General features: G+C 72.8%; 54 protein-coding genes (1 of these 54 cut by a window edge). 29 read left to right on the forward strand and 25 right to left on the reverse strand.

What is annotated here, in order from left to right; translation table 11 throughout:
* The 6 genes from AB0E19_RS26010 to AB0E19_RS26035 all read right to left on the reverse strand — a co-directional run.
* Positions 1 to 62: the beginning of a hypothetical protein gene (locus AB0E19_RS26010; protein WP_362184598.1), read on the reverse strand. The gene continues 529 nt to the left of window position 1, outside the view; the window shows 62 of its 591 coding nt (coding positions 1-62); its start codon is at positions 60 to 62; its stop codon lies off the left edge, out of view.
* The gene (locus tag AB0E19_RS26015) at positions 49 to 1647 is read right to left on the reverse strand and encodes a VWA domain-containing protein (RefSeq protein ID WP_362184599.1); all 1599 of its coding nucleotides are present in this window, start codon (positions 1645 to 1647) and stop codon (positions 49 to 51) included. Before AB0E19_RS26015 ends, AB0E19_RS26010 begins: the two co-directional genes overlap by 14 nt.
* Complete coding sequence (locus AB0E19_RS26020; RefSeq protein ID WP_362184600.1) at positions 1644 to 2900, reverse strand: toxic anion resistance protein; 1257 nt, start codon at positions 2898 to 2900, stop codon at positions 1644 to 1646. Before AB0E19_RS26020 ends, AB0E19_RS26015 begins: the two co-directional genes overlap by 4 nt.
* Complete coding sequence (locus AB0E19_RS26025; RefSeq protein ID WP_362184601.1) at positions 2897 to 4021, reverse strand: hypothetical protein; 1125 nt, start codon at positions 4019 to 4021, stop codon at positions 2897 to 2899. Before AB0E19_RS26025 ends, AB0E19_RS26020 begins: the two co-directional genes overlap by 4 nt.
* 206 nt (positions 4022 to 4227) lie before the next feature.
* On the reverse strand, positions 4228 to 4602 hold the full coding sequence (locus tag AB0E19_RS26030) for a hypothetical protein (protein WP_362184602.1): 375 nt from the start codon (positions 4600 to 4602) through the stop codon (positions 4228 to 4230).
* 110 nt (positions 4603 to 4712) lie between these two features.
* A complete protein-coding gene (locus AB0E19_RS26035) occupies positions 4713 to 5924 on the reverse strand; it encodes a pyridoxal phosphate-dependent aminotransferase (protein WP_362184603.1) in 1212 nt (403 codons plus the stop codon).
* Between the two features lie 107 nt (positions 5925 to 6031).
* Here AB0E19_RS26035 and AB0E19_RS26040 point away from each other — a divergent pair, with 107 nt between their 5' ends.
* On the forward strand, positions 6032 to 6481 hold the full coding sequence (locus tag AB0E19_RS26040; protein ID WP_362184604.1) for a hypothetical protein: 450 nt from the start codon (positions 6032 to 6034) through the stop codon (positions 6479 to 6481).
* 52 nt (positions 6482 to 6533) lie between these two features.
* Positions 6534 to 7919: a polyprenol phosphomannose-dependent alpha 1,6 mannosyltransferase MptB gene (gene mptB / locus AB0E19_RS26045; protein ID WP_362184605.1), complete on the forward strand. Its 1386-nt coding sequence runs from the start codon at positions 6534 to 6536 to the stop codon at positions 7917 to 7919.
* Here mptB and AB0E19_RS26050 read toward each other — a convergent pair.
* Together AB0E19_RS26050 and AB0E19_RS26055 are read right to left on the reverse strand one after the other, a co-directional pair.
* Positions 7916 to 9523, reverse strand: coding sequence for an amidohydrolase family protein (locus tag AB0E19_RS26050; RefSeq protein WP_362184606.1), 1608 nt, complete (start codon positions 9521 to 9523; stop codon positions 7916 to 7918). The two genes, mptB and AB0E19_RS26050, sit on opposite strands and share 4 nt — an antisense overlap.
* A 13-nt stretch (positions 9524 to 9536) precedes the next feature.
* Positions 9537 to 10805: an alanine racemase gene (locus tag AB0E19_RS26055; RefSeq protein WP_362184607.1), complete on the reverse strand. Its 1269-nt coding sequence runs from the start codon at positions 10803 to 10805 to the stop codon at positions 9537 to 9539.
* A 115-nt stretch (positions 10806 to 10920) separates the two neighbouring features.
* Here AB0E19_RS26055 and AB0E19_RS26060 point away from each other — a divergent pair, with 115 nt between their 5' ends.
* Genes AB0E19_RS26060 through AB0E19_RS26075 form a run of 4 tightly spaced genes read left to right on the forward strand, consistent with a single transcriptional unit; the run spans position 10921 to position 13688 of the window.
* On the forward strand, positions 10921 to 11967 hold the full coding sequence (locus tag AB0E19_RS26060) for a sugar kinase (RefSeq protein ID WP_362184608.1): 1047 nt from the start codon (positions 10921 to 10923) through the stop codon (positions 11965 to 11967).
* Positions 11964 to 12740, forward strand: a complete 777-nt coding sequence (locus AB0E19_RS26065) for an IclR family transcriptional regulator (protein WP_362184609.1) — start codon at positions 11964 to 11966, stop codon at positions 12738 to 12740. Before AB0E19_RS26060 ends, AB0E19_RS26065 begins: the two co-directional genes overlap by 4 nt.
* On the forward strand, positions 12733 to 13143 hold the full coding sequence (locus AB0E19_RS26070) for a RidA family protein (RefSeq protein WP_362184610.1): 411 nt from the start codon (positions 12733 to 12735) through the stop codon (positions 13141 to 13143). The genes AB0E19_RS26065 and AB0E19_RS26070 overlap by 8 nt, the downstream gene beginning before the upstream one ends.
* Before the next feature lie 44 nt (positions 13144 to 13187).
* Positions 13188 to 13688 carry a hypothetical protein gene (locus tag AB0E19_RS26075; protein ID WP_362184611.1) on the forward strand — a complete coding sequence of 167 codons (501 nt, stop codon included), beginning with the start codon at positions 13188 to 13190 and terminating at the stop codon, positions 13686 to 13688.
* Between the two features lie 7 nt (positions 13689 to 13695).
* On the opposite strand, the gene AB0E19_RS26080 is transcribed toward AB0E19_RS26075, so the two are convergent.
* From AB0E19_RS26080 to AB0E19_RS26090, 3 genes are all read right to left on the reverse strand, one after another.
* Entirely contained in the window at positions 13696 to 15039 is a 1344-nt protein-coding gene (locus tag AB0E19_RS26080; protein ID WP_362184612.1) for a M14 family metallopeptidase, read from the reverse strand.
* A 196-nt stretch (positions 15040 to 15235) separates the two neighbouring features.
* Positions 15236 to 16960: a glycoside hydrolase family 18 protein gene (locus tag AB0E19_RS26085; RefSeq protein WP_362184613.1), complete on the reverse strand. Its 1725-nt coding sequence runs from the start codon at positions 16958 to 16960 to the stop codon at positions 15236 to 15238.
* Positions 16961 to 17012: 52 nt separating this feature from the next.
* Complete coding sequence (locus AB0E19_RS26090; protein WP_362184614.1) at positions 17013 to 17159, reverse strand: hypothetical protein; 147 nt, start codon at positions 17157 to 17159, stop codon at positions 17013 to 17015.
* A gap of 188 nt (positions 17160 to 17347) precedes the next feature.
* Between AB0E19_RS26090 and AB0E19_RS26095 the strand changes: the two genes are divergently transcribed.
* The 12 genes from AB0E19_RS26095 to AB0E19_RS26150 all read left to right on the forward strand — a co-directional run bounded on the left by AB0E19_RS26095 (position 17348) and on the right by AB0E19_RS26150 (position 26494).
* Entirely contained in the window at positions 17348 to 18199 is an 852-nt protein-coding gene (locus tag AB0E19_RS26095; RefSeq protein ID WP_362184615.1) for a hypothetical protein, read from the forward strand.
* A 22-nt stretch (positions 18200 to 18221) separates the two neighbouring features.
* Positions 18222 to 18935 carry a Flp pilus assembly protein CpaB gene (cpaB, locus tag AB0E19_RS26100; protein WP_362184616.1) on the forward strand — a complete coding sequence of 238 codons (714 nt, stop codon included), beginning with the start codon at positions 18222 to 18224 and terminating at the stop codon, positions 18933 to 18935.
* Positions 18936 to 18944: 9 nt separating this feature from the next.
* The gene (locus tag AB0E19_RS26105) at positions 18945 to 20210 is read left to right on the forward strand and encodes a P-loop NTPase (protein WP_362184617.1); all 1266 of its coding nucleotides are present in this window, start codon (positions 18945 to 18947) and stop codon (positions 20208 to 20210) included.
* 3 nt (positions 20211 to 20213) lie between these two features.
* Positions 20214 to 20585 (forward strand): TadE/TadG family type IV pilus assembly protein, encoded by a 372-nt coding sequence (locus AB0E19_RS26110; protein ID WP_362184618.1) that lies wholly within the window; start codon positions 20214 to 20216, stop codon positions 20583 to 20585.
* Positions 20582 to 21046: a TadE/TadG family type IV pilus assembly protein gene (locus AB0E19_RS26115; protein ID WP_362184619.1), complete on the forward strand. Its 465-nt coding sequence runs from the start codon at positions 20582 to 20584 to the stop codon at positions 21044 to 21046. Before AB0E19_RS26110 ends, AB0E19_RS26115 begins: the two co-directional genes overlap by 4 nt.
* On the forward strand, positions 21043 to 22398 hold the full coding sequence (locus tag AB0E19_RS26120) for a CpaF family protein (RefSeq protein ID WP_362184620.1): 1356 nt from the start codon (positions 21043 to 21045) through the stop codon (positions 22396 to 22398). Before AB0E19_RS26115 ends, AB0E19_RS26120 begins: the two co-directional genes overlap by 4 nt.
* A gap of 8 nt (positions 22399 to 22406) precedes the next feature.
* Positions 22407 to 23348: a type II secretion system F family protein gene (locus tag AB0E19_RS26125; RefSeq protein WP_362184621.1), complete on the forward strand. Its 942-nt coding sequence runs from the start codon at positions 22407 to 22409 to the stop codon at positions 23346 to 23348.
* A 12-nt stretch (positions 23349 to 23360) separates the two neighbouring features.
* Entirely contained in the window at positions 23361 to 24251 is an 891-nt protein-coding gene (locus tag AB0E19_RS26130) for a DUF5936 domain-containing protein (protein WP_362184622.1), read from the forward strand.
* A gap of 189 nt (positions 24252 to 24440) precedes the next feature.
* The gene (locus AB0E19_RS26135; protein ID WP_362184623.1) at positions 24441 to 24650 is read left to right on the forward strand and encodes a Flp family type IVb pilin; all 210 of its coding nucleotides are present in this window, start codon (positions 24441 to 24443) and stop codon (positions 24648 to 24650) included.
* Positions 24651 to 24688: 38 nt separating this feature from the next.
* The gene (locus AB0E19_RS26140) at positions 24689 to 25273 is read left to right on the forward strand and encodes a pilus assembly protein TadG-related protein (RefSeq protein ID WP_362184670.1); all 585 of its coding nucleotides are present in this window, start codon (positions 24689 to 24691) and stop codon (positions 25271 to 25273) included.
* 9 nt (positions 25274 to 25282) lie between these two features.
* On the forward strand, positions 25283 to 25855 hold the full coding sequence (locus tag AB0E19_RS26145; RefSeq protein WP_362184624.1) for a hypothetical protein: 573 nt from the start codon (positions 25283 to 25285) through the stop codon (positions 25853 to 25855).
* 63 nt (positions 25856 to 25918) lie between these two features.
* On the forward strand, positions 25919 to 26494 hold the full coding sequence (locus AB0E19_RS26150) for an OmpA family protein (RefSeq protein WP_362184671.1): 576 nt from the start codon (positions 25919 to 25921) through the stop codon (positions 26492 to 26494).
* On the opposite strand, the gene AB0E19_RS26155 is transcribed toward AB0E19_RS26150, so the two are convergent.
* From AB0E19_RS26155 to AB0E19_RS26170, 4 genes are all read right to left on the reverse strand, one after another.
* Positions 26491 to 27312: a hypothetical protein gene (locus AB0E19_RS26155; RefSeq protein WP_362184625.1), complete on the reverse strand. Its 822-nt coding sequence runs from the start codon at positions 27310 to 27312 to the stop codon at positions 26491 to 26493. The genes AB0E19_RS26150 and AB0E19_RS26155 overlap by 4 nt on opposite strands.
* A 221-nt stretch (positions 27313 to 27533) precedes the next feature.
* Complete coding sequence (locus AB0E19_RS26160; RefSeq protein WP_362184626.1) at positions 27534 to 29936, reverse strand: tetratricopeptide repeat protein; 2403 nt, start codon at positions 29934 to 29936, stop codon at positions 27534 to 27536.
* Between the two features lie 4 nt (positions 29937 to 29940).
* Positions 29941 to 30420 (reverse strand): hypothetical protein, encoded by a 480-nt coding sequence (locus AB0E19_RS26165; protein ID WP_362184627.1) that lies wholly within the window; start codon positions 30418 to 30420, stop codon positions 29941 to 29943.
* Between the two features lie 66 nt (positions 30421 to 30486).
* Positions 30487 to 31383, reverse strand: coding sequence for a hypothetical protein (locus tag AB0E19_RS26170; RefSeq protein WP_362184628.1), 897 nt, complete (start codon positions 31381 to 31383; stop codon positions 30487 to 30489).
* A 320-nt stretch (positions 31384 to 31703) separates the two neighbouring features.
* Here AB0E19_RS26170 and AB0E19_RS26175 point away from each other — a divergent pair, with 320 nt between their 5' ends.
* The 3 genes from AB0E19_RS26175 to AB0E19_RS26185 all read left to right on the forward strand — a co-directional run bounded on the left by AB0E19_RS26175 (position 31704) and on the right by AB0E19_RS26185 (position 34467).
* Positions 31704 to 32045, forward strand: coding sequence for a hypothetical protein (locus AB0E19_RS26175; RefSeq protein ID WP_362184629.1), 342 nt, complete (start codon positions 31704 to 31706; stop codon positions 32043 to 32045).
* A gap of 184 nt (positions 32046 to 32229) precedes the next feature.
* The gene (locus AB0E19_RS26180; RefSeq protein ID WP_362184630.1) at positions 32230 to 33333 is read left to right on the forward strand and encodes a hypothetical protein; all 1104 of its coding nucleotides are present in this window, start codon (positions 32230 to 32232) and stop codon (positions 33331 to 33333) included.
* A 33-nt stretch (positions 33334 to 33366) separates the two neighbouring features.
* Positions 33367 to 34467, forward strand: coding sequence for a mannosyltransferase family protein (locus AB0E19_RS26185; protein WP_362184631.1), 1101 nt, complete (start codon positions 33367 to 33369; stop codon positions 34465 to 34467).
* Here AB0E19_RS26185 and AB0E19_RS26190 read toward each other — a convergent pair.
* The gene (locus AB0E19_RS26190; RefSeq protein WP_362184632.1) at positions 34439 to 34810 is read right to left on the reverse strand and encodes a DUF192 domain-containing protein; all 372 of its coding nucleotides are present in this window, start codon (positions 34808 to 34810) and stop codon (positions 34439 to 34441) included. The two genes, AB0E19_RS26185 and AB0E19_RS26190, sit on opposite strands and share 29 nt — an antisense overlap.
* Positions 34811 to 34839: 29 nt before the next feature.
* Between AB0E19_RS26190 and AB0E19_RS26195 the strand changes: the two genes are divergently transcribed.
* Entirely contained in the window at positions 34840 to 35586 is a 747-nt protein-coding gene (locus tag AB0E19_RS26195; RefSeq protein WP_362184633.1) for an A24 family peptidase, read from the forward strand.
* A gap of 266 nt (positions 35587 to 35852) precedes the next feature.
* Here the strand turns inward: AB0E19_RS26195 and mgrA are convergent, their stop codons facing one another.
* A complete protein-coding gene (gene mgrA / locus AB0E19_RS26200) occupies positions 35853 to 36890 on the reverse strand; it encodes an L-glyceraldehyde 3-phosphate reductase (RefSeq protein ID WP_362184634.1) in 1038 nt (345 codons plus the stop codon).
* Positions 36891 to 37019: 129 nt separating this feature from the next.
* Between mgrA and AB0E19_RS26205 the strand changes: the two genes are divergently transcribed.
* From AB0E19_RS26205 to AB0E19_RS26225, 5 genes are all read left to right on the forward strand, one after another.
* On the forward strand, positions 37020 to 37781 hold the full coding sequence (locus AB0E19_RS26205) for an isoprenyl transferase (protein ID WP_362184635.1): 762 nt from the start codon (positions 37020 to 37022) through the stop codon (positions 37779 to 37781).
* Between the two features lie 298 nt (positions 37782 to 38079).
* Positions 38080 to 39405: a PhoH family protein gene (locus AB0E19_RS26210; protein WP_360605819.1), complete on the forward strand. Its 1326-nt coding sequence runs from the start codon at positions 38080 to 38082 to the stop codon at positions 39403 to 39405.
* Positions 39406 to 39792: 387 nt separating this feature from the next.
* Entirely contained in the window at positions 39793 to 40521 is a 729-nt protein-coding gene (locus AB0E19_RS26215) for a transglycosylase SLT domain-containing protein (protein ID WP_362184636.1), read from the forward strand.
* Positions 40522 to 40621: 100 nt separating this feature from the next.
* On the forward strand, positions 40622 to 42079 hold the full coding sequence (locus AB0E19_RS26220) for an AI-2E family transporter (RefSeq protein WP_362184637.1): 1458 nt from the start codon (positions 40622 to 40624) through the stop codon (positions 42077 to 42079).
* Positions 42076 to 42759, forward strand: coding sequence for a hypothetical protein (locus AB0E19_RS26225; RefSeq protein ID WP_362184638.1), 684 nt, complete (start codon positions 42076 to 42078; stop codon positions 42757 to 42759). Before AB0E19_RS26220 ends, AB0E19_RS26225 begins: the two co-directional genes overlap by 4 nt.
* 59 nt (positions 42760 to 42818) lie before the next feature.
* On the opposite strand, the gene AB0E19_RS26230 is transcribed toward AB0E19_RS26225, so the two are convergent.
* A complete protein-coding gene (locus AB0E19_RS26230) occupies positions 42819 to 43352 on the reverse strand; it encodes an alkyl hydroperoxide reductase (protein ID WP_362184639.1) in 534 nt (177 codons plus the stop codon).
* Between the two features lie 2 nt (positions 43353 to 43354).
* Positions 43355 to 43909, reverse strand: coding sequence for a peroxiredoxin (locus AB0E19_RS26235; protein WP_360318015.1), 555 nt, complete (start codon positions 43907 to 43909; stop codon positions 43355 to 43357).
* A 152-nt stretch (positions 43910 to 44061) separates the two neighbouring features.
* On the opposite strand from AB0E19_RS26235, the gene AB0E19_RS26240 reads away from it, so the two are divergent.
* Positions 44062 to 44997, forward strand: a complete 936-nt coding sequence (locus AB0E19_RS26240) for a hydrogen peroxide-inducible genes activator (RefSeq protein ID WP_362184640.1) — start codon at positions 44062 to 44064, stop codon at positions 44995 to 44997.
* A gap of 77 nt (positions 44998 to 45074) precedes the next feature.
* On the opposite strand, the gene AB0E19_RS26245 is transcribed toward AB0E19_RS26240, so the two are convergent.
* From AB0E19_RS26245 to AB0E19_RS26255, 3 genes are read right to left on the reverse strand one after another with little or no spacing between them, the layout of a single operon-like run.
* Positions 45075 to 47450 (reverse strand): FtsX-like permease family protein, encoded by a 2376-nt coding sequence (locus tag AB0E19_RS26245; RefSeq protein ID WP_362184641.1) that lies wholly within the window; start codon positions 47448 to 47450, stop codon positions 45075 to 45077.
* Positions 47447 to 48121, reverse strand: coding sequence for an ABC transporter ATP-binding protein (locus AB0E19_RS26250; RefSeq protein ID WP_362184642.1), 675 nt, complete (start codon positions 48119 to 48121; stop codon positions 47447 to 47449). Before AB0E19_RS26250 ends, AB0E19_RS26245 begins: the two co-directional genes overlap by 4 nt.
* Positions 48118 to 48642, reverse strand: a complete 525-nt coding sequence (locus AB0E19_RS26255) for a PadR family transcriptional regulator (RefSeq protein WP_362184643.1) — start codon at positions 48640 to 48642, stop codon at positions 48118 to 48120. The genes AB0E19_RS26250 and AB0E19_RS26255 overlap by 4 nt, the downstream gene beginning before the upstream one ends.
* Before the next feature lie 273 nt (positions 48643 to 48915).
* Here AB0E19_RS26255 and AB0E19_RS26260 point away from each other — a divergent pair, with 273 nt between their 5' ends.
* Positions 48916 to 51174 (forward strand): transglycosylase domain-containing protein, encoded by a 2259-nt coding sequence (locus AB0E19_RS26260; protein WP_362184644.1) that lies wholly within the window; start codon positions 48916 to 48918, stop codon positions 51172 to 51174.
* Positions 51175 to 51241: 67 nt separating this feature from the next.
* Here the strand turns inward: AB0E19_RS26260 and AB0E19_RS26265 are convergent, their stop codons facing one another.
* The 3 genes from AB0E19_RS26265 to AB0E19_RS26275 all read right to left on the reverse strand — a co-directional run bounded on the left by AB0E19_RS26265 (position 51242) and on the right by AB0E19_RS26275 (position 55662).
* Positions 51242 to 53146, reverse strand: coding sequence for an ATP-binding SpoIIE family protein phosphatase (locus tag AB0E19_RS26265; RefSeq protein WP_362184645.1), 1905 nt, complete (start codon positions 53144 to 53146; stop codon positions 51242 to 51244).
* 309 nt (positions 53147 to 53455) lie between these two features.
* Complete coding sequence (locus AB0E19_RS26270) at positions 53456 to 54130, reverse strand: DUF402 domain-containing protein (protein ID WP_362184646.1); 675 nt, start codon at positions 54128 to 54130, stop codon at positions 53456 to 53458.
* A gap of 110 nt (positions 54131 to 54240) precedes the next feature.
* Entirely contained in the window at positions 54241 to 55662 is a 1422-nt protein-coding gene (locus AB0E19_RS26275; protein WP_362184647.1) for a class II fumarate hydratase, read from the reverse strand.
* Between the last annotated feature and the right edge of the window lie 100 nt (positions 55663 to 55762).

Here is a 55762-nt window from a genome sequence, read left to right on the forward strand (position 1 = left end):
AGGCAGCCGGTGAGGTTCTTGCGGGACTCCGCGTACCGGAGCACGCGGTCACTGGTAGCCACGGATCTCCTCGAAGGCGCCCTCCAGGGAGCCCTTCGTCGCGTCGAAGAGCTTGCCGCCGGTCAGGTCCGCGATGTGGTCCAGCTCGCTGCGGTCGGAGTCGCCGAAGAGGACCGGGAAGACCGGGGTGTGCCGCTGCTCGTCGGGCAGCGCCCGGAAGAAGGCGTCGAAGTCGGCGGCCTTCATCCCGTCGGTGTTCTCCCCGTCCGTCATGAGCACGACCGAGGTGAAGGTGTCGCGGGGCGCGGCGCCCAGGCTGCGGTAGGCCTCGGTCAGGCTGGAGTAGATCGCGGTGCCGCCGGAGGCGGACAGCTGCCCGGCATCGGCGCGGAGGGCGTCCCTGGCCTTCGCCGGGTCCTTCGGGTCGACCGTGTACGTACGCACCTCGGCGCTCTTCACCTCGGAGCCGAAGGGCATCAGGGTGACCTCCTCGCGGTCCCGGAAGTCCCCCGTCAGCTCGGCGATCGCCTCCTTGAGGCGGGTCAGCCGCTCGCCGCGCATCGAGCCCGAGGTGTCCAGGACGTAGACCGTGCGGGAGGGCCGGCGCAGCGTGTTGTCGTACGCGTCGAGCAGGCCGTCGGCGACCGAACGGCTGCCGGGGAAGGGCAGCTCGCGCCGCAGGTCGCGGTCGAGCCGGGCCGACGGGGCGACGCCGGCGACGACCGGGCGGCGCAGGGTGGTCTCGGTGATCCGGCGCTGTGCCTCCGGGGTGCGGAGGTAGGTGGTGAGCCGCTGGGCCGAGTCCTTGGCGGTGCCGGGGGCCGCGGTGAGCAGGGTGAGCGGGTAGTCGGCGGTGACGACGCCGTCGGAGGGGCGGATCACGGTGAGGTCGCCGGGCGCGGAGAGCAGCACCGACTCGTAGTTGACCAGCGCGTCGACGTCGGTGCGGCGGCCGTAGGCGGCGGCGAGCCAGCCGGAGGAGCCGGAGGTGAGCTTCTGGCCGGTGAAGAACTCGCGGAGCTTCGGGGTCGCCTTCGCCACGTCCCGGTCGCTCAGCGCGGACTGGGCGCCGGAGAGACCCGAGGCGACCGAGACCAGCGCGGAGAAACCGGAGTTGGAGCGCTTGGGGTCGGTCATGCCGTACGTCAGCCGGCCCTCGGCGACCGCCTGGTGGAGCTGCGACCAGGTGACCTTCTTCGGGTCCCAGCCGAGCCGGGTGACGACCTCGGGGCGGACGCCGAGCGCCACCGGGGAGGTCATCACCGGGGTCTCGTTGGTGATCCGGCCGGCGGTGTCGGGGCGCAGCCGCAGGTAGTCGTTGGAGGAGAGCCAGACGGCGTCGTACTCCTTCTCGGCCCGGCCCGAGGCGATCTGCTCGACGGCGTCGAGGGTGCCCGCGTAGGTGGTGCGGACGGTGACGCCGGTCGCCTTGCGCGCGTCCTCCAGGACCGGTGCCATGTCGGCGAGTTCGGAGGAGGCGAGGACGCGGAGGGTGCCGGGCTCGGCGGGCCTGGAGTCGGTCTTGTCGCGCTGCTCGCCGGTGCCGCCGACCGAGTTGTCGATCGTGCCGCAGGAGCCCGCGGTGGCGGTGAGGAGCAGGGTGAGCGCGAGGCCCGCCAGGAGGCGGGGGAGCGTGCGGGGTCTCATGCGGAGGGGCCGCCTTCCCGTGCGCTCGTGCGGCGGCTGCGGTCCAAGTGGGCGCTCGCTTCCTGGAGTTCGCTCGTGAGGGAGGAGACGGTCGCCGCCATCGCCTCGGTCGCCTGGACCTTGTACGTGTCGATGGCGTCGAGCGTGCGGTAGATCTGGTGGAAGGCGTCGCGCAGGGTCTCGGCGCCGACCGCCGGGTCGGCGGCGATCCGCTGGATCTCGCCGGCCTGGGTGGAGAGCATCTCGGCGTTGCCCCGGATCAGGTCCTCGGTGGTCGAGCGGAGCACGTTCACCTGCTCGGTGACCTTGCGCTGGTTCTCCAGGGCGGAGGCGAGCATGACCGCGATCCGCAGCGCCGACAGGGTCGTCGTCGCGGCTCGGTCCACGCCCTTGATCAGCTCGTCGTTGTTCCGCCGGACCACGTCCATCGCGAGGTAGCCCTGTGCGCAGACGGCGAGTTGGGTCAGGAGGTCCTGGTGCTTCTGGCGGACCGGGAAGAGGACGTCGGCGCGGAGCGCGTCCGCCTCGGCCGGGTCGTGGGTGCCGGTGATGCGCTGCTCGACGGCCGCGTCGAGGGCCTCGGTGAGGACGGCGAACTCCTGGAGCTTGCCCATGGTCTCCCAGAGCCGGGCCCGCTCGGTCTGCAGCGCGGCGTTGTCGCGGCGCAGTTCGTCCTGTCCGCCGCGCAGCGAGCCGACGATCCGGTTGAGCGTCGCCTGCGAGGAGGCGTACTTGGCGACGTGGTCGCGGAACCTGTTGCCGCCGGGCAGCTTGGCGAGGAGGCCCTTGAGGCCCTTGCCGGGGGTGTCCCGGGGATCCAGGTCCTCGACCGTGCGCCGGAGTTCGACGAGCGAGGAGCCGACGCGGGCGGAGGCGTCGCCGCCGCCCTGGCCGAGGGAGCGGACCGTGCGGTCCAGCATCCGGTTCGACTGCTGGGCGGCGGCCCGCATCTCGCCGGAGCCGAGCGCCGCGATCTCGCCGATGCGTTCCGCGAACTCCGGGGAGCGCGCGTCGAGTCCGGCGAGCGAGCCCACGTACTCCTCGGCACGCCGGGCCGTCTCGGCACGCACCGACTCGTCCAGCGGCACCAGGCCGGAGGCCTGCTCGGCGCGGACCACGGGGGCCGGGGCGGGCGGGGTGAGGACGAGCGGCGCGTCCTGCTCGGGCGGGGTCAGCAGGAAGGTCGACTCGGGCGGACCCGCGTAGGGGTTGCGGGGCGCGCCGCCGGCGCGCGGGTCGGTCGGATCGGTCATGCGGTGCCCCCCTGGTCACGGGCCCGCCGCGCCATGTCGCGCAGCACCGCGCCGGTGGGCACGGGCGCCTGGCGGACTCCGGTCAGTGTCTGGTTGAGGTATTCGCCGTACTGGTTGGTGGCCTCGGTGAACTCGGGTGCGGCGCCCTGCGGCCGGAAGCCGTGCCGGACGGCGAGGCGGCGCAGCTCCGGGTCCTCGGAGAGCAGCCGGCCCAGCTCCTTGCCGTCCTCGGTGAGCGGTACGAGGGTGTGGTCGCTGTTCACCGTCGTGTCCGGGTAGAGCACGACGAGGTCGCCCATGGGCCGGCCGGCGAGCAGCTGGGCGGCGACCTGGGACTCGTACACGAGCACGAGGGGGTTGCCGACGCCGCTCACGAAGTCCCGGAAGGGGGCGTCGGAGCTCGTCTGCTGGGCGCCCTGCACCTGGGTGAGCTTGCGGAGCAGCGGGGCGGTGCGGGCGACGGCCTCCTTGCCGTCGGCGACCCGGCCGCCGTCGGCGACGTAGCTCGCGGCGGCGAGGTAGAGGGCGCCGGAGTTGGAGGCCACCGGGTCGGTGGAGGTGATGAAGAGCGTCCCGCTCAGCTCGGCGTGCTGGTCGGCGCCCTTGAGCTGGCGCCAGCCGCGGTCGGCGCGGACGGCGGCCAGATAGGCGTCCATCTTGAGGATGCCGCTGGTGCCGCGGGCGCCGAGGGTGGCCAGGCCGTTGCCGGCGAGGACCCGGGCGGCGTTGCTGTGCGCGACGACCACGAGGGGCGAGTAGAACGGGCGCAGCGGCGCGGCGGCGGCCTTGTCGGGGGCCTTGGCGCGCAGCTCGTCGGCCGGTCCCTTCGAGGACGGGAACGCGAAGTCGTACCCCTCAAGGGGGAGTTGCTCCATGTCCCAGGACCCGGAGGTCTCGGTGCTCACGGTGAAGCCCTTGGCGGACAGGGCCTTCACGACGTCGGGGTCGGAGAAGAACTCGCTCTTCTCCGAGCCGATGACTCCTCGCACGGTCTTCGTTGCCGTGCCCTTGTCCTTTTCGCCGCCCGTCACGAGGACGGCGGCCACGCCGCCGAGGAGCAGGACGGCCAGGACGATTCCCAGGATGCGTCTCACGCGGGCAGCGTGCTCGCGGAAACCCACATTCCAGAGGGAGTTGGGTGGACGGCAGGTGAAGGAGCGATCCCGGATGGGAACCGGAGGAATGGCCGCCGGATGGCGTCCGGACGGTGCGGCGGGGTGGGGGCGGTGCGGGGCGTGGGGTGGTGCGGGGCGGTGCCGGGTGGGTGTGGACCCTGGGGTGGATGGCTCCCGGGCCGGGCGGTTCGTGCCGCGCGGCCCGGGGCCGACTAGGGGGCGGCGGTGAGGGCCGCGGTGTGGGTGTCCATGCGGGTGGCCGCGAGGATGGCGGCGGAGGTGTCGGCGCGCGAGGCGGCGACGAGCAGGGCCCGGCCGGCGAGGGCGTGGGCCTTGCGGTGGAGCGACTCGGGGGTGGCACCGCTCAGGGCGGCGTGCCGGGCGGGGGGCGCGCCGCGCAGGCGGGCCACCTGGCGGGCGATCTGCTCGCCGCCCTCGCCGTCGCCGAGCTCGTCGGTGACCGCGAGCAGGGCGGAGAGGTGGCCGGCGAGCTGGATGTCCAGCTCCTCCTCGCGGGAACGGTGCGGGAAGGTGCCGGGCGCGCCGGCCGTCGTGTGGACCGAGGGGGTGCGGATCGGTTCGTACATGGGACGGCCTCCTGACTGCTCGGAGACCAGCCTAGCTTAGATTCCGTCTAAAGTTGATTCCGGTCCGGTTCAAGGGTGGGTCAAGGCCGGGGTGCCGCCCGCGGTGGCGGTCAGGGCTGGCTGTAGCCGTCCAGGAAGCGGCCGATCCGCGTCACCGCGTCCGTGAGGTCCGCGACCGACGGCAGCGTCACGATCCGGAAGTGGTCCGGCTCGTGCCAGTTGAAGCCCGTCCCGTGCACCACCATGATCTTCTCGGCCCGGAGCAGGTCCAGGACCATCTGCCGGTCGTCCTTGACCTTGTAGACGTTCGGGTCCAGCCGCGGGAAGAGGTACAGCGCGCCCTTCGGCTTCACGCACGTCACGCCCGGGATCGAGGTCAGCAGCTCGTACGCGGTGTTCCGCTGCTCCAGGAGCCGCCCGCCCGGCAGCACCAGGTCCTCGATCGACTGCCGCCCCTGGAGCGCGGCGGCCACCGCGTGCTGGGCCGGCATGTTGGCGCACAGCCGCATGTTCGCCAGGATCGTCAGCCCCTCGATGTACGAGGAGGCGTGGTGCTTCGGGCCGCAGACCGCGAGCCAGCCGGAGCGGAAACCGGCCACCCGGTAGTTCTTGCTCATGCCGTTGAAGGTGAGGCACAGCAGGTCGGGGGCGATCGCGGCGGTCGGCGTGTGGGTGGCGCCGTCGTAGAGGATCTTGTCGTAGATCTCGTCCGAGCAGACGACGAGGTCGTGACGGCGGGCGAGGTCCGTGAGCGAGCGGAGCATCTCGTCGTCGTACACGGCGCCCGTGGGGTTGTTCGGGTTGATGATCACGATCGCCTTGGTGCGGTCGGTGATCTTCCGCTCGATGTCGGCGAGGTCCGGCATCCAGTCCGCCTGCTCGTCGCAGCGGTAGTGCACCGCCGTACCGCCCGCGAGGGAGACGGACGCCGTCCACAGCGGGTAGTCGGGGGCCGGGACGAGGACCTCGTCGCCGTCGTCCAGCAGCGCCTGCATCGCCATCTGGATCAGCTCGGAGACGCCGTTGCCGAGGTAGATGTCCTCGACCGAGAGGTGGATGCCCTTGGTCTCGTAGTGGCTCATCACCGCGCGGCGGGCGGACAGCAGGCCCTTCGCGTCCCCGTAGCCGTGCGCCTCGGAGAGGTTCCGGAGGACGTCCTCCAGGATCGCGGGCGGGCACTCGAAGCCGAAGGCCGCGGGGTTTCCGGTGTTGAGCTTGAGGATGCGATGACCCGCGGCTTCGAGCCGCATCGCCTCTTCGAGCACCGGGCCCCGGATTTCGTAACAGACGTTGGCGAGCTTCGTGGACTGGATCACCTGCATGACGAGAGCTTACGGCGGGCGGGGGCGGGACGCGTGGTGTTCTCGGACACGTCGGGCGGGGACGGGCCTCCTCCGGGTGATCGCCGGGATCCCTACAATGCGGGGCCATGAGCTTCGAGGACCCTGAGAGACCCGCGCGCCGCCGGCACGCCTCCGCCCGGCGCGGGCGCGGGGCGGTGTGGCTGATCGCCGTCGGCGGGGCCGCGGCGCTCGGCCTCGGCGCGGTGGCGCTGACCGGCGGAGGCGGGGGAAAGCGGCCGGCCGAACGGGACGCGGACGGGGGAGGCGGGGGTCTGCCCGCGCTGATCCAGACGGATCCGGACCGGAGCGGTACGGCTCCGACACCCTCGGCTCCGCCGTCGGCGAGCCGCGGCGCGAGCCACCCGGCGAGCCCCGGGACGCCGACGACGCCCGGCGCGTCCGCCACCGCCCCGGCCGGGGCGTCCGCCACGGCGGAGCCGTCGACGGAGGCCGGGACCCCGACCGCCACGCCCAGCGCCACCGCGACGGCCGACAAGCCGGGACGGGGACGCGCGAACGGCAGGGGCCAGCGCTGAAGCACCCCCGCGGGACGGGCGCCCACCGCGGGGGACGGTAGGTTTGCAGGTCATGTGGGTGGTGAGTGCTTCCGGGTGCCGGTGGCTGGGTGCGGTGGGCGCGGTCGGCGTGACCCTGGGCGGATACGCGGCCGGGGCGCTGCCCGTGGTCGGCGGCGGGTCCCTGTGGGCGCCGCGGCACGGCGCCGCCGAGACCGCCGGGGCCGTCGTCGCGGCGGTCGGACTGACCCTGCTCGTCGCGGCCTGGTGGCGGTACGGCGTGCTCCTCGCACGCGGTGTCCAGGACCGGGTCCTGGTCACCCTCGCCGCGTGGGCCGCGCCGCTGCTGGTCGCCCCTCCGCTGCACAGCGCCGACGTGTACAGCTACATCGCGCAGGGCGCGATGGTCCTGGAGGGGTACGACGTCTACGGCGCCGGGCCCTCCGCGCTCGGGCCCGGACAGCTCGGGGCGGACGCGGCGGCGAGCGTCGGCGGCAACTGGACCGACACCCCGGCGCCGTACGGGCCCGTCTTCCTGCTCCTCGCCGAGGGCGTGGTGAAGCTGACCGGCGGGGCCGTCGTCCCGTCCGTCCTGCTGCTGCGGCTCGTCGCCGTCGGCGCGCTCGCCCTCACCGTCTGGGCGGTGCGCGGCTTCGGGCGCGGCGACGGGGCCCTCTGGCTCGCCGTGCTCAACCCGCTCTGGCTGATCCACGTCGTCGGCGGCGCCCACAACGACGGGCTCATGGTCGGACTGATGCTCGGCGGGGTGCTCCTCGCCGTGCGCGGCCGGTGGGTCCTCGGCAGCGTGCTCGTCGGCTGCGCCGTGATGGTGAAGTCGCCGGCGGCCGTCGCGCTCCTCTTCATCGCGGTGGTCGTCGCCCGGCGCGGCGGGCTCCTGAAGGGGCTGCTGCTTCCGCCGGCCGTCGCCGCCGCGGTCGCCGCCGCGGCCGGCCTCCTCGCGGGGACCGGCTTCGGCTGGCTGGGGACGCAGTCCGTCGCCGGGGCCATCCACACCCCGCTCTCGCTCACCAGCGACCTCGGCCTCGCGCTCGGCACCCTGGTCGCCGACGACCCCGAGCCGGTCAAGGCGGTCGTCCAGAAACTGGGGCTGCTCGCCGCCGCCGCGATCATCGCGGCCCTCGCGTGGCGGGCGTACCGGGGGCGGATCGACCCCGTCCTCGGGCTCGGGTACGGGCTCGTCGCGCTGGTCGCCCTCTCGCCGATGGTGCAGCCCTGGTACCTGTTGTGGGGCACGGCCGTCGTCGCGGCCGTCGCCTGGCACAGCCGGGGCGGGCAGGTGCTCGCCGTGGTCTCGGCGGCCCTCGTCTACGAGACGCAGCCCTCCGGCCGCACCCCCTGGTACGGCTTCGTCGCCGCCGCCCTCGTCCTCGCCCTCGGCGCGGTCTGGCTGCGGCGCGACCGGTGGCCTTCGGCCGCCCGCCCGAAGGAGCGCGTCTAGAGCGGCGTCCGGCGCACCGAGCGGCCCGCGAGGACGTCCGTGCGGTGGCCGTCCTCGATGACGAAGCGGCCCGCGACCAGGACGTGCGGGATGCCGACGGGCAGGGTGCGGGGGGCCTCGTACGTGGCTCCCGCCGCGACCGTCGCCGGATCGAACAGCACCAGGTCCGCCACGTACCCCTCCTTCACGAGGCCCCGGTCGGGCAGCCTGAGCCGGGCCGCCGGGCGCGAGGTCAGATGGGCCACGCACTCCTCCAGCGAGAGGACGCCCTCCTCGCGGACGTACCGCCCCAGGTACTCGGGGAAGGTGCCGTAGGCGCGCGGATGCGGCTTGGCGCCCTGGAGGATGCCGTCCGAACCGCCCGTGTGGACCCGGTGGCGCATGATCGCCCGCACGTTCCCCTCGTGGCCCACGTGCTGGAGGATCGTGGTGCCGAGCCGGTCGGCGAGGAGCAGCGCCCGCGCCTCCTCCCAGCCGGCGAGCCGCCGGCCCACCCGGTCCGCGAGGGCCGGGTCCGAGACGCCCGAGACCTCCACCGTCCGCCAGTCGACCGGCACCCCGTGGCAGCCGTCCGAACCGGTGACCTCCAGGTCATACCGCATCCGCTCCGCCGCCGCCCCGTCCGCGAGCCGCGCCAGGACCGCCTCCGGGCCGCCCTCCTGCGCCCACGACGGGAGCAGCGCGAGCAGGGTCGTACAGCCGGGGGTGTAGGGGTACGTGTCGAGGCTGAGGTCCGCGCCGGCGTCCAGGGCCCGGTCGAGGAGGGCGAGGAGTTCGGGGGCGCGGCCCTCGTTCTCGGCGAAGTTCATCGTGGCGTGCGCCAGGTGGAGCGCGCAGCCCGCCTCCCGGGTCAGCGCGATCATCTCCTCGTACGCGCGCAGCGCCCCCGCCCCGTAACTGCGGTGGTGGGGGCAGTAGTAGCCGCCGTACTCCGCCACCACCCGGCACAGCTCGGTGAGTTCGGCGTGGGGGGCGTACATGCCGGGGGTGTAGGTGAGGCCGGAGGACATGCCGACCGCGCCCTGCTCCAGGCCCTCGGCGACGAGCCGGCGCATCCGGTCGAGCTCGGCGGCGGTCGCGGGCCGGTCCTCCCAGCCCATCGCGTACATCCGGACCGTGCCCTGCGGCACGAGGTAGGCGGCGTTCACCGCGATGCCCCGGCCGCCGTGGGCGGAGTCGAGCCGGTCCAGGTACCCGCCGACCGTCCGCCAGTCCAGGTCCACGGTCGTGTCGCCGGGGCCACCGCCGTTCCAGCCCGCGATCGCCCGCCGCACCTCCTCGCGGGTGCGGTCGTCCACCGGCGCGTACGACAGCCCGTCCTGGCCCAGGACCTCCAGCGTCACGCCCTGCGCGGCCTTCGCGGTGTGCTCCGGGTCGCGGAGCAGCGCGAGGTCGCTGTGGGCGTGCATGTCGACGAAGCCGGGGGACAGGGCGAGGCCCTCCGCGTCGACGATCCGGGTGGCCGTCGGCCGCTGGCAGCCGGCCGCCGCGGCCTCCTTCACGATCGAGACGATCCTGCCGTCCTCGACCGCCACGTCGGCCCGGTAGGAGGGCGCGCCGGATCCGTCGACGACCTCGGCGTCCCGGAAGACCAGATCCGTCATCCCCGGCCCCCGGTCAGAAGAAGGTGCGGACGTAGTCGACGACCGTGCCGTCCGCCTCGACCAGCGGGATCAGCTGCCACTTGTCGAAGGAGGTGCACGGGTGCGACAGGCCCATCCCGACCCAGTCGCCGACCTCCACCCCCGCGCCGCCCTCGGTGCGCAGCCAGGCGTGCTGGTCGGAGAGCGCCGTCACGGTGACCCCGTCGGCGGCCCGGACCTCGCCCGTCCTGGCGTCCCGCACCACCTGCGCCTCCGGCAGGTGGAGGTCGTACGCGGCGTCCCGCTTGCCCGCGTTGGTGAACGCCTGACCGTCGGACGGCCGCGACACCACCTGCGACCAGAGGCGGAACGCCGGCTGGAGCGCGCCCTCCTCGGGGATCCGGTTGAAGGGCGTCTTCTCGCGGTACTGCCCGTCGTCGTGCGAGACGTACGCGCCCGAGCGCAGCAGCTTCAGGACCGGGAGGGAGAGTTCCGGAATCTCCGCGAACACGTCGGCGACCGCGTCGAACCACGAGCTGCCGCCCGCGCTCACCACGATCTCGCCGGCGGCCGGGTCGAAGCGGCCGTCCTTGTCGAAGGCGACCGCGAGCCCGGTCAGCCGCCGCAGCCAGGCACGGACCGACTCCCCGTCCGCGCCCGGCACCTCGGCCTCGTAGCCGGCGACGCCGACGAGCCGGAGCGTGGTCGTCGCGGCGACCGCGTCGGCGACGGCCGCGCACTCCGCCTCCGTGCGCACGCCGGTGCGCGCCCCCTCGCCGGCGCCCAGCTCCACCACCACGTCCAGCGGGCGCCGGGCCCCGGCCGCGCGCAGCGCCGCGTCCATCAGCTCGACCCCGCGCACCGAGTCGACGTAGCAGACCAGGCGGAAGTCCGGGTGGGCGTCCAGCTCGGCCGAGAGCCAGCGCAGCGCCGCCGGGTCGACGACCTCGTTGGCGAGGAAGACCCGGTCGATCCCGTGGGCCCGGCAGACCCGCACCTGGTGGGGGACGGCGGCGGTGATGCCCCAGGCGCCGTGCTCGATCTGGCGGTGGAAGAGGACCGGCGCCATCGAGGTCTTGCCGTGCGGGGCGAACGCGAGGCCGTGGCGTTCGGCGTACTCCTCCAGGGCGCGGAGGTTGTGCTCGACGGACTCGGCGGAGAGGGCGAGGACCGGGGTGGTGAAGCCGCCGGTGAAGAGGGAGCGGCGCTGGGCGGCCAGCTCGCCGACGGTCAGGCCCTCGGCGTCCGGCGGGAGGCCCTTGAAGCGGTGGTCGACGCGCTCGTCCGACAGGTCGGTCGGCATGATCCCTCCTTCAAGCGTTGCATTGTGTGCAACGCCCATTGCGTATATCGCTCACCGCTGTCTAACATCCGGGCCGAGGCCGGGTCAATGGACCGGTTCGAGGACCAGCGGGAGCGTGACCGTGCCAGGACCGTCGTACGACGTCGTCTGCGTGGGCGAGTCCATGGTGACCTTCCTCCCCTCCCGGCCGGGCCGACTCGCCGACGTCCCCGCCTTCACCCGCGCCGTCGGCGGCGCCGAGTCCAACGTGGCCTGCGCGCTCGCCGCCGCCGGACACCGCGTCCGCTGGGTCGGCCGGGTCGGCGCCGACGGCTTCGGCGACCACCTGCTCGACACGATCGCAGCGTACGGAGTCGACACCGGCGCCGTCCGCCGCGACCCGCACCGGCCCACCGGCGTCTACTTCCGCACCGACGCTGACCGGTCCACCGACGCGCACGAGGTCGTCTACTACCGGGCCGGCTCCGCCGCCTCCGCCATGTCCCCGGAAACCGTCCCCTACGCCACCGTCGCCGACACGCGGATCCTCCACCTCACCGGCATCACCGCCGCCCTCTCCGCCGACTGCCGGTCCCTCCTGGACGAGCTGACCGCGCCCCGCCCCGGCCGCCCGCTCCTCTCCTTCGACGTCAACCACCGGCCCGCGCTCTGGCGGGACGGCGAGGCCCCGCGGGTCCTGCGGGACCTCGCCGACCGGGCCGACCTGGTCTTCGTCGGCGCGGACGAGGCCGCACGCCTCTGGGACACCCCCGACCCCGAAGCCGTCCGCGCCCTCCTGCCCGACCCCCGGGTCCTCGTCGTCAAGAGCGGCGAGGGCCCGGCCGTCGCCTTCGAACGGCCCGCGGACGGCAGCGCCGACACGGTCACCACCGTCCCGGCGCCCCGCGTCGACGTCGTCGCCTCCGTCGGCGCCGGCGACGGATTCGCCGCCGGATTCCTCTCGGCGCTGCTGCGCGGGCTGCCCATGAACGACCGGCTGCGCCACGGCCACCTCGCCGCCGCCGCCGCGCTCACCGTCCCCGGCGACCTCGCCGCCCCGCCCCGGCGCGCCCGCGCCGACCGGCTCGCCGGGCTCGACGACGACGCCTGGGGGAGACTGCACCTCGGCCCCGGGTGGACGTCCGCCGGTGCGGAGGCCGACGAGGAGGTACGTACCCGATGAGCCAGACCGTCGACCGCGCGCTCAGCATCCTGCCGCTGCTCGCGCAGGGACCCGCCGACCTCGGGCAGGTCGCCGACCGGCTCGGCGTGCACAAGTCCACCGCCCTGCGGCTGCTGCGCACCCTCCACGAACACGGGCTCGTCTACCGGCAGCAGGACCAGCGCTACCGCCTCGGCGCCCGGCTCTTCGCGCTCGCCCAGGAGGCCGTCGAGAACCTCGACGTGCGCGAGATCGCCCACCCCCACCTCGCCGCGCTCAACGAACGCACCGGCCACACCGTCCACCTCGCCGTCCACGAGGACGGCGAGGTGCTCTACATCGACAAGGTCGAGAGCCGCTACCCCGTCCGCATGTACTCGCGGATCGGCAAGCCCGTCGCCATCACCGTCGCGGCCGTCGCCAAACTCCTCCTCGCCGACCTGCCCGAGCCCGAGCGCCGCGCCCTCGCCGCCAAGCTCGACTACCCCCGCTACACGCCCCGCTCCACCCCCGACGCCGCCGCCTTCCTCCAGGAGCTGGCGGCCGTGCGCGAGCAGGGCTGGGCCACCGACCTCGGCGGCCACGAGGAGTCCATCAACTGCGTCGCCGCCCCGATCCACGGCGCCGACGGGCGCGTCGTCGCCGCGATGTCCGTCTCCGCGCCCAACGTGGTGGTCACGGCCGAGGAGCTCCTCGCCCTGCTGCCGCTGGTGCGCCGTACGGCCGAGGCGATCAGCCACGACTACTCCGGAACGACCCCACCGAAGGAAACAGAGGCCACTGACGATGAGTGAGAAGACCGCGATCACCCCCGCGACCCACACCACCCCGCCCGCGAAGTTCTCGCACGGCGTGCGCAAGGGGAACATCCTCCAGGTCGCCGGCCAGGTCGGCTTCCTCCCGGCCGTCGAGGGGCAGCCCCCGACGCCGGCCGGCCCGACCCTGCGCGAGCAGACCCTCCAGACCTTCGCCAACGTCAAGGCGATCCTGGAGGAGGGCGGCGCGAGCTGGGACGACGTGATGATGATGCGCGTCTACCTCACGGACGTGGACCACTTCGCCGAGATGAACGAGCTCTACAACCGGTACTTCGAGGAGCAGGACCTCAAGGCCCCGCCGGCCGCCCGCACCACCGTCTACGTCGGCCTCCCGAAGGGCCTCCTCATCGAGATCGACGCGCTCGCGGTCCTCGACTGACCCCTGTATGGGCCCTTCAAAGCGGCGTCGGCCATACTGCCGCCGTGGAGCAGAGCAACGGACCCATACAGCAGCCCCTGCACGCCGCTTCGGCCGATCCGGCGTTCGTCCCCGGCATCACGGGGGTCGTGGCGCCCCTCGACGACGCGCCCGGGCCGGAGGACGAGCCCCGGGACGCGGTCGTGGCCGCGGCCGAGGAATCCGACGTGGACGCCGACGAGGGCGCCGACGAGGACGCCGCCCCGGCGGTCGCCGAAGGCGGCGGGCCGGTCTTCGAGGCCGCCGACCGGCGGGGGCGGATCGTCGCCGACGCCGAGGGCGTGCGGCTGAGCTACGACGAGGAGGCGTGCGAGTTCCGCTGGGACGAGATCGCCGCCGTCGAGAGCGGGAAGGGGCGGTTCGGGAAGCGGTTCACCGTCACCGTGCACACCCCTGACCGGCGCTGGTACCCGATCGAGATCATCGCGCCGGACAGGGGGCACATCACGGGCTGGGAGGCCGGGCTCGACGCCGTCCTGGACGCCTACTTCGACGAGGCCTCCTGACGCCCGGTCAGACCGTGCAGTACTGCGCCTGCTTGCCGATGGAGCGGTACATGCAGTCCGCGTTCTCGAGCAGCTGGAGGACCGCGTCGCGGTTGCGGCTCGTCTCGCGCTCGATCACCTCGTCGGGCGGGTAGAAGCCGCCGTTCCAGGACGAGGTCGGGTACATCTCGAAGGTGTACCCGAAGATCTTGTGGGCGCCCCAGAGGTAGTCGTCGATCGAGCCGTCCGTGATGTAGAGGTCGCTCGACTGCTCCGCGGTGTAGCCGTTGCTGCCGGCCATCTTGCCGCCGACGGTGGCGAAGGCGTCGCGGTCGTCCTGGGTCATGCCGGGGGCGGTGTCGGCGTTGGTCCAGCCGAAGGGCCAGAGGACGAGTTCGCTGTAGGTGTGGAAGTCGATGCCGGCCTTGATCTGCTGCTTGCCGCCCACGACGCGGGAGCGGACGAAGTCGGCGACGACCTTCACCTCGGGGGCCGACTCGGGGGCGGTGCCCCGGTAGGTCTCCGAGCTCTTGGAGCCCGAGGAGCCGCCGCAGCAGCCCCACTTGTAGTCCCAGTTCCGGTTCATGTCGGTGCCGACGTACGAGGAGCCGGAGTTGGGCTGCCGGTTCTTGCGCCAGCTGCGGTAGGAGCCGGAGGCGATGTCGTACTCGCCGCCGTCCGGGTTGAGGTCCGGCACGATCCAGATCTCGCGCTCGTCCACCATCTTCGTGACGCGGGCGTCGGAGCCGTATCCGGCGCCCAGCTCGCGCAGCAGGTACAGCGCCATCTCGACGGTGAGGTGCTCGCGGGCGTGCTGGTGGTGGGTGAAGAGCACCTCCGGCTCGTTCTCGTCGGCGGCCACGTTGTCGCTGATCTTGATGGCGACGATGTCGCGGCCCTGGTAGCTCTTGCCGATGACCCGCTTGCTCATGATCGACGGGTACGCGGCGAGCCGCTGGTCGATCTCCGCCGTCATCTCGGCGTGGTTGTGGTACTTCGCGTCGGCGGAGGGGAAGTCGAGCGGGCCGAGCGCGGAGCGGCCGGCCTCGCCCCGGTCCGGCGGGGCGGGGAGGGCGACCGGCTCGTAGCCGAGGGCCTTGAGGCGGGCGAGCTCCCGCGTGTCGGCGCTGACCACGACCGAGCGGGCGTCGACCTCGTCGATCGAGACGCCGGTGGCGGCGAGCGCGGTGCGGGCGGCGGGGGTGGCCGGGCCGGTGATCTCGTACTGCCGGCTCACGTCCCGGTCGGTCCGTGCGGTGGTGGCCGGGTCGGCGCCGGCGGGTGAGGAGAGGGCGGAGAGGGGCGCCGCGAGGGCGAGCGCCACGAGGGCCGCGAGGGTGGCGGACCTTCTGCCGCTTCGGGGACGTCGCATGGTGTCTCCTGGGTGGGGAGTGTGGGGGAGTGCGACAACAGGTGCGGGTGTCCGGGGCACATGGTGAGGCCGTGTCATGGACGGGTCAAGAGGGGGAGTTCGGCCATGGTCGGCTCACGGTAGGCGACCACGGCCCCCCACGCGCCGAGGCGCCGCCGGAGTACCGGCGACGCCTCGGGGGAAGGGTCCGGACGGGTTACGGCAGGCCGTGGACGTGCGGGCCGACCGCGTTCGACCAGGCGTTGCCGGCCGTCGCGTCCCAGTTGGTGGACCAGGTCATCGCGCCCCGGAGGGTCGGCCAGGCCTGGGCGGGCTTGAAGGTGCCGCAGCCGGTCAGCTTGGTGAGGCAGTCGATCGCGCTGTTCACGACCGACGGGGCGACGTAGCCGCTGCCCGCGCCCCGGGTCGAGGCGGGGACGCCCAGGCCGACCTGCGACGGGTCGAGACCGCCCTGGATCTGGATGCAGGCGAGCGCGGTGAGGAAGTCCACCGAGCCCTGGCTGTACACCTTGCCGTCGCAGCCGAGCATCGAACCGCTGTTGTAGTACTGGGTGTTGACCACCGTGAGGATGTCCTTCACGGCGAGCGCGGTCTTGAAGTACTCGGTGCCCGTCGACTGCATGTCGATGGTCTGCGGGGCCATCGTCAGGACCATCTTCGGCCCGGCGAGGGCGGACAGCTGGCGCAGCGCCTTCGTCAGGTACGTGGAGTTGATGCCGTGTTCGAGGTCGATGTCGATCCCGTTGAAGCCGTACTCCTGGAAGAGGGCGTAGGCGCTGTTCGCGAAGGCGGTGGCGCTGGCGTCACTGTTGATCGTGACGTTGCCCTTCTCGCCGCCGACCGAGATGATCACCGACTTGCCGGCCGCCTTCTTGGCGGCGATGTCGGCCTTGAAGTCGGCGACCGAGGCGTAGCCGACGGCCGGGTCGAGGTTGAAGACGATCTGGCCCGGCGTCGTCGTCGAGTCCGCGAAGGAGACGGCGATGATGTCGTAGGCGTCCTGGACGTCGCGGATCTTCTGCTTGGCGGCGCCGTTGTCGAAGTTCTGCCAGTAGCCGGTGACCGCGTGCTTGGGGACGGCCGGGTTGTCGCCGCCGCCACCGCCGGTCTTGGCCGTACGGGCGCTCACGGCGGCCGACTTGGCGGACTCGCCCGCCGCGTTGGCGGCCGCGACCTGGAAGGAGTACGCGGTGTCGGCGGTCAGGCCGGTGACCGTGGTGGCGGTGCCGGACACGGTCGCGGCGAGGGCGCCGTCCTTGTAGACCTTGTAGCTCGTCGCGCCGGAGACCGCGCTCCAGCTCAGCGGGACCGCGCTGGTGGTGGGCGTGCCGGCGGCGAGCCCGGCCGGGGTGGAGGGGACGACCGGGTCGGGGTCCGGCGTGCCGCCGCCGTCGGGGCCGAAGACGCTCACGTCGTCCACGTGGTACGCGGCGGTGCCGTACCACCCGTGGGTGTAGATCTCGACCGAGGTGGTCGAGGCGCCGGTGGTGAAGGTGGTGGTCAGCTGCTTCCAGGACGGGGAGTCGGGCGTCCAGGTGGAGACCGAGCCGGTGCCGGTCCCGGTGCCGCTCGCGCCGAGGTAGGCGTAGCCGCCCTGGACCCAGGCGCTCAGCGTGTAGGTGGAGTTGGGCTTCACGGCCACGGTCTGCACGCACTTGGCGTTGTCGAGGCCGGCGGGGGTGGCCTTGAGGGCGCCGGTGCCGGTGTGCGTCGGGGTGGCGACGGCGGTGCCGCTGCCGGCCGAACAGGACCAGTTGGCGAGGCCGTTCTCGAAGCCCGCGTTCCTGGCGTTGTTGACGTCGGCGGCGAAGGCGGTGCCGACGCCGGCGGTCAGGGCGAGGCCGGACCCGACGGCGAGCGCGAGGGCGCTGCCGAGCAGGCGGCGGCCGACCGGCCGGGAGGTGGTGGTGGTGCGGTCCACGTGCGTCCTCCGGTGGGGGAGATCGGGGATCGGGGGATCAGGGATCGGGGGATCAGGCGATCGGGGAGGTGCGGGGGATCGGGTCGATCGGGTCGATCAGGTGGATCGGGTCGATCAGGTCGATCGGGTCGATCGGGTCGGTCAGGTCGATCGGGGAGGGGATCGGGTTCTCGGGAGGTGGCCACCGCCGTCGTCGCACCAAGTTGGTCCAGACCAATTGCGTTGTCAAGACCTCTGACAACCGGAACTCGCGCATCCGCCATCACAAATGGGGGGAGGGAGTTGACGGATTGTGTGTTCACCACCCCGGTCCCCGTGGATAAGGTGCAGAACAGTCGTGACGTGCGCCCCGAGGGGAAGGGGGTACGGGAAGACGGGGGGTCCGACGTGCCGACAGCGATCGCGGTCACCGGCGCCGACCTCGTGCTGCCGCCCACCGATCCCGCGACCCCCAACGCCGCCGTGCTCGCCGACCCGGCGGTCCGCACCCTCGACGACTCCGTCACCGAACTCCGGCGGCTCGTCGACCGCTTCGGGCACGTCCTCGTCATCTGCCCCGCCTCCGCGCCGCCCGCCGTCGCGCACCGCCTCCACACCGTCCGCGGCCTCCTGGAGAGCGACCGGATCGCACTGGTCAGGACCGATCTGCCGCCGCTCGGCGCCGCCGTCCTCGTCCGCCAGCTCCGCCAGCTCTCCACCTGCGACTTCAGCCCCGGAGTCCTCGCCTCCGCCGCCCGGCTCCTCGCCCACTACATCTACGCGGGCGCCGTCCTCGGCTCCGTCTCCCGCCTCGACCGCGTCCCCGTCACCCTCGGCTCCCACCTCAAGGGCTGGCTCCCCGGCGCCCACTTCGCCGTCCTCGCCGGACCCACCCCCCGGATCGTCCGTGTCGGCGCCGACGAATCCGGCTTCACCGGACCCGAGTTCGCCACCCGCCTCCTCGTCGCCCGAGGGCAGCTCGCCACCGACTGGCCCACCACCGCCCTCGCCCCCCGCTGGGCCGTCGCGGGCCCCGTCGAGGAGACCGCCCTCCCCGCCTCCTCGCCCGGCTGGTGGGGCACCCCCAAGCTCACCGAGTTCGCCGCCTACCTCCCCGACCTGCCCGTCCTCCACCGACTCGTCGCCTCGGTGCGCCGCGAGACCTGCCACTGGTGCGGCATGGAGCTCATCGGCGACCGCTGCGGCTTCTGCGCGGCCCCGCTGGCCGGCCCCACCGCCCCGGCCCAGGCGGGCCGATGACCCCGACCCAGGAAGAACAGCCATGAACTCCCGCCAGCGCCGCGGCGTCATCCTGCTGCTGCTCTCCGTCCTGTGCGCCCTCGGCGCCTTCGCCGGAGTCCTCGCCGTCATCAGCGACGTCAACGCCAAGGTCGGACCGGAGACCACGGCGTACCGGGTCAAGAGGGACATCGCACCCTATGTGCGCCTGAGGGCGGTGGACTTCGAGAAGATCTCCATGCCGGAGAAGTGGCTCTCCGACACCGCCGTCACCGACCTCGCCCAGGTCGACGGGAAGATCGCCGTCACCACCCTCAAGGCCGGCTCGCTCCTCCAGAAGGACATGATCGTCGCCCGCCCCGCGCTCAAGCCCGGCGAGCAGGAGATCGCCATCATGATCGACGCGGCCACCGGCGTCGCCGGAAAGATCAACCCCGGCGCCACCGTCAACATCTACGCCACCTTCGCCGGCGACAAGAAGGACGACCCCGACCAGTCCCGACTCCTCGTCGCCGCCGCCCGCGTCATCGACGTCGGCAAGCTCACCTCCATCGACGCGAAGAGCAGCCGCGTCGAACGCGACACCGAGGCCGTCCCCATCACCTTCGCCCTCTCCGCCCAGGACACCCAGCGCGTCGCCTACGCCGAGTCCTTCGCGGAGCACGTCCGCCTCGCCCTCGTCGCCCCCACGGCCGACGGCGCCCCCGCCGGGCCCGCCCCCGGCGACCGCACCTACACGCTCGACAAGGACAAGTGAGGCCCGGCCATGCCCACCAGGATCCTGCCGGCCGTCGGCGACCCCGACGCCGCCCGGGCCGTCGCCACCCTCCTCGGCCAGCTCCCCGACGCCGAGCCCGCCCCGCCCGTCCCCGACTCCACCCAGCTCGTCGACGCCCTCGCCCGGCTCGCCGCCGAATCCCTCGACGCGCTCCCCGAGGTCGTCCTCGTCCACGAACGGATCGGCCCCGTCCCCGCGCTCGACCTCGTCCGCGAGGTCGCCCTCCGCTTCCCCGCCGTCGGCGTCGTCCTCATCACCGCCGACTCCGGCCCCGGCCTGCTCTCCGCCGCCATGGACTCCGGCGCCCGCGGCCTCGTCTCCCTCCCCCTCGGCTACGAGGAGCTGGCCGGCCGCGTCCAGGCCGCCGCCCAGTGGTCCGCGGGCTTCCGCCGCCACCTCGGCGGCGGCGCCGCCGAACTCCTCGCCGGCCCCGGCGGCACGGTGGTGACCGTCAGCGGCGCGAAGGGCGGAGTCGGCACCACCCTCACCGCCGTCCAGCTCGCCCTCGCCGCCCGCGCCGCCGGCCGCACCGTCGCCCTCGTCGACCTCGACCTCCAGAGCGGCGACCTCGCCTCCTACCTCGACGTCCAGTTCCGCCGCTCCGCCGCCGACCTCGCCGCGATCAGCGACATCTCGCCCCGGGTCCTCCAGGACGCCGTCTACGTCCACGAGACCGGCCTCTCCCTCCTCCTCGCCCCCGCCGAGGGCGAACGCGGCGAGGAGGTCACCGACCGCGCCGCCCGCCAGATCGTCAGCGCCCTGCGCGGCCGCCACGACGTCGTCGTCGTCGACTGCGGCTCCCGCCTCGACAGCGCCAACGCCGCCGCCGTCGAGATGGCCGACACCGCGCTCCTCGTCACCACCCCCGACGTCATCGCCGTCCGCGCCGCCAAACGGACCGTACGGATGTGGGAACGGCTCCAGGTCCGCAAGGCCGAGTCCACCGTCTCCGTCGTCAACCGCCACTCCCGCACCAGCGAGATCCAGCCACCCCTGGTGCAGAAGATCACCGGCACCCGCATCGCCGGCGTCACCGTCCCCGCCGCCTACAAGGAACTCCAGGCCGTCGTCGACGCCGGCCGCCTCCACGAACTCGACGCCCGCTCCACCGTCAAGCAGGCCCTGTGGACCCTCGCCGCCGAACTGGGCCTCACCGGCCCCCCGGCGGGCGCGCCCGCCGCCCCCGGGAAGCAGCTCGCCCGCGCCGGCGACCGCGGCTCGCTGGGGCTGCGGCGGCGCGGGGGAGGGCGCTGAGCCATGCGGCGGGGGAGGGCGAGGGGCGACCGGGGCCAGGTGGCGGTGGAGTTCACCGGCATGGTTCCGGTCATCCTGCTGACCATGGCCCTGCTGTGGCAGGTCGTCCTGGTCGGCTACTCCTACGTCCTCGCGGGGAACGCGGCGGACGAGGCGGCGCGGGCCGCCGCGGTGGGCGGCGACTGCGAGGGCGCGGGGTCCCGGCACCTGGACGGTGCCTGGTCGGGCAGGGTGCACTGCGGGCCTTCGGCGAACGGCATGGTCACCGCCACCGTCACCGTCGACACCCCGATCCTCTTCCCGGGCCTCGGCGGCTTCCCGCTCGTGGAGGCAGAGGCCGGCGCGGTGTACGAGGGGGAGGGGACGGACCGGTGAGGCGTACGGGGTTCCCGCGGGCGCGGGCCGGTGCGCCGCGGGGCGGTGCCCGGCGGCCGGGCGACGACCTTCGGAGTCGTACGAGATCTTCGTCCCCGTTCCGCGACCGCGGCCAGGCGGCGATCGAATACCTCGGCTTCCTCCCCGTCCTCCTCCTCGTCGGGCTGGCGGGGCTCCAGCTCGGGCTCGCCGCGTACGCCGCGCAGCAGGCGGGCACGGCGGCGCGGGCGGCGGCGCGGGCCGCGACCAGCGACGCGGAGGACGCGCCCAGCCCCGAGGCGGCGGCAGCTGCGGCCGTCTCCGGATGGCTCGACCTCGGCGTGGAAGGGGGCGGCGGGGACGGCGAGTTCACCGCCACCGTCCGCGTCGAGATCCCCCGGGTCGTCCCCTTCTGGTCCTTCGACCCGGTCGAGAAGTCCGCCACCATGCCCTACACCCCGCAGGAGGACGAGGTCCCATGAGCCTGCGCGCCCGCATCCACCACACCGGCGACGACCCGCGCGCCCTCGGGCCCGGCGGGGGCCGCGAGGACGGCCACCTGGTGGCCTCCTTCCGGGCCAAGCTCCTGGAGGAGATCGACCTCACCGAGATGTCCGCGCTCGCGGCGGCCGAGCGCCGGGCCCGCCTCGAACGCGTCCTCGGCCACATCATCAGCCGCGAGGGCCCCGTCCTCTCCACCGCCGAACGCGGCCGGCTGATCCGCCGCGTCGTCGACGAGGCCCTCGGCCTCGGCGTCCTCGAACCGCTCCTCGAAGACGCCTCCATCACCGAGATCATGGTCAACGGCCCCGACCAGATCTACATCGAGCGCGCCGGCCGCGTGGAGCTGCTCCCGCTCCGCTTCGCCTCCCACGACCAGTTGATGCAGACCATCGAGCGGATCGTCTCCACCGTCAACCGCCGCGTCGACGAGTCGAATCCGATGGTCGACGCCCGCCTCCCCTCCGGGGAACGCGTCAACGTCATCATCCCGCCGCTCTCCCTCACCGGCGCGACCCTCACCATCCGCCGCTTCCCCCGCGCCTACACCCTCCACGAGATGATCGGCCTCGGCTCGCTCGACGAGCAGATGCTGATGCTCCTCTCCGGCCTGGTCCAGGCGAAGTTCAACATCATCGTCTCCGGCGCCACCGGCACCGGGAAGACCACCCTCCTCAACGCCCTCTCCGGCCTCGTCCCCGAGGGCGAACGCATCATCACCATCGAGGACTCGGCCGAACTCCAGCTCCAGCAGTCCCACGTCATCCGCCTCGAAGCCCGCCCCCCGAACATCGAGGGCCGCGGCCAGGTCACCATCCGCGACCTCGTCCGCAACTCGCTGCGCATGCGCCCCGACCGGATCATCGTCGGCGAGGTCCGCGGCGGCGAGACCCTCGACATGCTCCAGGCCATGTCCACCGGCCACGACGGCTCCCTCGCCACCGTCCACGCGAACTCCGCCGAGGACGCCCTGATGCGCCTCCAGACCCTCGCCTCGATGTCCGAGGTCAAGGTCCCCTTCGAGGCGCTGCGCGACCAGATCAACAGCGCCGTCGACGTCATGGTCCAGCTCACCCGCCACCCCGACGGCACCCGCCGCGTCACCGAGATCGCGATCCTCGCCTCGCACGGCCGCGAACGCTTCCTCCTCGCGACCGTCTGCCACTTCCGGGCCGAACCGCTCTCCGCCGACGGGCGGGTCCACGGCCGTTACGTCCACCACCCGCTCCCGCGCCGCGTCGCCGAACGCCTCTACATGGCCGGCCAGCCCGTCCCGCCGGCCTTCGGCGTCGCCGCCGACGACACCGCCCTCGCCGTCCGGGAAGCGACCTAGGAGCGCCGATGACCGACCCCTTCTGGCTGACGACCGCCGTCGCGCTGCTCGCCTGCGTCCTCGGCGTCGCCGGAGTCCAGGTGTACGCGAACGGCGCCCGCCGCCACGCCGCGCTCGTCGCCCGCCTCGACGACACCGCCGCGCCCGAGGCGACCGGCCGCCGCAGGCGCCGCTTCCCGTCCCTGGACCGGCGGGTCAGGTCCACCGCCCTCGGACGCAACCTGGAGCGGAGGATCGCGGCGACCGGACTCGACGTGACACCGGGCGAGTTCACGGTCGCCCTGGCGGTCACGGTCGCCGTCCTCTGGACGGTCGGCCAGGCGGCGCTCTCCCCCTTCTTCGGCCCGATCTGCGGCCTGCTGGGGGTGTGGGTGGCCCTCGGCTACCTCAACTGGCAGCGCCAGAAGCGCATCGAGCGCTTCATCAACCAACTCCCCGAACTCTCCCGGATCCTGGCCAACGCCACCCAGGCGGGCCTCGCCCTCCGCATGGCGATAAGCCTGGCGGCGGACGAGATGGAGTCCCCGGCGGGCGACGAACTGGAGAAGGTCTCCCAGCAGTTGGCGGTCGGCACCCCGCTCGACGACGCCCTGGCGGAGCTCGCGGAACGCCTCCCGTCGCGCGAACTGGTCGTCCTGGTGACGACCCTGGTCCTCGCCAACCGCGCCGGCGGCACGGTCGTCTCCTCGCTCCGCAACCTCACCGAGACGCTGGAGCAGCGCAAGGAGACCCGGCGCGAGGTCCGCACCCAGCTCTCCCAGGTGAGCATGACGGCCTACGCGGTCCCGGTCATCGGCTTCGGCTCGCTGCTGCTGATCGACAACATGCAGCCCGGCGCGCTGGACCGCATGACCGGCTCGCCGCTGGGGCAGGGCGCGGTGGTCGTGGCGTGCGCGCTGTACGTCCTCGGCTTCGCCGTCATCCGCCGCTTCTCGAAGATCGACGTGTAGGGGCTGGTACGCATGTGGGAACTCCCCCTCGCCCTCCTCGCGGGCCTCTCGGTCGCCGGCTTCGCGTACGGCCTCCGCCTCTACCGCGCCGACGCCCGCCTCCCCGACGACCTCCGCCTCGCCCTGGAGGTCGGAGCGACCCGCACCGGCGCGGTCGACTCCGCCGTGGACCGCCTCGGCATGCGGTGGTCCCCCGCGGTCCTGCGCTGGATGGGCCCGAAGCGGGTCGGCGCCGTCCGCCGCCGCATCGACCTGGCGGGCAACCCCGGCGGCCTGACCATCGACCGCTACGGCGCGCGGCGCGCGGTGTACGGCTTCCTGGGCGCCCTGGGCGGCCTGCTGATGCTGGCGAGGGACTCGTACGTGACGGCGGCGCTCCTCTTCGCGTTCGGCGCGTTCTGGACGGAGGTCGGCATCTGGTCGGCGGTCCGCATCCGCAAGGACCAGATCGAACGCACCCTCCCGGACTTCCTGGACGTGCTGGCCGTCGTGGTCTCGGCAGGCCTGGGCTTCCGCCAGGCCCTGGAACGGGTCGCGGAACGCTACGAAGGCCCCTGGTCCGACGAACTCCGCATCACCCTCCGCCAGATGGACATGGGCGTCCCCCGCCGCCAGGCCTTCGACGAACTGCGCCGCCGCAACGACTCGGAGCAGGTGGCGCAGTTCGTCACGGCCCTCCAGCAGGGCGAGGAGCTGGGCGCGCCGATTGTCGACACCCTCATCCAGATCGCGGAGGACATGCGGAGGACCGACGCCCAGAACGCCCGCCGCAAGGCGGCGAAGGCCGTTCCCAAGGCGACCATGGTCATCACGACCCTGATGGTCCCCGCGACCATGATCCTCCTCGGCGCGGGCCTCTTCCTGGGCACGGGCACGGACCTCGGCTCGATCGCGGGGGAGTGAGCGCGGTGCGACGGCGGATGAATCTTCCCCCAACTCCCCACGGAACCCCCGCCCCAGGCCATACCCTGCCGGAGTGCACGGCCCCGCCCGAACCCGGAGCTGACGAACGACCCAGGCTCCCCTGTCCACCACAGGCCCCCCGGGCGTACCGTGCGACCGCGCGAGCGTCAGACCTCGGAGGGGAGCACGATGTACGACGCCATGCTGAAGGCCTTGACCAGAGCCCGAGTCCGTGTGGCCACCCGGGGGGACCGGGGGCAGACGGCGGTGGAGTATCTGGGGATCATCGTGGTGGTGGTGGCGATCGTCATCGCGATCACCGGGACGGATATCGGGAGTTCGATCAAGAACGCGATCGCCCAGAAGATCACCGAGCTCACCGGCGGCGGAGGCGAGTAACCGATTCGGGCCAAGCGTTCCCGGCCTATGTTGCGGTCATTGCGGGACTTCTGCTGCTGGGCTTCGTCTACTTCGTCGTGGGGCGGGCAGCCGTGGTGCGGAACGGCGCACAGACCGCTGCTGACGCTGCTGCTCTCGCTGCAGCTCATGACGCCAGGGAGCAGCTGCGGGAGGGGTGGCTCGGCGTGATCGACGATCCTGGTCGGTGGCTGGAGTTCATCGATGGCGACGCCATTAGGCCCGCAGAGGCATGCCGGGCGGCAAGGGCCTTCGCCGCCCGCAATGATGCCGAGATCGAGGATTGCTCGGCCATGCGTCTGGGTTTCAGAGTGACCGTACTCAGCAAGGACACGGTGGGCGAGTCCATCGTGCCGGACACGGGGACTCAGCGCGCCGTGGCCACAGCGACGGCAGTGATCGAACCACGTTGTTCGTTCGACGCACCCGTTCCAACCGAGGAGCCGCAGACGCCTCCGACACCTCCCGCCGAGCCCGAGGAAGAGCCCGAACTCATTCTGGGCCTTGCTTGCGATGGCGAGCCCGTGGCTATCGACCCGGAGGACCCAGTCCTTCCTGACGTGGGCGATCTCTTCTACGTTCGACTGACCGGCGACGACGAGTAAAGGACGCGCATGAACGTCTCATATGTGAGGGCGGGCTTCATTGCCTTCGCGGTGACCGTCTCCCTGACCGTTGCTGGTTGCGGTGCGGATGCCGAACCCAAGGCGACAGGTAAGGCCCCTACGACGAATCAGCCCGCTCAGGAGCCTCCGCCTACCCGGACCGAGCAGACCGCTGAGGAGCCGGCCGAGCTGCTCTTGGTTGCCAAGGGGCAGAAGGGCTTGGAGCTCACCATCAACTCGGCCGAACGCGATGCTGGCGGCTTTCTGACGGTCAAAGGTCGCCTGAAGAACACGTCCGACTCGGCAATCGCGCTTCCTTCGCAGATGCGGGGAGACGAAACCGAGGTGGTGAAGCACGGCAACTCCCTTGGTGGTGCCACGCTCGTAGACGGGATCGGCAAGAAGCGGTACTACGTGCTGCGTGACACCGACGGCCGACCGCTGACGACCTCAGCTCTCGACAGTCTCGGTCCCGGCAAATCCACCGCCGTCTTCATGCAATTCCCCGCACCCCCCGCCTCCACCACCGAGGTCTCGTTCCAGCTGCCCACGTTCGAGCCCGCCACGCTCAAGCTCTCCTGAGGCGACGCCATGATGACGACGACAGGACGACGACGCAGGGTGGCCGCGCTGGTGGTCGTGGCGATGGTCGGGTGGTCGGCGACGGCCGGCTCCGTGGCGCACGCCGACGACCCGCCCGGCAGCACCTCCGCCTCCCCGCCCCCGGCCATCGACTCCAACTCCCCGAACCTGATGCTCCCCGACGGCGCCACCCTCGCCCCCGCCAAGGTGCTCGACATCAAGCAGATCGTCGAGGAGGAGGGCGGCGAGCAGCGGCGCGAGGACACGAACGTGGACGTGACCTTCGCGCTGCAGGCGGAGGTGCTGTTCCCGAAGGACAGCGCCAAGCTCAGCCCCGACGCCGCCGCCCGCATCCGCGCCATCGCCGGGGAGGTCCGGTCGCAGGGCTCCGGGAAGGTCCGCGTCTTCGGGTTCACCGACAACCTCGGGACGTACGAGCACGGCCTGAAGCTCTCCAAGGAGCGGGCCGTCGCCGTCCAGCAGGTCCTGGCGCGCGAGCTCGACCCGGGAACCTCGTACGAGATCCGCGGCTACAGCGAGGACTACCCCATCGCCGACAACCGCACCGAGGAAGGCCGCAAGAAGAACCGTCGGGTCGAGGTCTCCTTCCCGCGCACAGCCCCACCGCGGCAGCCCTAACGCGCCCCGCGCATCCGCCCCCGGATCGCCGCCGCCCGGTCGCGCACCTGCCCCGCCGGCAGGGCGACGCGCCTGGGCGGACGCGCTTCCGGGTGCTCCCCGCGGCACGGCCCGCAGTCGCCGTCCCGGAGCGCGTCCGCGTACCCGGGCGCGCCGCACGTGCCGCATTCGAGGATGCGGAGGGGCGCGGGGGCGCGCCGGACCGGCAGCGGCGGCAGCTTGTCGGTGAGCCGGCGGCGGACCAGGCCCGCGGGGTGGTGCACGGGGTGCGGCAGCCCACTGGTGAGCGCGCGCAGGACCGTCTCCTCGTCGGCGTCCCGCTCGAACCACTCCTCCACCAGCGGCACCAGCGCCCTGCACTCCACGTGGGACAGGGACAGTGCGGAGTTCGTACGGCCCAGGGCGGCGAGCAGCACGTACGCCCGTGACCGGCGCGGGCCCCGCGACTCCCTGGGCACGTCCCCCTGCTGGAACCCCGCCCACCACCCGCTGTCACGTGGCGTACGCGAGAACCACGTTCGGGTGACCCACTTCCCGCCGAGGCACTCCCGTCCGCGCCGCAGGTGCCCGGCCCGCTGGATCCGGTTGAGCGCGGTCCGCAGCGCGCACTGCCCGTACGGCAACCGCTTGGCCAGCGTCTTCACCGAGATGTCGCTGCCGTCGGGCAGCCGGTCGATGTACGCGGCGATGGCCGCCTCGCGGGCCGGAAGGTGCGCGAAGTCCTGTGCCCCACGCGGCTCCTGCTGCGGCGCGCACCGCTTGCCGTACCCCGGACTGGCCAGGGGGTGAAGGGCATCACTAAACTCGTCATCAGCCATCAGGATCGTTGCTTCCGATCTCTACTGGTGAGACCCCCGCAGGTGTTGGTAGCACCTGGTGGGGGTCGTCTATTTTCACAAGCCTGCGGTCACGCTAAGGGCATATGACGCTCCGTGGCAAGTTCGCGACTCTGCGCATGCAGCGCATCAACTCACGGGGTGGGTGGTGGGGTTGATGAGACCCACACCCCTTCAAGACAAGAGCGCCCGAACCCCGAGGCTTAAGCCTCGACCCGCCCTCTTCCGAAGGGCCACCAGCGCCGCCACCTGGCAGCGGTATGGGCCTGGCGTAGGGCCCCCTTGAGGTTGTCGTGGGCCAGACTTGCCAAGTGTGGATCGTTCATCTCTCTGAAGATGGTCACGGTTTGAGTGAGGGCGGTGACTGCTTCGCCAAGGCGTCGGACTTGCCTGAGGGCGAGACCGAGGTTGTTCAACGCGGTCCCCTCGCCGTGCCGGTCGTGTAGCTCGCGGTAGAGGGCGGCGGCTCGAGTGTGGTTGGTGATGGCTTCGTCGAAGCTGCCTAGTCCTTGGAGTGCGAGGCCGAGATTGTTGAGCGCCTTGGCCTCTGCATGCGGGTCGATCGCCTCTCTGAAGATGACCACAGCTTGAGCGTGCGCGGCAGCGGCTTCGTCGGAGCGACCTACGTCGTGGAGAACGCTGCCGAGATTGACGAGAGCGGCGCCTTCGCCGTGGAGATCGTGGAGTTCGCGGCAGATGGCGAGGTCTTGGGTGTGGTTGGCGATGGCATCGTCGAAGCGGTTCACCTCTCGGAGGGCGAGGCCGAGGTTGTTCAGAGCCCTGGACTCGCCATGCCGGTCGTGGAGGTTGCGGCAGATGACCAGGTCCCGGGTGTGAGCCGTGATGGCTTCGTCGAAGCGGCGTACTTCCTGGAGTGCGTTGCCGAGGTTGTTGAGAGCGACAGCTTCGCCGCGTAGGTCGAGGAGTTCGCGGCAGATGGCGACGGCCTGGGTGGTGTAGGTGATGGCTTCGTCGAAGCGTCGTGCCTCTCGGAGTGCGGAGCTGAGGCTGTTGAGCGCACTGGCCTCGCCACGTCGGTTGTGGAGTTCGCGGCAGATGGCGAGCTCCTGGCTGTGGGCGATGATGGCTTCGTCGAAGCGGCGTACTTCCTGGAGTGCGTTGCCGAGGCTGTTGAGAGCAACAGCTTCGCCGCGGCGGTCGTGGAGCTCGGTGGCCGTGGTGACGGCGTTCTCGCTGAGGCGAAGAGCGTCATGAAAGTGGCGGCGTTGATGCAGGTAACGGTTCAGGGAATGGGTGAGACGCAGGGCCGTCCAGGGGTCCCGCGCGCCGGCCAGCGGCACTGCTGCGATGAGGTTGGCGCGTTCGTCGTCCAGCCAGGTCAGGGCAGCGGTACGGTCGGCGAAGAGCGCAGATACCGAGTCGCCCCGGAGGGCGCGCAGGTGGCCGTCAGCCGCGTGACAGGTGTCGGCGTAGTGCTCCAGAAGCCGTTCCAGGGCCACGGGGTCGTTCTCGCCCTCGCCCACCGGCAGCTCGGCGGCGTACAGGCGGATCAGGTCGTGCAGGCGCCAGCGGCCGGAGCCCACCGGGTGTTCCGTGACGAGGCAGGCGCGGGCCAGCGCGGCCAGCGACGTGCGGGTCTCCCGGGGCGGGAGGTCGACCAGGGTCGCTGCCGCCTCCGTCGAGACGTCCGGGCCCGGGTTGATCGGGAGGAGTCTGAACAGGCGGGCTTCCTGGTCCTTCAGGCGGCGGTACGACAGGTCGAAGGCGGTCCGGACGGCCAGGGAGCGGCCCGTCGCGTCCTCGTGCCGGAGGGTCCGGAGGCGGGTGCGGGTGTCGGCCAGGTCCTCGGCGAGGGTGGCTATGGGGAGGCCGGGGTCGTCCGTCAGGAGGGCCGCCGCGATCGTGAGGGCCAGGGGGAGGCGGCCGCAGTGGGTGACGACCTCGGCCAGGGCCTCGGGGGCAGCCGTCGGGCGGGGGTCGTCGGGGCGGGTCTGGGTCAGCGCGGAGGTGATCAGGTCCTCCGCCGCGCCCGGCGTCAGCTCCTCCAGGGGGATCAGGCGCGGGCGGAGGTCCGGTGCCGTGAGGCTGTCCCGGGAGGTGGAGAGGAGGCGGTGGACGGAGTGCGCCGGCACCAGAGGGAGCAACTGGTCCAGGGACGACGCGTCGTCGGCCACGATCAGCACCGGGCCGTGCTCCTCCGCTCGGCGGGACAGGAGGGAGCGGTAGAGGCCCGCCTGTTCCTCCGGCGTCGGCGGGAGGTCGTCGTCCCTCACTCCCAGTGCGCGGAGGAGGGCCTCCAAGGCCTGGTCCGGGGCCACCGCGCCCGACGGGTCGTAGCCGCGCAGGTGGACGAAGAGGGTGCCGCCGGGGAAGTGGCCCAGGGCGACGGCCTGGTGGGCGGCGTGCAGGGCCAGGGCCGTCTTGCCGACTCCCGGCAGGCCCGTCACCACCGTCGCTCCCGAACCCTCCGGGCCCAGGGCCTTCAGGAGCGCGGCGGTCGGTTCCTCGCGGCCCGTCAGGTGCGGGGCCGCCGGGAGCGAGGCCAGGGCCTGCGGGGCGGGGGCGGCGGTCTCCGTGATGTGGATGCTGTGGCCGGCCTGGTAGCTGCGGGCGTTGCCGGAGACCTGGGAGTGCTGCTCGCTCAACGCCTCAGGCCCCCGGCGCGGGCTGGTCGTCGTCGCCGGACTGCACCACGCGGGCCCGGTCGGCCGCCGTTCCGCGCTGTTCGACCCGGTCGTACTCGGCGCCCGCACCCCGGCCGGACTGCGAGACGTGGCCCGAGTCCTTCGCCTCCGCGTGCTGTTCCAGATGGCGCGCCCCGCCCCCGCCGGACTGGCGGATCTCCGCGTCGTCGGAGGCCGTGGCCGTCTGGACCAGGGTCCGGGAAGGGGGCGCCGGGGCGGGGTCCGGGGCCGGCGCGGGCTGCGGGGCCTCGCGGGCGGCCCACCAGCTCAGCGCCGCCAGCACCGCCGTCCCCGCGATCGCCCCGAACGCGAGGGCCGTGTCGAGCCGGGCCCCGTCCTCCTGCGGCAACCACCCCCACGGCACCGCCCGTACGACGGTCACACCCACCCCGAACGTCACCAGGGCCGCGACCCCGGCCACCACCCACCGCACCGCACGAGACATCCGACGCTCCCCTCGCGGAAACCCGTTCGCCGAAACCCCCATGGTGCCGAACCGCGGGCTCCCCCGTCACGCCGGATCACCGAAACCCCCGGGAGTGCGCGCCAGGTCCGTCAGGGACATCGCGATCGTCGTCGTCATCCTCCCCGGATCCCCGAAGACCTCCCTCGCCGTGAAGCGCAGGACGCGGCGGATCTCCGGGCAGGACTGGAGGGCGTTGAAGCGGGCGACGTCGCGTTCGTGGGCGCGGGGCGTGCCGTGGTACGCGTACCCCTCGACCTCCACCGCCAGGCCCGCCGCCCGGAAGAGGAAGTCCGGGCGCAGCACCTGGCCCCGGGGGGTGCGCACCTGCGGCTGGCATTCGGGGTGCAGGGCCGCGTCGGCCATCCGCAGGCGGGCCACCGTCTCCGCGGGGGAGCCGGCCGCCGGGTCCGCGAGGCGGAGCCAGGCGCGGGCGCGCGGGGCGCCGGGGCGGCGGACCGCGAGCTGCGCGGCCAGGTCCTCGTGGCGGACCGGCGGTTCTCTGCGGACGCCTTCGACCACGCGGCGGGAGAGGGCGGAGTCCGCCGTCACCACCGCCGCCTCCCTGCTCCCGGCGGCCCGTATCAGGTCCGCGACCGTCCGCGCGGCCGTCGTCACCCGCAGGCCCCGGCGCAGGCAGACGTCCTCCGGCGGGAGGGAGGAGCGGGAATCCGGGGGCGGCGGCGGGCCCGCCAGGAGTTCGACGCGGTGGATCCGCGCCGCCGTGCCGTGGCGGCAGACCCGCCCCGGGCGCAGCAGTTGCAGGGCGGTCTCCCGGACCCGCCAGTCCGTCTCCTTGCCGGGCACCGCCCACGCGCCGCGGCAGATCCGCTGCCAGCCGTCCCGCCGCAGGCGCGCGGCGAGCCGGCCGGGCGGCCAGCCCGCCGCGAGCGCCCAGACCGTGAGGAGTACCCCGCCCCTGGCGAGGATCGCCAACTCGTACATACGCCCAACGATCCACGGAAGAGCGACACTTCGCACCCCCTGTGGAAAACCCCCCGAAAGTTATCCCCAGGAAAACGCAAAGGTGTCGGGACGGAGAGGCCGGGGAGGAGCATTCTGGACCGAAACACCACAACACCTCCGGGGCAGGGCCGCCGATGCCGCACTCCGCCACTTCTCACGCAGCCACTTCTCAGACAGCCACTTCTCAGACAGCCACTTCTCACGCAGTCACTTCTCAGACAGTCACGCCTCACGCAGCCACTTCTCAGGCAGCCACGCCTCACACAGCCACTTCCCGGACCGCCGCCGCCGCGTCCGGCGTGCAGCTCGTCCACGATCTCGTCCTCCACGTGCCCTCCTTCCAGGGCGCCTACGACAGTCACGTCTTCCGGCAGGGCGGGGTCCTCCCGCACGTCTTCTTCTGGGACGTCGTCCAGGGCACCGTCCGCTCCTTCCTCGCGGAGGGGGAGGCGTCCGACTGGCGCCGCACCCTCGACTTCCTGGAGGAGCGGTGCGGGCGCGGCGACACGGTCGTCGACGAGGTGATCGTGACCTCCTTCCTCGGCGACCTGCCGTCCCCGCACGAGCCGGGCCACGCCATCGTCCGGCAGCTCGGACCCGTCATGACGGCCCGGTTCGGGCGGATGAGGCCCGGTGGTTGAGACCCGGCGGATGAGCTCCGGAGGATGAGACCCAGCCGATGAGCTCCAGCCGGTGAGCTCCAGCCGGTGAGCTCCAGCCGGTGAGGCCCGGCCGGTGAACCCCGGGTGACGCCCATTCCGCTTGACACGCAACGGAGTTGGGTAGCGTCCCGGGGTCATCCGAGGGTCCCCTGGAGGCCGAGGCGTGCTGAGCGACGACGACATCCTGGCGGCGGTACGGCGCGGTCTCGGGGCCGCCGGGGCCGACCCGGCCGCCTTCCCCGCCCACGGCGCCCGCATCACCCGGCACCTCCTCGTCGACGGGGAGATAGTCCGCAGCGTCGAGACCCGCGAGGAGCGGACCGGCTTCCAACCGGGCTCCCCCGACCTGTCGGACCGTCCCCGGTACGACGACCTCGACGGGTACGCGATACCCGCCCCCTCCGACCCGAGGAACCCCTCGACCCTGCTGCTCGTGCGGCGCGGCACGGTGGACCCCCGGCCCTGCGTCTGCACCAACGGGCGGCGGCAGTGCCCCCGCTGCGAGGGCGCGGGGGACGTGAAGTGCCCGGCCTACGTGCCCTGTGGGGGGTGCAAGGGGCGGCTGTGCTGCCTCAGTTGCGAGGGCACCGGCAAGCCCGCCCTCAAGGCGGCCGACCGGCCGCAGGGGGAGACGGGGACGCGGGTCCGCTGCCGGGAGTGCGGGGCCGAGGACACGGCGTGCGGGAAGTGCCGGGGAGCGGGCCAGAAGAAGTGCGGGGTGTGCCGCGGCAGCGGGACCCGGCCCTGCCCCGTCTGCGAGCGGGACGGCACGATCGCCCACGAGTACTGCGAGGGCACCGGCCGGTACGTCCGGTGGACCGAGGGGGTCGTCGAGCGCCGCCCGGTCGTCGACGCGTTCAAGGAGACCTCGTCCCTGCCGGACCGGGCGTTCGCGTGGACGCGCGAGGACGACGCCTGGCAGCACGTCGACACCCTCGACACCCTCGACACCCTCGACGCGGACCTCGACGCGGACCCCGGTGCGGACCTCGGCGCGGACACCGGCCTGGACCCCGCCGTCGCCGCCTACCTCAAGCCCCGGCTCGGGCACCACGACGGCGAGGTCGGCCGCCGGGTCCGCGTGCGCCACCTCTCCCTCGCCCGCGTCACGCACGACGACCACCCCCACCGCGTCCACGTCGTGATCCCCGGGCCCGTCACCCCGCGCGTCGTCACCGTCCGCTCCCCGCGCCGCACCCGGCAGCTCGCCCTCCTCGCCCTCGTGGTCCTCGTCGCCGCCGTCACGGTCGCCCGCCTGCTGTCCTGAGGGGTGTCCGGCCGGCCCGCGATAATCGAGCACATGTCTCCGCCCGCACGCCGCCCGTCCCCCCTCCTGCTCGCTCTCGGCGGTTACGCCGCCACCCGGGTGCTCGGGCTGGCCGTCCTCGCCGGCGCCGCCGCCGCGACCGGCAAGGACGGCTTCCACCGGCTGAGCGGGCGCTGGGACTCGGTCTGGTACGTGCGGATCGCCGAGCACGGGTACGGGTACGAGACCACGCTCCCGAACGGCGACGTCCACTCCGACCTGGCGTTCTTCCCGCTCCTCCCCGCCCTCGAACGGGGCCTGTCCGCCGTCCTCCCGCTCGACGCGGCCGGCGCCGGGCTCCTCGTCTCCTGGGCCGCCTCGCTCGCCGCCGCCTGGGGCATCTTCCGCTGCGGCGAGCACGTCGTCTCGGCGCGCGCCGGCGTCGTCCTCGCCGTGCTGTGGGGGGTGTACCCGACCGCGTTCGTGCAGTCGATGGCGTACACGGAGACGCTGTTCACCGCGCTCGCCGCGTGGTCGCTGTACGCGGTGCTGCGCGGGCGGTGGCTCCTCGCCGGGCTCCTGTGCGCGCTCGCCGGGCTCACCCGGCCCACCGCCGCCGCCCTGATCGCCGCCCTCGCCGTCACGGCCGCCGTGACCCTCGTACGGGACCGGCGGCTGCCCCCGCGGACACTCGCCGGGGTGCTGCTCGCGCCGCTCGGCTGGCTCGGGTACGTCGCGTACGTCGGCGTGCGCGAGGGCCGCGCGACCGCCTACTTCGACGTCCAGGCGGCGTGGGGGAACTCCATCGACGGCGGCGTCGCCCTCGCCCGCTTCATCGCCTCCCTGCCCTGGCCCGCCGCGCTCGGCCTGTGCGCGGCGCTCGCGCTCCTCGGATGGCTGGTGGTGCTGTGCGTCCGGCAGCGCCAGCCGCTGCCGCTGCTCGTGTACACGGTCGGGGTGGTCGTCATCTCCCTGGTCGGTGCCGCCTACTTCGGCTCCCGGCCCCGCCTGATGATGCCCGCCTTCGGGCTGCTGCTGCCGCCCGCCGCGGCCCTCGCCCGGCTCCGTACCGGCCCCGCCGCCGTCCTCGCCGCGCTGGCTCTGGCCTCCGCCGGCTACGGCGCCTTCACGCTCCTGGGGTCGGGTCCGCCGTGACCGCCAGCCGCGTCCCGGCCCGCACGCCCCACTCCGCCATCGCGCCGGCCTCCGCCTCCAGGACGTGCCGGGCGCGCGGCCGCGGCAGGCCGAGCCGGCCCGGGCGCATGGTGACGACGGCGAGCACCCGCAGGCGCCGGTCCAGGTAGGCCACGTCGATCGGGAAGCGCATGCCGAGGGTGTGGACGCTGTTCGCCGGGGTCAGCAGCATCGCCCCCGCGATCCCGTCCCGGCCGAGCAGCCCGCGCCGCCGCGCCCGGTAGGAGGCCGCGACCTCAAGGCGGACCGTGGCGCCCTCGGGCACCCCGAGCGTTCCCGTCCCGTCCCGCCGACTCCGCCCCATGCGCCCGACCTTAGACCTAAGGTCGGGCCGTGTCCGCCTCGCCGATCGTCCTCGTCGTCCTCGCCGCCCTGTGGGGCGCCGCCGTCGGGCTGCTCGTGCCGCGGGCCGCGTACCGGCTGTCCGTGGCGCCCGAGGAGCCGTGGCGGGAGCACTGCCCGGCCGGGCACGCCCTCGCCGGCCCGGCGGGCGGCTGGCTCGGCGGCCCCGGCCGGGCCGCGTGCGCGACGACGCCCGCGCCGCTCGCCGCGCCGCTGCTCACCGCCTCGGTCTGCGCGCTGCTCGCCGCCGCCACCGGCGGGCCCCGGCCCGAGCTGGCGGTCTGGCTGCTCGCCGCGCCCTTCGGGGTGCTCCTGGCCTGCGTCGACGTGCGGGTGCAGCGGCTGCCGGACGGGCTGACCCTGCCGCTCGCGCTCGCCGTGCCGCTGCTCCTCGGGGCCGCCGAACTCCTCCCGTACGACGCCGGGTCCTGGCCGTCGGCCCTGCTCGGATCCCTCGCGCTCGGCGGCGGCTATGTCGCCCTGCACCTGATCAGCCCGCAGGGCCTCGGCTTCGGCGACGTGAAGCTGGCGCTGCCGCTGGGCGCCGCGCTCGGCTGGTACGGCTGGGGCGTCCTCTTCACCGGCGCGTTCCTGGGCTTCCTGCTGGGCGCCGGATACGGCTTCGGCCGCGTCCTCCTCGGGCGCGCGGGCCGCTCCTCCGCGATCCCCTTCGGGCCCTTCATGCTCGCCGGCGCCCTCCTCGGGCTCGCCCTCGGCGCGTTCACCGCCGTGCCGTGACCGGCGGCGGCGTCAACGGGGGAGCGGCGTCGGACGTTCCCCCGTCGGAGGGACGGAACTCCGCCGCCACGCCGGGGCACAAAACCGCCACACGGCCCCGGAACCCTTGCGGCGACTGGGATCCGGGGAAATCCGGGCGGTTCGTTCGGCGCACGTGGCGCGCAGCCCGACTATTGAAGGGTTATGGTGGAACCCCCCCCTCGGGCCGGTCCGTATCCCCCCCACGGACCGGCCCGTTTTCTCTTCCCGCTCTCCGGGAGCCCGGGTCAGCCCCGGCCGGCCCAGATGTTGGTGCCCTCGGTGTCGACGGCGAAGGAGTCGATCTCCTTCAGCTCCTCGTCGGTCAGCGGCGCGGAGGCCAGCGCCGCCACGTTCTCCTCCAGCTGCCCCACGCTCGACGCGCCGATCAGGGCCGAGGTCATCCGCGGGTCCCGCAGCACCCACTTCAGCGCCAGCTGGGCGAGGGACTGCCCGCGCCGTGCGGCGATGTCGGCGAGGCCGGTCAGCCGGCGCAGCACCTCGCCGGAGAGCAGGTTCGGGTCGAGGGACTTGCCCTGGGTGGCGCGGGAGCCCTCCGGGATGCCCTTCAGGTACTTGTTGGTGAGCAGGCCCTGGGCGAGCGGCACGAAGGAGATGCAGCCCATGCCGGCCGTCTCCAGCGTGTCGAGCAGGCCGTCGTCCTCGATCCAGCGGTTGATCATCGAGTACGACGGCTGGTGGATCAGGGCCGGGACGCCCATCTCCTTCAGGAGCCGCGCGGCCTCGGCGGTCTGCTCCGCGTTGTACGAGGAGACGCCGACGTACAGCGCCTTGCCCTGCTGGACCGCGGAGGCGAGCGCCCCCATGGTCTCCTCCAGCGGGGTCTCCGGGTCGAAGCGGTGCGAGTAGAAGATGTCGACGTAGTCGAGGCCCATCCGGTCCAGGGAGGCGTCGAGCGAGGACAGCAGGTACTTGCGGGAGCCCCACTCGCCGTAGGGGCCCGGGTGCATCAGGTAGCCGGCCTTCGTCGAGACGATCAGCTCGTCGCGGTAGGGCGCGAAGTCCTGGGCGAAGATCTTGCCGAAGTTCAGCTCGGCGGAGCCGGGCGGCGGGCCGTAGTTGTTCGCCAGGTCGAAGTGGGTGACGCCGAGGTCGAAGGCGCGGCGCAGGATCGCGCGCTGCGAGTCGAGCGTGCGGTCGTCGCCGAAGTTGTGCCAGAGACCGAGGGAGACGGCGGGGAGCTTGAGCCCGCTGCGGCCCGAGCGGCGGTACTCCATGGAGTCGTAGCGCTCCGCGGCGGCGCGGTAGAGGGGGGAATCAGTCACGTATCTCTGCTTATCACGGACTTGTGACAGTCCCGTAGGGAGTTGTGACACGCCCGGGCTGGGAGCCTTCACCCGACGGCAGTAGTGTGGCGGCTTGCGAACCGCCCGCCCATGGAGGGGTAAAGAACAGTGAACCTGCGCGACCTGGTGTACGGGCTCTACGCACGCCGGGTGGAAGGCCGTCTCGACCACGATCAGGTGCCCAAGCACATCGGGGTCATCCTCGACGGAAACCGGCGCTGGGCCAAGGCCTCCGGCGGCACCCCCGAGCAGGGACACAAGGCCGGCGCGGACAAGATCCGGGAGCTGCTCGGCTGGTGCGGCGAGACCGACGTCGAGGTCGTCACGCTCTGGATGCTCTCCACGGACAACCTGAACCGTCCCGAGGAGCAGCTGGTGCCGCTGCTCGGGATCATCGAGGACGCGGTGAAGGCGCTCGCCTCGGACGGCCGCTGGCGGGTGCACCACGTCGGCACCATGGACCTGCTCCCCGCCCGGACCCAGACGGTCCTCAAGGAGGCCGAGGAGGCCACCCGGACCAACGCCGGGATACTGGTCAACGTCGCCGTCGGCTACGGCGGCCGGCAGGAGATCGCGGACGCGGTCCGCTCCCTCCTCCTGGACCACGCCGAGCGCGGCACCAGCTTCGAGGAGCTGGCCGAGACCGTCTCCATCGACCTCATCTCGGAGCACCTGTACACCCGTGGCCAGCCCGACCCGGACCTGGTGATCCGCACCAGCGGCGAGCAGCGCCTCTCCGGCTTCATGCTGTGGCAGAGCGCGCACTCCGAGTACTACTTCTGCGAGGTCCACTGGCCGGCCTTCCGCAAGGTCGACTTCCTGCGGGCGCTGCGCGACTACGCGGCCCGGCACCGGCGCTACGGCACCTGAGCCACACCGTCCCCGGCTGACCCGGGGGAGTCACCGGACGTTCACGAACACGCCGTCATATGCCGTGGCATGGCAAGGAGTGTTCGAGGGAATAAGCCTGGTGAAGTGAGCGGCACGGAGACCGCCACCCGGGAGGCCCCTTGCACCAGGACGACCGTGCGGGACACGCACGGGAGACGCGGAGGGCCGGTGTTCGGTCCGCGCTGGGCGGTCCGATCCCGGTCCCATTCCGCCGCGACACCGGTTGTCCCGTCGCACCCCGGCCTCATTCGGGTCTTCAGAGGGGGTCTGTCCTTCCGTGGTGACCAGCACGAAGCGCCGCCTTTCCGACCGGCGCACCTATGTACTCGACACCAGCGTCCTGCTCGCCGATCCCAAGGCGATGTCCCGCTTCGAGGAGCACGAGGTCGTGCTCCCCATCGTGGTGGTGACCGAGCTGGAGGCGAAGCGGCACCACCCGGAGCTCGGTTACTTCGCCCGGCAGGCGCTGCGCCTGCTGGACGACTTCCGGGTCCGGTACGGCCGCCTGGACGCGCCGCTCCCGATCGGGGATCTCGGCGGCACGCTGCGGGTCGAGCTCAACCACTCCGACCCCTCCGTCCTGCCGGCCGGCTACCGGCTGGGCGACAACGACTCCCGCATCCTCGCGGTCGCGCGCAACCTCCAGGCGGAGGGGTACGACGTCACCGTCGTCTCCAAGGACCTGCCGCTGCGCATCAAGGCGTCCTCGGTGGGCCTGCTCGCCGAGGAGTACCGCGCGGAGCTCGCCATCACGGACGCCAACGGCTGGACCGGGATGTCCGAGCTGTCCCTCTCCGCGGAGCAGATCGACCTGCTCTACGACGAGGAGCGGCTGTACGTGCCCGAGGCGGCCGAGCTGCCCGTGCACACCGGCCTGGTGCTCCAGTCGGAGCGCGGCAAGGCCCTCGGCCGGGTCGGCGCGGACGGGAACGTCCGCCTGGTCCGCGGCGACCGGGAGGCCTTCGGGATCCGCGGCCGCAGCGCCGAGCAGCGCATCGCGCTCGACCTGCTGCTCGACCCGGACGTCGGGATCATCTCGATGGGCGGCCGGGCCGGCACCGGCAAGTCGGCGCTCGCGCTCTGCGCGGGCCTGGAGGCGGTCCTGGAGCGCCGGCAGCACCAGAAGGTGATGGTCTTCCGTCCGCTGTACGCGGTCGGCGGCCAGGACCTCGGCTATCTGCCGGGCAGCGAGTCCGAGAAGATGAGCCCGTGGGCGCAGGCGGTCTTCGACACGCTCTCGTCGGTCGCCGGCCGCGAGGTGATCGAGGAGGTGCTGTCCCGGGGGATGCTGGAGGTCCTTCCGCTCACCCACATCCGGGGCCGCTCGCTCCACGACGCCTTCGTTATCGTCGACGAGGCCCAGTCCCTGGAGCGGAACGTCCTGTTGACCGTTCTGTCCCGTATCGGGGCGAATTCGCGGGTGGTGCTCACCCATGACGTCGCCCAGCGGGACAACCTCCGGGTGGGGCGGTACGACGGAGTCGTCGCCGTGGTCGAGAAGCTGAAGGGGCATCCGCTCTTCGCGCACGTCACCCTGACCCGCTCCGAGCGGTCCCAGATCGCGGCCCTGGTGACCGAGATGCTGGAGGACGGTCACCTGTAGCCCGATTCGTACCGATTGGCTCCCGTACGGGAGTTGGCGCCGCCCGGCGAAGCGCAGGAGCTTAGCCGGGCGGCGCCCCGCTGTCCGCAACATCCGTCAAAACACCTGCGCCCAATGAGGTGTGAGCTTTCACACGCAAGACGGAATTGCCTTGCGGCGTCCGCGTCCGGCAAAGTCTTGCTTCCGTCAGGCCCCGCATACGGCACCCGTGCACCCTCGACCCCGTCGAGCGCACACGCACCACCGCACAACTCCACAGACGTCGCCGTATGCCGCCCACAGCACCACGGGCCCGTGTCTTCTGTGACCGGTACGACGAAGACCAGCGCCGGGGGCACGATTTCGCCCACGAGGTCACCGCTGCGGGCGATGCTGGAAGGAAACCGTGTGAGCCGGATCTCGGTCCGGGGATTCGCGGTGGCATCTGCCACTGCGGTCACCACCGTCGGCGCCGTCGTCGGCGTTGCCACGGGCAACGCCGCCCAGGCCACCTCGGACGACAACTTCGAGGCCACCGCGGCCGACAGCACGCTGCTGGCGGACATCCCCGCGGGCGCGCAGGCCCAGGTTCAGGTCGCCTCCCTCGCGGAGCAGGCCGACGTCCAGGCCGCCGCCGCGGACGCCACCGCGCGCAAGAGCGCGGAGGAGGCCGCCCGCGTCAAGGCCGCCGAGGACGCCGAGGCGAAGAAGAAGGCCGCCGACGAGAAGGCCGAGCAGGAGAAGAAGGAGCGCGAGGAGCGGGAGGCCCGCGAGAAGGCGGAGGCCGAGCGCGCCAGCCGCGACGCCGTCCGCGACGCGTCCAGCTTCGCCGCCCAGGGCTCGTACACCGTCTCCGAGGTCAAGGCGATCGCCCGCCAGATGGTCCCGGCCTCGCAGTTCCAGTGCTTCAGCAACATCGTGGACCACGAGTCCACCTGGAACTACCGGGCGCAGAACCCTTCCTCCGGCGCCTACGGCCTCGTCCAGGCCCTGCCGGGCTCCAAGATGTCCTCGGCCGGTGCCGACTGGCAGACGAACCCCGCCACCCAGATCAAGTGGGGTCTCAACTACATGAACGACCGCTACGGCAGCCCGTGTGGCGCCTGGTCGTTCTGGCAGGCCAACCGCTGGTACTAGACCGGCACCCGCTCAACCCCGGGGAGCCCCGCACCGTCCTACGGTGCGGGGCTTCCTGCGTGTAGGTTGCCAGGGACCGCACGGGGGGAAGAGGAAAGAGATGTCGAGACTGCCAGGATGGCTGAACCGACTGGGCGAGGGCATCAGCCGGGTGGGAGCCGCGCTGGACGCCCGGCGCGACGAAGCGGCCGAGGACCAGGAGCACGACGGTCCGGCAGGACCCGCCGGATCCACCGGTCCCGACGACGGACGGCCGCCGCGGACGCCGGCTCCCGAACGCGCGCCGACCGGGGAGAAACCTTCCGGTGAAGCCGCCGAGCCGTCGGCCCCCGGGGACTCCGCCGTCGCCGTGGCCGAGGGGCGCACCGTGCCCGCGCCGCCGGCGTACGCCCCCGCCGTCCCCGCCCGCCCCGACCCGGTCTCCGCCATCCCGTGGGGACTGCGGGTCGCCGGCGAGGCCGGCTGGCGGCTGCTCGTGCTCGCCGGGACCGTCTGGGTCCTCATGCGGGTCATCAGCTCCGTCCAGCTCGTCGTCCTCGCCTTCGTCGCCGCCCTCCTGGTCACCGCGCTGCTCCAGCCCACCGTGGCCCGGCTGCGCACCATGGGCGTGCCGCGCGGGCTCGCCACCGCCATCACCGCCGTCTCCGGCTTCGTCGTGATGGGGCTGGTCGGCTGGTTCGTGGTGTGGCAGGTGATGGACAACATCGACAACCTCACCGACCGGGTCAGGGACGGCATCGAGGAGCTCAAGCGCTGGCTCCTCGACAGCCCGTTCCACGTGACCGAGCGCCAGATCAACGACATCGCGAAGAACCTCAGCGACACCATCGGCGCCAACGCCGAGCAGATCACCTCCGCCGGACTCCAGGGCGTGACCGTGATCGTCGAGACCATGACCGGCATCCTGCTCGCCATGTTCTCCACCCTCTTCCTGCTCTACGACGGGAAGAAGGTCTGGGAGTGGACGCTGAAGCTGGTCCCCGCGCAGGCACGGCCCGGGGTCGCCGGCGCCGGTCCGCGCGCCTGGCGCACCCTCACCGCCTATGTGCGCGGCACCGTCCTGGTCGCCCTCATCGACGCGGTCTTCATCGGCCTCGGCCTGTACTTCCTCGACGTGCCGATGGCGGTCCCGCTCGCCGTCTTCATCTTCCTCTTCGCCTTCATCCCGCTCGTCGGCGCCGTCATCTCCGGCGCCCTCGCCTGCCTGGTCGCGCTCGTCACCAACGGCGTGTTCACCGCGCTGATGGTGCTCGTCGTCGTCCTCGCCGTGCAGCAGATCGAGGGCCACGTCCTCCAGCCGTTCATCCTCGGCCGGGCCGTCCGCGTCCACCCGCTCGCCGTGGTCCTCTCGGTCGCCGCGGGCGGGCTGACCGCCGGCATCGGCGGCGCCGTCGTCGCCGTCCCGCTCGTCGCGGTCGCCAACACGGTCGTCGGGTACCTGAAGGCGTGGAGCCAGGAGCCGGCGCTGCTCACCGCCCCCGAGCCGCGCGGCGCCACCGCCTTCGAGGTGGCCCCGACCCCGGCGCCCGGTTCGCCCGAGCGGAGGGGCAAGGCGTGATCTCCGAACCCGAACTGGTGGGCGGTGCCCCCTTCGAGACGGCCGAGGTGCTGACCGAGGAGCGCCCGCCGCGCCCGCCGCGGGCCCGCCGGCCCTGGCTGTGGGCGCTCGGCGGCGCGGTGGCCGCCTCGGCGGTGTGGGGTGCCGGGCTCTACGCCTACGGGCAGCGGGCGGAGCCGGGTCCCGACCTGGGCGGGTACAAGCCGCTGGACCGGGAGTCACGGCTCTGCGAGGCGGCGGAGCTGACGGCGCTCGGCGGCGTTCTCGGCAAGCGGGGCCTGGACGGCGTCGGGCCCCTCCTGAACGAGCCCTCGCTCAGCGAGGTGTCGTGCTCGGCCACCTTCGGGCCGGGGGAGTTCTCGCAGAGCGTCGAGATCACCTACACCCTGCACAAGGTGACCGATCCCGGCCCCGAGTTCGCGGCGCGGGCGCTGCAGAACGGCATGATCCAGAAGGTCGAGGGCATCGGCGAGGAGGCGTTCTTCCAGGACAACGGCGAGGAGGGCGGAACCCTCCACGTCCTCGACGGCCAGACCGAACTCCGGCTCTCGATCTACCGGAGCCATCCGAGCGACGAGAACGGGACGCCGATCGAGGACGCGCCGATGCCCGACCTCTCCGGGATCGACGTCCCCATGACGCAGGACGCGCTCGACCTGATGGCGGCGCTCAAGAAGTGACGGGACGGCGGAAGGGCCCCGGATCGCTCCGGGGCCCTTCCGCCGTACGGTTCCGCCGGCTACTCGGCGAGGACGGCCTCCGCGTCCAGGGTGACGGCGACCGCCTGGATCACGGCGGCGATCTTGAACGCCTCCTGGATCGTCTCGCGGTCGACGCCGGCCTTGCGCAGGACCTGCTCGTGCGAGTCCAGGCACTGGCCGCAGCCGTTGATCGCGGAGACGGCGAGCGACCAGAGCTCGAAGTCGACCTTCTCGACGCCCGGGTTGCCGATGACGTTCATCCGCAGACCCGCCCGCATCGTCCCGTACTCGGGGTCCGACAGCAGGTGCCGGGTCCGGTAGAAGACGTTGTTCATCGCCATGATGGCGGCGGCGGACTTGGCGGCCTGGTAGGCCTCGGGCTTCAGGTTCGACTGGGCCTCGGGCTCCAGCTCCTTCAGCACCTTCGGCGAGCGCGAGGCGATCGCGCAGGCGAGGACGGTGCCCCACAGCTGCTGCTGCGGGAGCTCGCTGTTGCCGATGACCGAGCCGAGGTTCAGCTTCAGGTCCTTGGCGAAGTCCGGTACGGCGGCCTTCAGCTCATCGAGGGCCATGCTCACTCACCGGCCAGGAGCTTGCCGGCGTCGAGGGTGTCCTCGCCCTTGTTCCAGTTGCAGGGGCAGAGCTCGTCGGTCTGCAGGGCGTCGAGGACCCGCAGGACCTCCTTGGGGTTACGGCCCACGGAACCGGCGGTCACCATGGTGAACTGGATCTCGTTGTTCGGGTCCACGATGAAGACGGCGCGCTGAGCGAAGCCGTCCTCGCCGCGCACGCCGCAGTCGCTCATGAGCTCGTGCTTCGAGTCGGCGAGCATCGGGAAGGGCAGGTCACGCAGGTCGGCGTGGTCCTTGCGCCAGGCGTGGTGGACGAACTCGGAGTCGCCGGAGACGCCGAGGATCTGGGCGTCGCGGTCGGCGAACTCGTCGTTCAGCTTGCCGAACGCGGCGATCTCGGTCGGGCAGACGAAGGTGAAGTCCTTCGGCCAGAAGAACACCACGCGCCACTTGCCCTCGTAGGACTTGTGGTCGATCTGCGCGAACTCCTTGCCGCTCTCCAGCGACACGCAGGCGGTCAGGTCGTAGGTGGGGAACTGGTCACCGACAGTGAGCACGCGCTCTCCTTGCAGAGTCGGAAGCATCCCTTTTGAGGGCTTCCGTGAGGGGTTGGACGTCTCACATACTGGCACGGAGTGCATTGATCAGTGAAATAGCTAGAGTGGGTCGTGTTGATCGAAGGTGGTTATCAGTGGTTCCCGTCCGGCGCGTGAAACAACCCAGTCTGTCCCAGCTCAGAGCCTTCGCGGCGGTCGCGGAGCACCTGCACTTCCGGGACGCCGCGGCGGCGATCGGGATGAGTCAGCCGGCTCTTTCGGGCGCGGTTTCGGCCCTCGAAGAGGCACTCGGTGTCCAGCTCCTGGAGCGTACGACACGGAGAGTGCTGCTCTCGCCCGCCGGGGAACGGCTCGCGGTGCGCACCGGTGCGGTGCTCGACGCGGTGGGGGAGCTGATGGAGGAGGCGGAGGCCGCGCAGGCGCCGTTCACCGGGGTGCTGCGGCTCGGCGTGATCCCGACGGTCGCGCCCTATCTGCTGCCGACCGTGCTGCGGCTCGTCCACACCCGCTACCCGGAGCTCGACCTCCAGGTCCACGAGGAGCAGACCTCGTCCCTCCTGGAGGGGCTCGCTGCGGGCCGGCTCGACCTGCTGCTCCTCGCCGTGCCCCTCGGAGTGCCCGGGGTCGTCGAACTCCCGCTGTTCGACGAGGACTTCGTCCTGGTCGCGGCCGAGGGCCATCCGCTGGCCGGGCGGGACGACATCCCGCGCGAGGCCCTCAGGGGGCTGCGGCTGCTCCTCCTCGACGAGGGGCACTGCCTGCGCGACCAGGCCCTCGACATCTGCCGCGAGGCCGGGCGGGAGGACGGCGCCGAGGTCACCACCACCGCGGCCGGCCTTTCGACCCTGGTCCAGCTGGTCGCCGGCGGGCTCGGCGTGACGCTGCTGCCGAGCACCGCCGTCACCGTCGAGACCGCCCGCAACACCGCCCTGGGCACCGGCTCCTTCGCCGCCCCGGCGCCCACCCGGCGGGTCGCCCTCGCGATGCGGGCCGGTGCGGCCCGCCACTCCGAGTTCGAGGAACTGGCCGGGGCGCTGCGCGAGGAGCTGGCGGCGCTGCCGGTACGGGTGCTGGGCGCGGGTTCCTGAGACACGGGGGCGCGGGTTCCCGAAACCCCCCGGTATCGGGAACCCGCGCCCTCTCCCCCGTACATCCGCCCGACGGATCACTCCGTGCGCAGGCCGTCCGCGCGCATCAGCCGCCACAGCGGCGGCAGGCTCAGCAGCGTCACGGTCGCGATCAGCCCGAGGCCGATCCCGACGACGGGCAGGAACGCCCACCAGTCCCGCACCTGCTGGCCGCCGAGGCGCAGCAGCACGATCCCGAGGGCGAGGCCGCCCGCCACGGCGAGGGCGAGCCCGAGGAGGATCGGCACCGCCGTCTGCCACAGCACCGACCAGCTCAGGGTCGAGCGGCGGGTGCCGAAGGCGACGAGCGAGGACAGCAGCCGCTTGCGGTCGCGCAGCTGCTCCAGGGTCGAGACCAGGAGCGAGGCCGCCACCAGGAGCATCGTCAGGGTGGAGCCGACGAGGATGCCCGTGCGGACGCTGGAGAAGGCCGCGTCGCGCTCGGTGTCCTTCAGGTCGCGGACGTAGGACGCCGGGTCGATGGCCGAGGCCGTGTTCCGCACGGACTCGGCGGCGTCGGGCACGGACGGGTCGAGCCGGACCATGACCTGCGCCTCGGGGGTGTCGAGGACGGCGGTGCCGATCGCCGAGGGGGTGGCGAGCACGCCGTACTCGTACATGCCCGTCGGGGACGGGCGGGAGTCGACGACCCGGGCGTCGGCGGGGATCCGCCACAGCGGGTCCGGGGTGCCGGCGGGGCGCTTCGGCAGCTCGTCCGGGTGGGGGTGCGGGTCGCGCAGGGCGACCGTGGCACCGGGCCGGGCGGTCCGGGTGACGTGGGAGTCGTCCGGGTTGCCCTGCGCGCCGTGCGCGAGGAAGACGAAGACGTCGCCGTCCGCGCAGGACGGCAGGGTGGCGAACTCGCGGAGGGAGGCGCAGTCGCCGACCCGGAGCGAGGTCATCGGGGCGAACTCCTCGCCCTCGCCGAGCGGTCCCGGCCGCCAGACGTTCGACTCGACCGTGCCGATCACGCCGGTGACGCCCTCGGTCCGCGCGACGCGGTCGATCACCCCGCGGGCCTCGGCGGCGGTCTCCGCGTCGGTGCCGAAGACGATCTGGGCGCGGGACGTGTCCTCGCCGGTGAGCTGGGTGAAGTCGCTCTCCATCGCCTGGAAGAGCATCTGGAGCGCGATCGCCCCGGTGGCCGCGACGACGATGCCGCTGACCGCGCGGGCCGCCGTGCCGGAGCTCAGCTGGAGCCTGCGGACCGCGAGCTGCCAGGCCACCGGGCCGGTGCCCAGCCGTTTGACGCCCGCCTCGACGAGCCACGGCAGGAGCGTGGTGAGGCCGATCAGGGCCAGCGTGGTGCCGGTGACGACGCCCACGGTGTCGAGGTCGGTCCGGGTCGCCTGGACGTCGCCCATGAGCGGGACGAGGAAGGCCGCGCCGGCCGCGAGGAGCAGCAGCCGCCACCACAGCCGGCGGCGGCGCGGGGTGGAGACGCGGACGACGCCGAGCGGTTCGACCACCACGCCGCGCATGGCGGCGAGGGTGACCACGACCGAGGCGACCGGGACGACGGCGAGGACGAGCGCGGCGACCGCGGGCATCGGCACGACGTCGGCCGGGTAGGCGTTGACGTCCCAGATGGTGAAGGTGCCCGCGAACTGCCGTCCCACGGCGAAGAGTCCGAGGCCCGCGAGCAGGCCGAGCAGCGCGCCCGCGAGGGACTCGCCGGCCGCGATCCGCCGGGTCGTGGCGGTGTCGGCGCCGATCAGCCGGAGCGCCGCGAGCCGCCGGTCCCGCTGCTCGCCGCCGAAGCGGACGGCGGTCGCGACGAAGACGAGCACCGGGAGGAGCAGGACGACGCAGGCGACGACGACGAGGAGGATGAGGAACGCGTTCATCGGTTCCTCGGGCACCGACCAGCCGAAGCGGGTGCCGCGCCCGTCGAGGTTCTCCTGGTCCAGGAAGGCGGCGTGGGCGACGTACCGCAGTTCGGCCGGGCCGATGAGGCCGGCCTCGCCGATCGTCCCGGCGACCCGGTAGGGCAGCCGCTCCCTGAGGAGGGCGCCGTCGGGGGAGTCGAGCAGTTCGCCGAGCGCGGGGGAGACCAGCATCTCCCCGGCCTTCGGGAACGCTTCGGCGCCCGGCGGGACCGGAGGCGCGTCGCCCTCGGGGCGCAGCAGCAGTCCGCTGATGACGTCGTCGCGGTAGACGGTGTTCCGCGAGAGGTGGAGGAAGGAGTCGGGCCGGGGCGCGGTGACCTGTTCGCTGCCGTCGACGGCGCGGACCGACTCCCGGACCTCCCGCTGGAAGAGCATGTTCGGGAAGGAGGCGGCGAGCAGCAGCAGCGCCACGCCGAAGCCGACGCCGGCCGCGGTGAGCAGCGTACGGAGGACTCCCGGGCGGCCGCCGGTGGCGGCGAAGCGGGCGCCGAGGGCGAGGTCGCGGGCCCAGAGCCGGGGGCTCACGCGGCCCACTCCGCGGACCGGACCGCGCCGTCGCGGACGACGACCTCGCGGTCGGACCAGGCGGCGACGCGGGCCTCGTGGGTGACGAGGACGACGGCGGCGCCGGTGTCCCGGGAGGCGTCGGTGAGCAGCCGCATCACCCGCTCGCCGTTGAGGGAGTCGAGGGCGCCGGTCGGCTCGTCGGCGAAGATCACGCGCGGGGCGGTGACGAGGGCGCGGGCGACGGCGACCCGCTGGCCCTGGCCGCCGGATATCTCGCCGGGGCGCTTGGCCGCGGTGTCGTCGACCTCCAGGCGGGCGAGCCATTCGACGGCGCGGGCCTCGGCGGCCCTGCGCTTCTCGCCGTTCAGCCGGAGCGGCAGGGCGACGTTCTCCACGCAGCTGAGCTCGGGGACGAGCTGGCCGAACTGGAAGACGAAGCCGAAGTCGGTGCGGCGCAGGGCGCTGCGGGCGCCGTCGGAGAGGGCGGTGAGGTCGCGCCCGTCGTAGGTGAGGGTGCCCGCGTCGGGGCGGACGATGCCCGCGAGGCAGTGCAGGAGGGTGGACTTGCCGGAGCCGGAGGGGCCCATGACGGCGACGACCTCGCCGGCGCGCAGGGCGAAGTCCGCCCCGGAGAGCGCGGCGGTGGGGCCGTACGCCTTGGTCAGGCCCTCGGCGCGGAGGAGGGTCATCGGCGGACCTCCTCGGCGAGCCGGTCGAGGCGGGCCGCGGTGAGTTCGAGCCAGCGCAGGTCGGCCTCCAGGTGGAAGAGGGCGTGGTCGCAGATGAGCTGGTCGGCGAGGTCGCCGTCCCTCTTGCGGCGGGTGAGCTCGCGCATCAGGCGCAGGTGCTCGGCGCGCTGGGTGTCGAGCAGTTCGGCGGCCCCGCGGCCGGTCATCAGGGCGAGGACGACCTTGGTGTAGAGCGTGGACTGGAGGTACGGCTCCGGCTTCTCGGGGGTCGCGAGCCAGGTGGCGACGTCGGTGATGCCGGCGTCGGTGATCGCGTACCGCTTGCGCTCGGGGCCGCCGCCGGCCTCGACGCCGTCGACGACGACGAGGCCGTTCTTCAGGAGGCGGGACATCGTCGAGTAGACCTGGCCGTAGTGGAGCGGCCGGTCGTGGCCGAATCGCTCGTCGAAGGCGCGCTTGAGGTCGTAGCCGTGGCGCGGACCCGATTCGAGGAGCCCGAGGAGGGTGTGACCGATGGACATGGCGTCACTGTACACCGGGTGTATACGCACGATGTATAGCCGCATGCGGCCGACTCCGCGGCGGATGCGCGATAAAGCGGAACCAATCCTTCACGCAACCATCACCTCCGCTCGGACGTCGGTTCCCCTGGAGGTGGGTGCTGATTCTCACGTCCTGAAAAGGCGTGATCGGTTGCCCTATGTCCGCAGTGTCGGTGTTAGCTTGCTGAGCTGATCCGGCGCGTCGGACGACCGAGGGCGACGGGACACACGACGAGCGGAGCGACACACGACATGGGCCGACCGGACGCGAAGGCGAAGAAACGGGGCATACGCCGCCTCTTCACCTGGAAGAAGCTGCTGGGCACCTTCCTCCTGCTCTGCCTGATCGGTATCGGCGGCCTCTACACCGTCTACCTGCTGGTCCCCGTGCCCACGGCCAACGCCGAGGCGACCATGCAGAGCAACATCTACACGTACTCCAACGGCAAGATCCTCGCCCGCACCGGCGAGATCAACCGCGAGATCGTGGGCCTGGAGAAGATCCCGCTCCCCGTCCAGCGGGCCTTCGTCGCCGCCGAGAACAAGACCTTCTACAAGGACAACGGCGTCGACATCAAGGGCACCACCCGCGCCGCCTGGAACACCCTCACCGGCAAGGGCAAGCAGGGCGGCTCCACGATCACCCAGCAGTACGTCAAGAACTTCTACCTGAGCCAGGACCAGACGGCGACCCGCAAGCTCAAGGAAATGGTCATCGCCATCAAGGTCGACGAGGAGATGTCCAAGCCCGACATCCTCGCCGGGTACATGAACACCAGCTACTACGGCCGCTCCTCCTACGGCATCCAGGCCGCCGCCCGCTCGTACTACGGCACCGACGCCTCCCGGCTCACCACCGCCCAGGGCGCCTACCTCGCCTCGCTGCTCCAGGCCCCCAACCAGTACGACTGGACCTCCGCCAACGCCACCGGCCGCAAGCTCGTCGAGGAGCGCTGGAACTACGTCCTCGACAACATGGTCGAGATGGGCTGGCTCCCCGCCGCCGAGCGCGCCGGCCTGAAGTTCCCCGTCCCGCAGGCGCCCAAGCCGCTCCCCGGCATGGAGGGCCAGACCGGCTACATCGTCGAGGCCGCCAACCAGGAGCTGATGCGCCAGGGCGTCAGCGAGGAGGACATCAAGGCCGGCGGCTGGACCATCACCCTCAACATCGACGAGGGCAGGCAGAAGGACCTCGTCGCCGCGGTCGACAAGGAGCTGGAGGCCAAGCTCGACCGCAAGGGCGACAAGAAGGCCGCCACCGTCCAGGCCGGCGCCACCTCCGTCGACCCGAAGACCGGCGCGGTCGTCGCGATGTACGGCGGCGTCGGCGCCACCGAGCACTGGATGTCCAACGCCACCCGGCGCGACTTCCAGCCCGCCTCCACCTTCAAGCCGATCGTCCTCGCCTCCGCCCTCGACAACGAGGCGACCACCCAGGACGGCCGCGAGATCGGCCTCGGCACCGTCTACGACGGCGACAGCAAGCGCCCCGTCGTCGGCAGCGAGATCCCCTACGCGCCCGAGAACGAGGACGACCGCTCGTACGGCCCCGTCTCCGTCCAGCGGGCCACCGACAAGTCCATCAACTCGGTCTACGCCCAGATGATCGTCGACGTCGGCGCCGAGAAGGCCAAGAAGACCGCCCTCGACCTCGGTCTGAAGGACGGCCAGGACTTCGACCCCACCCCCGCCATGGCGCTCGGCACCATGGGCGCCTCCACCCTCGACATGGCCGGCGCCTACGCCACCCTCGACAACCACGGAGCGAAGGTCACCCCGACCCTCGTCAAGGCCGCCCAGCACCGCGACCGCCAGGTCGAGACCGTGAAGCAGACCGGCGAGCAGGTCATCAGCCGCCGGGCCGCCGACACCGTCACCCAGGCCATGCACAGCGTCGTCGAGAACGGCTCCGGCTACCGCGCCGCCGGCGACTACGAGGCCGCCGGCAAGACCGGCACCTCCGAGAACAACCGCTCCGCCTGGTTCGTCGGCTACACCCCCGAACTGGTCACCGCCGTCGCCCTCTTCGGCGAGAACACCTCCGGCAAGATCGCCGAACAGGTCACCCTCACCGACACCGTCGACCCCGGCCGCCGGGCCAACGGCGGCGGCGTCCCGGCCAAGATCTGGGGCGCGTACACCGAGCGCGCCCTGAACGGCGGCTCCGACACCGAGTTCGACCTGGAGACCGACGGCGGCTGGGACGGCGGCGGCCGGCTGCCCACCGGGACGGGCTCGCCCACCCCGACCGAGGAGCCCACCGAGGAGCCGACGGAGACCGCCACCACCCCGCCGGCCCGCACCCCCACCGCGCCGACCACGCCGCCCACCACGCCGCCGACGACCCGGCCGACGCCCACCCGGGACGCCACCACCACCCCGCCGGTCCCGACCGGCGAACCCACCGGGGAACCGACCACCACCGCGACGGTCCAGCCCCCCGACCCCGACCTCCCGGGCGATGACGAGGGCGCCGTCCTGCCCGAACGCACCACCCAGCAGCCCCGCTGACACCCGCCGTACGCGACGAAGGCCGGCCCCCGCCCGGGGACCGGCCTTCGTCGCGTACTCCCGCGGATCAGACGCGCGTCGACAGCTCGAACCAGACGACCTTGCCGCCCGACAGGCGGGTCGCCCCCCACCGCCGCGCCAGCCGGTTCACCAGGAACAGGCCGCGCCCGCCCTCGTCCGTCTCGCGGGCGCGCCGCTGCCGGGGCAGCTGCGGGGAGTCGTCGCCGACCTCGCAGCGCAGCACGTCCGTCCGCAGCAGCCGCAGGGTCACCGGCCGCTCCGCGTACCGCACCGCGTTCGTCACCACCTCGCTGATCAGCAGCTCCACCGAGTCCGTGAGCTCCTCCAGGTCCCAGCGGGCGAGCGCCCGGCGGGCCAGCCGGCGGGCCCGGCCCGGGGCCGCGTCCTCCGGATCCAGGAACCAGTACGCCACGTCGCTCGGCGCGATCCCGTCGAAGCGGGCCGCGAGCAGCGCGATGTCGTCGTCCCGGTCGCCCGGACCCAGCATGTCGAGCACGTCGTCGCAGAGCGCCTCCAGGGGCGGCGCGTGGTCCGGCCCGGTCAGCTGGGCCGCCGCCGCGAGCCGCTCCCGCAGCTGCTCGATCCCGGTCCACACGTCCCGCAGCCGGGACTCCACCAGACCGTCCGTGTACAGCAGCAGCGTCGCACCGGCCGGGGCGTCCAGCTCGACCGCCTCGAAGTCCACGCCGCCCACGCCGATCGGGGCGCCCGCGGGCACCCGCAGCACCTCCGCGCGCCCGTCCAGGTGGAGCAGTATCGGCGGCGGATGGCCGGCGTTGGCGACCGTGATCCGGTGCGAGACCGGGTCGTAGACCGCGTACATGCAGGTCGCCATCCGGTTCTCGCCGAGCCGCTGGGCCTGCTCGTCGAGGTGGTGAAGGACCTCCTGCGGCGGCAGGTCGAGCCCGGCCAGGGTCTGCGCGGTGGTGCGCAGCTGGCCCATGATCGCGGCCGAGGTCATGGAGTGGCCCATGACGTCGCCGACGACCAGGGCGACCCGGCTGCCGGGCAGCGGGATCGCGTCGTACCAGTCGCCGCCCACCCGGGCCGTCTCGGCCGCCGGCAGGTAGCGGGAGGCGAGCTTGACGCCGGTCGGCTGCGGCAGCGAGTCCGGCAGCATGGTCCGCTGCAGCTCGTCCGCGATGTACGCCTCCCGGCCGTACAGCACCGCCTTGTCGATGCCGAGCGCGGTGTGGGTGGCCAGCTGGGCGCCGACGAGCAGGTCGTCCGGGTCGAAGGCGGGCTGCTCGGCGCGGCGCAGGAAGACGGCCGCGCCGATCACCCGGCGGCGGCCGCGCAGCGGCGCCAGTATCGCCCGCAGCCCGCGGGGCAGCGGATGCTCCGGGCCGAGGAGCTCGCCGAGCGCGGTCCGGGCGGCCGCGGAGTCGCCGAAGACCGGCCGGACCCCGCGGAGCACCTCGGCCAGGGAACTGCCGGAGCGCACCTCGCACAGTTCGGCCGCGGGCGTCGGGTCGGGATCGGGTACGAGGACGAGCTCGTCGCCCTCCAGGTCCGTTAACCGCAGCCGGTCGGTGCGGCGCAGCCGCAGCACGAAGGGCGCCACGGGGCGCTCGTCGCCGACCGGCAGCGGGTCGCGGAGGTAGACGAGGATCTCGTCGGAGAAGGCCGGCACGGTGGCGCGGCACAGGCCGAGGACGATCTCGTCGAGGTCGAGGCCGCGGGCGATCCGCCGGGTCGCGGCGCCGACGAAGCGCAGCCGGTCGCCCTCGCGCCGCCCGGCCGGCTCCGCCCCCTTGGGGGAGACGGCGACGGCGACCGCGGGAGCCGAGGGCGCCGGCGCCGGAGCGGGCTCCGGGAGCTGCGGCGCGGGCTGCGCGGGGATGTCGGAGGGCAGGCCGGCGGGCGCGGCCTCCTGGCGAGGCCGTGTCTGTTCCTGGGGCCGGTCGGCCAGCGGCTGCCGGCCTTCGTGGGAGGTGGGATGCTCCGTCACGCGTGGGATTCCGTCCGTCCGGGCCGGTGGTGCGATGCACTCGCTCTTCTCGCCGATGCCGCGCCTCCGGCGGGGATAAACCCTCCGGCGGCGGTGTTCGCGGTGGATACGGACGATCCGCGGACCGCGGCAGGGGCGGGGGGAGTGCGACCCGGGCACAGCTCCGGCACTGCTCTCCCCCTCATCGATGACGTGCGGTGACGTGTGGTCAGTTGCTGCGCTGCGTTCGGTCGGTGACGTGGTGTCCGCCCGTTGCCGGGCGCCCGGAGGACGATCCTACGTTTCGACCCGGGGGGCGCGGCAAGGGTCTCACGGAGCGGTGTGCGCCGGGGTGCGATCCCAGTCGGCGGGCAGCACGGGGACGGTCCAGGAGGGATCGGGCCGCCACTCCTCCCAGCCGTCCCGGAAGGGTGTTCCCCAGCTTTCGACCAGCCGTACGGCCGCCGCGCCGGCCTCCCGCACCCGGGCGGCCCCGGCCGGGTCCACGAGCCCGGCGCGCTGCGCCTCCTCGAACTCGTCCTCGTCCCGCCAGAGCCAGCTGTGGTCGGGGTAGACGGAGATGTCGAGGAAGTGGTCCTCGGAGTCGACGCCGCCGGCCCAGCGGCGGCGCGGCTCCTCCAGGTTCACGTACCAGCTGCGGAAGCGCCAGCCGCGCTCCCAGAAGAGCCAGACCGACCACGGGTCGCCGGGTCTCGCCAGCTTGAGGACCCCGCTGCCGGCCCAGCGGGCGCGCTCGGTGGTGCGGGGCGCGGTGTAGCGGGTGGCGAGCGGCTCGTCGTGGACGGAGGTGCCGTCGGCGAGCACCGGGCGGACGCACTCGGTGCCGGGCGCCATCCACACGGCGAGCAGTTCCGGGGTGTCCCGGACGACGGTCACCGGCCGGCAGATGTGCACCTCGTCGGTGCCCACGCCGCGGTAGCGCCAGAGGATGTGCTCCCCGGGCGCCCAGCGCTGGATGTCGTCCGAACCGTCCGCTCCTGTCATGCGCAGATCTTAGGGGCGCGCTCCCACCGGCGCTGCGGTACAGGTCACGGTTGAGTCATCCGGGAGCGGCCCCGGGTTCGCGCCGGGGACACCCCGGGGTCATGTCGGGGTCACGGCCGGGTCATGCGCAGGACGTCGAGGGCCTCGTCGAGCTGTTCGAGGGTGAGGTCGCCGCGGTCCACGTAGCCGGACTCCAGGACGACCTCGCGGATGGTCTTGCGCTCGGCCAGGGACCGCTTGGCGACCTTCGCGGCCTCCTCGTAGCCGATGTACTTGTTGAGCGGGGTGACGACGGAGGGGGAGGACTCGGCGTACTCGCGGGCGCGCTCGACGTTGGCGGTGATGCCGTCGACGGTGCGGTCGGCGAGCAGCCGGGAGGCGTTGGCCAGGAGTCGTACGGACTCCAGCAGGTTCCTGGCCATCACCGGGAGCATCACGTTGAGCTCGAAGTTCCCGGCCGCGCCGGCCACGGCGACGGTGGTGTCGTTGCCGGTGACCTGGGCGGCGACCATGAGGACGGCCTCGGGGATCACGGGGTTGACCTTGCCGGGCATGATCGAGGAGCCGGGCTGGAGGTCGGGCAGTTCGATCTCGGCCAGGCCGGTGCGGGGGCCGCTGGCCATCCAGCGCAGATCGTTGGCGATCTTGGTGAGGGAGACGGCGATGGTCCTGAGCTGGCCGGAGGTCTCCACCAGGCCGTCCCGGGCGCCCTGGGCCTCGAAGTGGTCGCGGGCCTCGGTGAAGGGCAGGCCGGTGGCGCGGGCGAGCTCGGCGATGACGGCGGCCGAGAAGCCGGGCGGGGTGTTGATGCCGGTGCCCACGGCGGTGCCGCCGAGGGGGAGTTCGGCGAGCCGGGGGAGGGTGGAGCGCAGCCGTTCGATCCCGTACCGGATCTGGGCCGCGTAGCCGCCGAACTCCTGGCCCAGGGTGACCGGGGTGGCGTCCATCAGATGCGTACGACCCGACTTCACGACCGTCGCGAATTCGGCCGATTTTCGCTCCAGTGCGGCGGCCAGGTGGTCGAGCGCCGGGATGAGGTCGCGGGTGACGGCGGCGGTGGCGGCGATGTGGATGGAGGAGGGGAAGACGTCGTTGGACGACTGCGAGGCGTTGACGTGGTCGTTGGGGTGGACGGCCCGGTCGGCCGGCAGCCGCTCCCCGGCGAGGGTGGCGAGGACCTCGTTGGTGTTCATGTTGGAGGAGGTGCCGGAGCCCGTCTGGAAGACGTCCACCGGGAAGTGGTCGTCCCAGCGGCCCTCCGCGACCTCCGCGGCGGCGGCCGCGATGGCCTCCGCGCGGTCCCGGTCGACCACCCCGAGCTCGGCGTTGACGGTGGCGGCGGCGGCCTTGATCCGGGCCAGCGCCTCGATGTGGGCGCGCTCCAGGCGCTGTCCGGAGACCGGGAAGTTCTCCACCGCCCGCTGGGTCTGGGCCCGCCACTTGGCGTGCGCGGGGACCCGCACCTCGCCCATGGAGTCGTGCTCGATCCGGTATCCGCCGTCGTTCCTCATGTCCTGCGTCCCCTCGGTCATCACTCAACCTCCATAAAAAGATGAGCACTTGTCTTGTTCGATGTATTCCCAAGGCGTGTACCGGCCAGTAAAAACCGTGGGTAACCCCACTTCCAGGAGG

Origin of the sequence: Streptomyces sp. NPDC047974 (assembly GCF_040653375.1) — a bacterium.
Taxonomy (GTDB): Bacteria; Actinomycetota; Actinomycetes; order Streptomycetales; family Streptomycetaceae; genus Streptomyces.

What these genes read in the sequence shown, in the direction of transcription:
- AB0E19_RS26145 (WP_362184624.1), top strand. Translation starts at nt 25,283, where the DNA reads ATGAACGTCTCATATGTGAGGGCGGGCTTCATTGCCTTCGCGGTGACC.
- AB0E19_RS26020 (WP_362184600.1), bottom strand. Translation starts at nt 2,900, where the DNA reads ATGACCGATCCGACCGACCCGCGCGCCGGCGGCGCGCCCCGCAACCCC.
- AB0E19_RS26220 (WP_362184637.1), top strand. Translation starts at nt 40,622, where the DNA reads ATGTCGAGACTGCCAGGATGGCTGAACCGACTGGGCGAGGGCATCAGC.
- AB0E19_RS26170 (WP_362184628.1), bottom strand. Translation starts at nt 31,383, where the DNA reads ATGTACGAGTTGGCGATCCTCGCCAGGGGCGGGGTACTCCTCACGGTC.
- cpaB (WP_362184616.1), top strand. Translation starts at nt 18,222, where the DNA reads ATGAACTCCCGCCAGCGCCGCGGCGTCATCCTGCTGCTGCTCTCCGTC.
- AB0E19_RS26250 (WP_362184642.1), bottom strand. Translation starts at nt 48,121, where the DNA reads ATGACCCTCCTCCGCGCCGAGGGCCTGACCAAGGCGTACGGCCCCACC.
- AB0E19_RS26155 (WP_362184625.1), bottom strand. Translation starts at nt 27,312, where the DNA reads ATGGCTGATGACGAGTTTAGTGATGCCCTTCACCCCCTGGCCAGTCCG.
- AB0E19_RS26070 (WP_362184610.1), top strand. Translation starts at nt 12,733, where the DNA reads ATGAGTGAGAAGACCGCGATCACCCCCGCGACCCACACCACCCCGCCC.
- AB0E19_RS26255 (WP_362184643.1), bottom strand. Translation starts at nt 48,642, where the DNA reads ATGTCCATCGGTCACACCCTCCTCGGGCTCCTCGAATCGGGTCCGCGC.
- AB0E19_RS26055 (WP_362184607.1), bottom strand. Translation starts at nt 10,805, where the DNA reads ATGCCGACCGACCTGTCGGACGAGCGCGTCGACCACCGCTTCAAGGGC.
- AB0E19_RS26015 (WP_362184599.1), bottom strand. Translation starts at nt 1,647, where the DNA reads ATGAGACCCCGCACGCTCCCCCGCCTCCTGGCGGGCCTCGCGCTCACC.
- AB0E19_RS26120 (WP_362184620.1), top strand. Translation starts at nt 21,043, where the DNA reads ATGAGCCTGCGCGCCCGCATCCACCACACCGGCGACGACCCGCGCGCC.
- AB0E19_RS26080 (WP_362184612.1), bottom strand. Translation starts at nt 15,039, where the DNA reads ATGCGACGTCCCCGAAGCGGCAGAAGGTCCGCCACCCTCGCGGCCCTC.
- mptB (WP_362184605.1), top strand. Translation starts at nt 6,534, where the DNA reads ATGTGGGTGGTGAGTGCTTCCGGGTGCCGGTGGCTGGGTGCGGTGGGC.
- AB0E19_RS26165 (WP_362184627.1), bottom strand. Translation starts at nt 30,420, where the DNA reads ATGTCTCGTGCGGTGCGGTGGGTGGTGGCCGGGGTCGCGGCCCTGGTG.
- AB0E19_RS26275 (WP_362184647.1), bottom strand. Translation starts at nt 55,662, where the DNA reads ATGACCGAGGGGACGCAGGACATGAGGAACGACGGCGGATACCGGATC.
- AB0E19_RS26190 (WP_362184632.1), bottom strand. Translation starts at nt 34,810, where the DNA reads ATGGGGCGGAGTCGGCGGGACGGGACGGGAACGCTCGGGGTGCCCGAG.
- AB0E19_RS26125 (WP_362184621.1), top strand. Translation starts at nt 22,407, where the DNA reads ATGACCGACCCCTTCTGGCTGACGACCGCCGTCGCGCTGCTCGCCTGC.
- AB0E19_RS26040 (WP_362184604.1), top strand. Translation starts at nt 6,032, where the DNA reads ATGAGCTTCGAGGACCCTGAGAGACCCGCGCGCCGCCGGCACGCCTCC.
- AB0E19_RS26030 (WP_362184602.1), bottom strand. Translation starts at nt 4,602, where the DNA reads ATGTACGAACCGATCCGCACCCCCTCGGTCCACACGACGGCCGGCGCG.
- AB0E19_RS26130 (WP_362184622.1), top strand. Translation starts at nt 23,361, where the DNA reads ATGTGGGAACTCCCCCTCGCCCTCCTCGCGGGCCTCTCGGTCGCCGGC.
- AB0E19_RS26135 (WP_362184623.1), top strand. Translation starts at nt 24,441, where the DNA reads ATGTACGACGCCATGCTGAAGGCCTTGACCAGAGCCCGAGTCCGTGTG.
- AB0E19_RS26185 (WP_362184631.1), top strand. Translation starts at nt 33,367, where the DNA reads ATGTCTCCGCCCGCACGCCGCCCGTCCCCCCTCCTGCTCGCTCTCGGC.
- AB0E19_RS26105 (WP_362184617.1), top strand. Translation starts at nt 18,945, where the DNA reads ATGCCCACCAGGATCCTGCCGGCCGTCGGCGACCCCGACGCCGCCCGG.
- AB0E19_RS26110 (WP_362184618.1), top strand. Translation starts at nt 20,214, where the DNA reads ATGCGGCGGGGGAGGGCGAGGGGCGACCGGGGCCAGGTGGCGGTGGAG.
- AB0E19_RS26270 (WP_362184646.1), bottom strand. Translation starts at nt 54,130, where the DNA reads ATGACAGGAGCGGACGGTTCGGACGACATCCAGCGCTGGGCGCCCGGG.
- AB0E19_RS26035 (WP_362184603.1), bottom strand. Translation starts at nt 5,924, where the DNA reads ATGCAGGTGATCCAGTCCACGAAGCTCGCCAACGTCTGTTACGAAATC.
- AB0E19_RS26260 (WP_362184644.1), top strand. Translation starts at nt 48,916, where the DNA reads ATGGGCCGACCGGACGCGAAGGCGAAGAAACGGGGCATACGCCGCCTC.
- AB0E19_RS26150 (WP_362184671.1), top strand. Translation starts at nt 25,919, where the DNA reads ATGGTCGGGTGGTCGGCGACGGCCGGCTCCGTGGCGCACGCCGACGAC.
- AB0E19_RS26065 (WP_362184609.1), top strand. Translation starts at nt 11,964, where the DNA reads ATGAGCCAGACCGTCGACCGCGCGCTCAGCATCCTGCCGCTGCTCGCG.
- AB0E19_RS26230 (WP_362184639.1), bottom strand. Translation starts at nt 43,352, where the DNA reads ATGGCCCTCGATGAGCTGAAGGCCGCCGTACCGGACTTCGCCAAGGAC.
- AB0E19_RS26050 (WP_362184606.1), bottom strand. Translation starts at nt 9,523, where the DNA reads ATGACGGATCTGGTCTTCCGGGACGCCGAGGTCGTCGACGGATCCGGC.